Below are 45,578 nucleotides of genomic sequence, written 5' to 3' on the forward strand. Positions count from 1 at the left end.
ACGGCGGGGAGTGAGAGGCGGCGAAATGCCAGGTCCAGGCACGCGCGGCCGGCCTCGCCGGCGATGCCACGGCCTTGGGCCCGTGGGTGCAGGGCGAAACCGAGGTCAACCCCGTGCTGAGCCCGATTGCGCAGTCCCGCCCGGCCGAGAAACGCGTGCGTTGCGGCGTCCCTGACCGCGAAGTCGCCGTAGCCGTGTCTGGTCCAGTGGGCGACGTGGTCGTCGCACATGGCCTCGGCCGCGGTTCGGCTGTCCGCCCGGCCGGTCGCCAGCCATCGCATGACGCTGTCCTGACTGACCACGGCCTCAAAGAGATCGTCGCTGTCCCCGCGGCGGATCGGCTCCATCACAAGCCTCTGGGTGCGCAGAACGGGTCCACTTAACCGGGCCACTGAGCAACTCCTCTCGATCAAGGACCGAAGGAGCGTACCCGGCGACTCTTTGGAGCGATCGGGAGGCAACCGGTGAACCTATCCGGACACGGCACTGGGCCGTCCATCCAGGCCCCCTGACTGTCGGAAGCTGTCCCGTCTCTGCCGATGTGGTCCGCGTCTCAAGCGGTCCGGTCCGATTCACCTTTGGCCTCAGGTGATCGGGTTCAGCGGCAAAGCTTCATGATGGTGTCGTCGAAGTCGGGGAACTCTCGTGCGGCCTGCTCGATCACCGCAGCTGCCGGCGCGCGGTGGTCCGGAGCGAATTGCTCCGCGATAACCGCCAGGTCGCGATTGGCGTGTGGGGCCCAATCGGGCTCGGGCTCGTACGAGGTGGCTGCTTCCCACGGGCCGAAGCCGTCGGCCAGCAGCCACAGGAAGGCGCCTAGGTTGCGGGCGACGACGCCGGTCTCTCCTTCGGAGCCCAGAAAGATGATGGGCTGCTCGACCAGTGCTCGACCTGGGTGGACCAGCCAGAATGCGGCGGATCCGCCGGTGCCATCCTGGCCGAACACGCGGAAGTCGTCGCCGTTCAGCTCGCCGTTGCCCGTCCACGCTCGGAACCAGTCGGTTGTCTCATCGGCAGTCAGGAAGGACTCGAAGGGCTCGAAGTCGACACCGTCCTCGCCGATGCAGTCGAGCCGGACCGCCATAGCGGCGGCGAGCGCGGCGGGAAACTGACGGTCTTCGTTCGGCGTCACACGAAGAGACTAGCGACTGGTCAGGTCTTGGTGGCACCGCCCAAGGTCAAACGGTGGAGCCCTCAAAGGCGCACAAGTTCGCACGCTCGCCAAGCGCTACAACCTCCGCTGCCGGGACGTCCGCTTCGCCCTGGAAATCCCACGCCTGACCACCACGGAGACGGGACCTCTGACCGACCCCGTCACAGGCGAACTCGCCGACCTGATTGAGAGCATGATCAGCAGAAAGCTCAACGGAAGGCAGATCTGGACAGAGCTCATGGACCACCACGACTACTTGGTCACCTACTACAGCGTCCGCCACTACATCAGATACGCACGATCCCGGACGGCGTCACGAGCAGACTCCTCAATCTAGTCGGCCCAGGTCAGCGGACTGGTGCCTAGCGCTTTCGGAGACCTCAAGGTCAATGCGTTGCAGCCAGGCGCTGATGTCACGATCGGCTTGATCTACCTTTTCGCCCTGGCCGGCCGGGCTCCCCCGGCGGCAGCGAGAGACGCGTTCCAACCGGGCCACCCGCGAAGGGAATGCGTTCCTCCAGCGGCGCGGGTCACGGCGTGCATCGTGATCCGCGCCGCTGCGATCTCACCGGCACCGCCGCTCACTGCGGAGGCGACGTGGGCTTGTGGTGATCCGAGCTGCGCCGAGGCGAGGTCAGTTCTGCTCAGGGCGTTCGATGGACACCTTGGGCAGTTTTCGGGCCAGCGGGGCAGGGAGCCACCAGGCCCACTTGCCGAGCATCTGCATGGCGGCGGGAACGATGAGGCATCGGATGACCACGGCGTCGAGCAGGATGGCGACGGCCAGGCCAAGTCCGAACTGCTGGAGCATGCGGTCGGAGCTGAGGACGAACGCCCCGAAGACAAACATCATGATGGCTGCGGCGGCGGTGATGACCTTGCCGGTGGAAGCGAGCCCTTCGCGTACGGATTGCGAAGGGTCTTTGGTGCGCGTCCATTCTTCGTGGATGCGGGAAATGAGGAAAACCTCGTAGTCCATGGACAGCCCGAAGACGATCGCGAAGATCAGCGCGGGGATGAAGGCTTCGATGGGCCCCGGCTGAGCTCCGAACCAGCCGTGCTGGAACACCAGGGTGATCACGCCCAGCGCGGCGGAGATGGACAGCAGGTTCAGGATGGCGGCCTTGACGGGAATCCAGATCGACCGGAAAACCAGCAGGAGCAGGAGCGAGGAGACGCCCACGACGACGGCGACGAACAGGGGCAGCCGGTCCGCGAGTGTCTCGGAGACGTCCTGGGAGGCGGCCGTGGCACCGCCGACCAACACCTCGGCGCCAGTGGTGTGCTCCAGGGGCGGGGCCACGTCGTCGCGCAGATGGTGCACGAGGTCCACGGTTCCCTCGTCCTGCGGAGAGGTCGTCGGGTAGACGAAGACGGTGGACAGAGCGCCGTCCGCGGAGGGCAGCGCAGGGCTGGCCTCGGCCACGCCGGCGGTAGTGGCGAGCTTTGCCTGGACGGCCTTGCCGGCTTCCTGATCGCCCTTCACCAGGACGATGAGCGGACCATTGAAGCCAGGGCCGAAGCCCTCGGCGAGCAGATCGTACGCGTGGCGGGACGTGGTCTCCTGCGGGTCGTTGCCCGAGTCGGCGAAACCCAGGCGCATGCCCAGTGCCGGTGCGGACAGGGCCAGGAGCGCGATCACGCCGACCAGCAGGGTCGGGATCGGGCGTCGCTGCACGGCACGTGCCATGGAGCGCCAGCGGTTACCTTCGGTCTTGCCCTTCTCGGTGGTCTTGACCTGCTGCTTGAGGACATGGCGTTGGATGCGCCTGCCGAACAGCGCCAGCAGGGCAGGCAGCAGAACCAGGGAGGCGGCCATGGTGATCAGGACGGTGATGGCCACCGCGAGGGCGATGCCCTGCAGCGAGCCGAGCCCGAGGGCGACCAGGCCCAGCAGGGCGACGATGACCGTGCAACCTGCGAAGAAGACCGTGCGGCCGGCGGAGTCGAGGGCCTTGCGGCCGGCCTCCGCGGGCTGGGCACCGGCCAGGAGTTCATGGCGGTAGCGGTAGAAGATCAGCAGCGCGTAGTCGACGCCGACGCCGAGGCCGACGAGCATCAGGATGGGCGGGGTGAAGTCGGCGACGGTGAAGATGTGCGAGGCCAGGGCGATCAGGCCAATGGCGCCGCCGACCGCGAACAGTGCGGTGATCAGCGGCAGTGATGCCGCCAGCAGTGAACCGAACAGCAGCACCAGGATGACCAGGGCGGCCACGATCCCGGCGAGTTCGGCGGTCGGTCCCGCCTTGTCCTCCGCATTGCGCGCGGCCTCGCCGCCCACCTCGACCTGGAGGTGCTCGGTGGCGATGCTCTGCGCGACGTCGATGATCTTGGCGACGTCCTCCTTGGGGACGTCCTCTGTCTTGCCCTCCAGTGTGACGGACGCGTAAGCGATCGTGCCGTCCTTGGACACCGCTGAGGCATCGGCGAAAGGGCTGCGCACGTCGGCGACCCCCGCCATGTGCTTCACCTTGGCCAGCATCGGTTCGAGGCTGTCCTGGTCGCTCTTGATGCCGGCGGTGTCCTTGAAGACGATCTCGACGCTGTCGCCCGCCTGGTCACTGCCGTGCTTCTTGAACAGGTCGGTGGCAGCCTGGGAATCGGTGCCCGGCAGCGAGAAGTCGTTCTTGTACGCGGAGCCGGCAGCGGTGGAGCCCAGCGTGATGGCGGCCACCACGGCCACCCAGAGCAGGAGGGCGGCCCAGCGATGACGCTGCGCCCAGCCTGCCAGGGCACCGAACCGTCCGACGGGCGCGGAAGCGGCGCCCTGTGGCGCAGGCGGGGCAAGGGACGCGGCGGAGCCGCGGGGGGAAGACATGATGCCTACCTCGAATTCGAGCGAGTGTTGCCTGGGGTCATCGCCACGCCCACGACCGCTCCTGCAAGAGCGGGTACACCAAGCGCCAGCCCGGCGAACACACCACTGACCGTGATCGAGAACGTTCCGGCGACGGTGACCAGCAGAATTCCGGCAGCGGCACCCACGAGTGCGCCGACGAAGGCAGCACTGATCCGGGTGGGGGTGAGAGACGACGACATGCCCTCGATCGTGCTCGTGAACCCCGGGCGCGGGCGTCGGCCTACGGCTGACAGTCGGCCTGCACCAGCGGCAGGAAGCGACGTCCGCGCCGTACACCAGTCGATGTACGGCGCGGCTGCTGCGTACCTCTCCAGCACACAACCTCGACGCAAATACGGACATAAATCCCTAGTCCTCGTCGTGCCGCAGGCAGAATGAAGCAATGCCGCACCTCGATGCCACGCGCCTCCGCCTGCCCACAGGGCCACGTGCCGACATGGCGCTCGCCGGGGTCGTGCTGGTGCTGGCAGGGGTAGCCGAGGGGCAGCGACTGGGCTCGAACTGGGACGCGACCACATCGGTGATCGGCTCCTGGCTCCTGGCGGTGGCGGTGTGTGCAGCGCTGCCTCTGCGCCGCCGCCACCCGGTGGCGGTCGGCTGGTTCACGGTGATCGGCACAGGCGTCTACTACCTGCTGAGCACGGTCGACGGCCCGCTCGTCGTGATCCCGATCGCCGCGCTGTACGCGCTGGCGGCCCAGGGACGGACGCAGGCATCGGTCGCCATGGCGGCGGTGATGGTCATCGGCGTGGGGGCGGGTGTTCTGGTTGGCACCGGCGATGTCAACGGCACAGCGGTGTTCATGCTGACCGGCTGGCTGGTCGCGGTGGTGGCGCTGGGGGCGATGCGCCACGGCCGGGTCGCCTACGCCGAGGAGGAGGCGAGGCTGCGCGCCACGCAGGAGCGGTTGCGCATCGCCCGTGAACTGCACGACGTGATCGGCCACAACATGTCGATGATCCACGTGCAGGCGTCGTCCGCCCTGCACCGGCTGCGGAAGGACCCCACCCAGGCGCAGGAAGCGCTGACCGCCATCAAGCAGGGCAGCAAGGAGGGCCTGCAGGAACTGCGCGCCACCCTCGGCGTACTGCGTCAGGTCGACGACGAGGCTCCCACCGCGCCGTCGCCGGGCCTGTCCAGGATCGACGAGCTGGTCTCCTCAGCCGCTCGGGCGGGTCTGGACGTACGCATCGAGCAGAGCGGAACCCACTCACCGCTACCGGCATCGGTGGACCTCGCCGCCTATCGCATCGTCCAGGAATCACTGACCAACGCCGTCAAGCACAGCGACGCCCGGCACGTCATCGTCCGGATCCACCACGGCGACCGGGAAGTGACGCTCAGCGTCCAGGACGACGGGCCAGGTGCGACCCGTTCCGGGTACGGGGGCGGCAGCGGGATCGCGGGCATGACGGAACGGGCGCGCGCACTGGGCGGAACACTGAGCGCCGAGCCCGGCCGTGCGGGCGGGTTCATCGTCCGGGGCCAGCTACCGTTCTCAGACCACCACGAGCCGATCGGCGGAGCAGTTGATGATCAGGATCCTGCTGGCGGATGACCAGCGCCTCGTGCGCGCCGGGATCCGCGGCATCCTCGACGACGAGGACGACCTGCACGTGGTCGCCGAGGCTGCCGACGGGCAGGCCGCCCTCGCCGCCTGCCGTGAACTGCAGCCCGACGTGGTGCTGATGGACATCCGCATGCCAGTCATGGACGGACTCGAAGCCGCCCGTCGCATCACCGCCGACGAGGAACTGGCGGCGGTGAAGGTGGTCATGCTGACGACCTTCGACCTCGACGAGTACGTGTACGGGGCCTTGCGAGCCGGCGCCACGGGCTTCCTCGTCAAGGACACCGAACCGGCGGAACTCCTGCACGCGGTGCGCGTCGCCGTGCGAGGCGACGCGCTCATCAGCCCCTCCATCACCCGTCGGCTCATCGCCGAATTCGCCAGCCGGCCGGACAACCCCCGGGAGCCCGACCAGCGCCTCGACGCGCTGACCAGCCGCGAACGTGAAGTCATGCAGCTGATCGCCGCCGGATGCACCAACGACGAAATCGCCGCACGACTGGTGGTCTCGCCTCTGACCGCGAAGACTCACGTCAGCCGCATCATGGCCAAACTCGGTGCTCGGGACAGGTCGCAAGTCGTGGTCATGGCCTATGAGTACCGCATGGTCAGCCCAGGTTGGCTGACGAACTGAATCCCCGGCTACCACCAGATTCTTGTGGTAGCCGGGGATTCATTGTTGGGCCGGAGGGGCCTCACCAGCTCCCTTGCCAGTCAAGTTGGTCGTCGCAGGTCAGCGCCGAGCGAACGACTGACTTCGCTGTCAAAGGACATTGTGATCATTCGCCGTAGTCGGCGGATGATCACGTGGTTGGCGAGCGGCCCAATCGAAGTCATGAGCCGCGACAGCTTCGAAGGCCCGGAGCTCACCGATCACTACACCGACGCCGTGCGCGAGGTCATCGAGGCCAAGCAGGAAGGGCACCGGCCGCCGAAGGCCCCGGAACCGGCAGCCAGGCCAGGCCAGTTGATGGACCTGATGGCCGCGCTGCAGCAGTCCGTGGACAAGGCACGGGCCGCACGCGGCGAGAGCGACGCGAACTTCCACGAACCGCCGACCACGGCGGCGATGGAAACCACGGCCACGAAGACCGCGAAGAAGTCGCCCGCCAAGAAGACTTCCTTGAGGAAGCCCCGGCGCAGGGCGTAGGACGGCACCAGGTCCTCATCCCCGCCTCGCGGCCGGCCCGGTGGTCGGACCGGCCACGATCACCAGTGCACATCCGGGCCGTTGCCGACCGCGTGGACGAGGATCCCGAACTGGCCCAACAGCCGTACGGCCTGGTCCTGCTCCACATCGGCCAGGGCCTGGGCACCATCCGCAGCAGCTTGGCGAACCGGTCCGCGAGGTCAGGAACCTGCAGCGCGACCGCGCACTCTGCAGGCACCGCCTCCAGGCGCGCCCGTACCCGACCGGGTCCGGCTCTTCGGCCTCCAGGACGTCCTGGAACCGCACCCACAGCTGGTCCCCGAGCACGCCGGCCGCGTCCAGGTCCGGCTGCCGGATCTGCCACCGGCCGTCCTGCAGCGCCCGTGCCGCGTCGCGAAGAGCCGCCTGCCGGACCCTGCTGTACGGCGATACCGGCCATGTCGCGGTGAACTGCTGCTGCACGGCGACGGGTTGGTCAACGCGCAGCAGCTGACTGGCTGCGAAGCTCTCAACGAGTGCCGTTTCTCGATGAGTTCGGATGCCATGCGAGGGCCAGTGGGCCTGTGAATGTCGGTGAGCTTCGATGTCACTCGGATGCGCGGACAGCTCAGAGCCTGTTCTGAGGCTGTGGGCGGTGACCTGGGGTCTTGCCAATCTGCAGGGTGAGATCAACCGATGCCCGTGATCTGATCCGGGTATAGATCTGCCAGGCAGGGCAGCGTCGGGATGCTCCTGGTGAAAGGTGCTGGTCAGGCCGCAGAAGAGGAGACCAAGGGTGAACTGGACACTTGGCGAGGAGTGCGAGACGCCTGACGGGACGGTGCGGTGGAGGCGTCTTGGCAGCGGAGACCCGGTCGTGCTGGTGCACGGCACCCCGTATTCCTCCTTTCTCTGGTGGGACATCGCTCCAGCGCTCGCCCGTACCACCGCCGCGTACGAGCACCTGCTGGGCAGGATGTCCCTTCCGATACGCCTCATCTGGGGCCGCGAGGACCGCATCCTCCCCCCGGAGTACGCCGAATGGCTGCACGAGCGCATCCCGCACGCCGAGTTGTACTGGATCGAGGGCGCGGGCCACCTCCTCCAGGAAGACGCACCGGGGCAGCTGTTGGCCTACCTCACCGCCGGGTTCCCCTCAGACAGGTGAGGAGGGACGGCGAGAGCGAGGGGTGGCACGCCGGCGGGGAGCCCGGTGCCGTCTACCGGCCGACGAACGCGTTGGTCGAGGCGGTGACCGCTGCCTTCGGCACCGTCGATGTGGTGGCGAGAGGCCGGGCGGCCGGGGCAGCCTGTCCGGACTGCGGTCGCTTCTCGGACCGGGTGCACGACTGCTATCAGCGCAGGTTGAAGGATCTCCCGCTCGGTGAGCAGAGCGTCGTGATCTGGTTGACGGTCCGGCGTTTCATCTGCGGAGCGGCGGATTGCCCGCGCCGCACGTTCGCCGAGCCGTTCACCCGGTTGACCGCCCCGTACGCGCGGTTCACGACTCGGCTCAACCACACCCTGGAGCGCATCGGGCTCGCGCTGGCTGGACGGGCCGGCGCCCGGCCGGCCGCCCAACTGGGTCTCGGTGCAGGGCGGATGACCTTGTTGCGCAGGGTCATGGCGCTGCCGGATCCGCAGTTCAGCACGCCGCGGGTGCTGGGTGTGGACGACTTCGCGATCCGCCGGGGGCAGACCTACTCCACCGTCTTGACCTGCGGAGAAACCCATCGCGTGGTCGATGTGCTCCCGACGCGCGAAGCGCGGCCGCCGGCCGCATGGCTGACCAGCCACCCGGGCGTGGAGATCATCTGCCGGGACCGGGCGGGCGCCTATGCCGAGGGCGCCCGGCTCGGCGCCCCCGATGCCCTCCAGGTCGCCGACCGGTTTCACCTGTGGCAGGGCCTCGGCCGGGCCGTGGAGACCTGCGTTCGCCGCTCACCGGGAGTGCTTACGAGCACCGGCACCGCTCAAGCTGGCGAGCGCCGACACTCCGCCGGACGGCTCGGAGCCTGCCGACCGGGAGCCGGTCGGCAGACGGGCTCAGCGCAAGAAGGCTGCGCATGCCCTGGTCCACGAGCTGCTCGCGCAGGGCCACTCGCGCCGGGCGATCGCCCGCCACCTGGGCTGGGGCCTCAACACCGTGCTGCGCTACGCGCGCGCCGCGCACTGGCAGGACACCCTCCGCGAAAACCGCCCCCCGGCCCAGCAGACTGGACCCCTACAAGCCCTACTATGTCCCGACCGAGGGGGCTGGCTCGATCCGGCCGCCGTCATCGACATCGCCTCCCGCCGGGTCATCGGCTGGGCGACGGCCGATCACCTGCGAACCGATCTGGTCGCCGACGCCCTCACGGCGGCCTGCCGACAGCGTCGTCCCACCCGGACCGGTGATCTTTCACTCGGACCGTGGCAGTACACCAGCCAGCAATTCGCCACTCTGGCAACGGAGTTCGGCGTCCGCCTGTCCGTCGGCCGTACCGGGCAGTGCTCGACACGAATCCCTGGACCAGCCGGGCCGCCGCCCGCACCGCGACGCCGCGTGCACGCCGGAAGCCGGGTACGTGTCAGAAGCCGGATCCCGGGTCAGAGCCCCCGCAACCACCGCGCCGGCCGGCACCAGCATGCACGCAAAGCAGCCCGCCGGCACCGGAACACCCCCCTCAAACCACGCAATCCAGCAAGGCCCCGCCAACCACCCGGCCCCGACCACACACCGCGCACGCGCCTTCCGGAGAATCTGTGCAGGAGTGCCACATGGGCTGCACACAGCCTTTCGGCAGCCCCGTTAGCGTTGCTGCCGCTCGATCTCGCGTGCGACCTTTCCCGGGCCGCAGCCCGGCGGGTCGACGGCACGTCAACTCAGGAAGACCGCACATGGACTATTGCTCCTCGTGTCACCGGCATCTCAACGGCGCCCTCGTGTGTCCCGGGTGCGGCGCGTACGCCCCGGACATCGCTCCCCCAGCGGTCGAAGGTCGCGCCCTGCCGACGACGACCGAAACGGCGGTGACCGTAACGTCGCAATGGTTCACGGCCTCCCGGACGCGGCACGGTAGCGATCTTCGTGACGAGGCAGCGGGCGGCGACGGCACGGATGAGGTCCCGCACACCGGCCCTTCCGGTGGCCTGGAGGCCGCGCCACAGGGGCGGGCAGCGCGGCGTCGCCAGCTGGCACGATGGAAGAAGAACAAACGCCGGGCCGTGGTCGCGGCCGCTGTCGCACTCGTCGGGGGCGGCTTGACTATCGCCGCGCTGGACCGGCCCTCGACCGACCGAGCCCAGGAAGCAACGGCTCCGGACGACACGAACAAGGACGGCACCTACAAGGGCGTCCTGGAGGAACCGCAAGCACTGCCCACGCTTCCGGCACCGACCCAGCCCGATACCCGCCGGTCTTCGCGCACGACTCCCCCCGTACGACATCCCGCGGCCGACCTGCAGCGTGAGGAACCCCCCGCCCCCGTGCGCCGCACGACGCGGACGATCACCCGGCCCGACGCCGCAGCCCCTGCTCGACCGAATCCGGCTCCGGCGGCGCCGGCGACGTCGGTCGCGCAGCCGCAGACCGACTCACCGACCTCCCCCGAGACGGACCAGGGCGGCACCGGCAGGACAGCGGAGCAGCCGCCGCCGGCCGCCGACGGCACGGATTCGGGAACGTCCTCCGGGGCCACCCAGCCCAGCCCCTCCCCGGCCGCGACGTCCCCGGCGGAGATCTGTCTGCTCGTGGTGTGCATTGGCTGAGCACGCTGCACCTCGCTCCCCTGCGTCCTCGGAGAGCTCATGCCCGAGCCTCAAGTCCACCTGGCCTCAGCAGCGTGACCGAGGCCACGGCTGTCGCAGCGCGTGACACCCTCGCCTCCTGGCATCGTGGAGTGTAGACATGGGCGCATGCTCCGCCACTTGGGTCGATCCCAGGCTCAGTCGACCTCCCCTGCCAACGGTCTGCGCGCACGGCTCCGGCGTTCCGGTGCTCGCCGGACACACGAGCAGCGAGCGCGGCAGGTATCGCACGGGCCTGGCGAAGAGCAAGGGCCGCCTGCGGACGGGCCCCGGCGGAAGCCGGCCGACAGGTTCAGGTCGGCGTTGAGCGGGCGCAGCGTCGCCGGGCAGGTCTTCGTACTGCAGGTCGTGATCGTGCTGATGCTGGTCGTGGCCGCGGTGGTGGCGCTGGTGCTGCAAGTGCGATACGACAGCACAGAGGAAGCCCGCAACCGTTCGCTCGCCGTTGCCGAGACGTTCGCCAATGCCCCGGGTCTGCGCGAGGCATTGCGTGGTTCCGACCCCACGGCTGTGCTCCAGCCGCGTGCCGAAGCCGCACGCGTGCGGTCAAAGGTGGACTTCATCGTTGTGATGAACATCGACGGGACCCGCTATACGCACCCGAAACCGGACAGGATCGGCAAGAAGTTCGTCGGGACCGTGGAACCCGCGCTGGCCGGCCGTTCCATCACCGAGGAGATCGAGGGAACCATCGGGCCGCTGGTGCAGGCCGTGGTTCCGGTCAAGGCTCCCGACGGATCGGTCGTGGGACTGGTGTCGGCCGGTATCACGACCGCCAATGTGGGTGGCGTCGCGGATCGGCAGCTGCCGATCCTCCTCACGGCCGCGGCCGCGGCACTCGGCCTGTCCACGGCGGGTACAGCGCTGGTGAGCAGACGACTGCTGCGCCAGACCCGTGGTCTGGGTCCGTACGAGATGACCCGGATGTACGAGCACCATGACGCCGTGCTGCACGCCGTCCGGGAGGGAGTGATCATCGTCAGCGGTTCGGGGCGGTTGGTGCTCGCCAATGACGAGGCCCGGCAGCTGCTCGGCCTGCCCGCCGACGCCGAGGGCCGGCAGGTTCTCGAACTCGGTCTTGACGCGGACACCGCCGGGCTCCTGGCCTCGGGACGCGTCGCCACGGACGAGGTGCACCCGGTCGGAGACCGGCTGCTGGCGATCAACCAGCGGCCCACGGACCGTCAAGGGGGCCCACCCGGAAGCGTCGCGACGCTCCGCGATACGACTGATCTGCGCGCCTTGTCCGGACGGGCCGAGATGGCACGTGAACGCCTCAAACTGCTCTACGACGCCGGGGTCGGCATCGGCACGGGTCTGGACGTCGCTCGCACCGCCGGAGAGCTGGCGGAGGTGGCCGTCCCGCGGTTCGCGGACTTCGCCACCGTGGACCTGGCCGACGCCGTGCTGAACGGGGAGGAGCCGAACAAGGTCAGCGATCTGCGCCGCACAGCGTTCAGCGGAATCCGTGAGGACGCCCCTCTGTACCCGGTGGGCGAGCGCATCAGATTCGTCGCTTCCTCACCCCAGGCCCGTAGCCTCAGCACCGGCCAGGCTGTCGTCGAGCCGAACCTCAAGGACGCCCCCGGGTGGCAGGCCCAGGATCTGGAACGCACCGAGCAGGTCGTCGCGTACGGAATCCACTCGCTGATCACGGTCCCCCTGCGGGTGGGAGGCCTGGTGCTGGGCGTGGCCAACTTCTGGCGCTCTCAGAAGCCTGAGCCCTTCGACACGGAGGAGGTGGCCCTGGCCGAGGAACTGGTCGCCCGGGCCGCGGTCTCCATCGACAACGCGCGCCGCTACACCCGCGAGCACACGATGGCCGAGACGCTGCAACGAAGTCTGCTGCCGCGCAACCTGCCCGAGCAGAATGCGCTGGATGTCGCCTACCGCTATCTTCCCGCGCAGGCGGGGGTGGGCGGGGACTGGTTCGATGTGCTGCCGCTGCCCGGCGCCCGGGTCGCACTGGTCGTGGGCGATGTCGTCGGCCACGGTCTGCACGCCGCGGCCACGATGGGGCGGTTGCGTACCGCGGTGCACAATTTCTCCGCCCTGGATCTGCCGCCCCATGAACTCCTCGGGCTTCTCGACGAGTTGGTGGGTCGCATCGATCAAGACGAAGCGGAGGACAGCGGTGCCGTGATCACCGGCGCCACCTGTCTGTACGCGATCTATGATCCGGTCTCCCGGCAGTGCAGTGTGGCCCGCGCAGGCCACCCGCAGCCGGCACTGATCCGGCCCGACGGCAGCGTCGAGTTCCTCGAGGTACCGGCGGGTCTCCCGCTGGGGCTCGGCGGCCTGCCGTTCGAGACGGCCGATCTCGAGCTGGCCGAGGGCAGCCGTCTCGTTCTGTACACGGACGGGCTTGTCGAGGACCGGGAACGGGACATCGACATCGGGCTCGAGCTGCTGCGCACCGTGCTGGCCGGGGCCGACAGGTCGCCGGAGGACACCTGCCGGGTCGTACTCGACGCGATGCTTCCGGCTCGGCAGAGCGATGACATCGCCTTGCTCGTGGCCCGTACCAGTGCGCTGTCGGCGGACCGGATCGCCGACTGGCAGGTACCCTCCGACCCGGCAGCCGTTTCCGACGTACGCGAATCAGTCACCCGGCAGCTCGCTCAGTGGGGGCTGGACGACTTGGCGTTCGCGACGGAGCTGATACTGAGCGAGCTGGTCACCAACGCGATCCGTTACAGCAGCGGCCCCGTCCGTGTCCGTATGCTGCGCGACCGGAGCCTGATCTGCGAAGTCTTCGACAGCAGCAGCACCTCACCCCATCTGCGTTATGCGGCCACCACCGACGAGGGCGGGCGCGGCCTGTTCCTCGTCGCGCAGCTCGCCGAACGCTGGGGAACCCACTACACCCCCACTGGCAAGATCATCTGGGCGGAACAGCCGCTGCCCTGAGAGCCGGGAACCGGTCGCAGAGCGTCCGGGGCCGGTTGTTCGCCCCGTGAACGGGGGCAATTTCAGTGCAGGGACCCGCAGTTGGTCCCGGACATGGCTGTCCACCCTTCCGGGCGGGGCCCTTCAGCTGTCAGACTCCGCAGGTGCCAGACTTCGACATACTCGTCATCGGATCCGGTCCGGGCGGCCAGAAGGCCGCCATCGCCGCTGCCAAGCTCGGCCGCCGGGTCGCCGTCATCGACCGCCCCAACATGGTCGGCGGAGTCTCCATCCACACCGGGACCATCCCCTCCAAGACCCTGCGTGAGGCGGTCCTGTATCTGACCGGCCTCACCCAGCGTGATCTGTACGGCCAGAGCTACCGTCTCAAGGAGGACATCACCGTCGCCGACCTGACTGCGCGCACCCAGCATGTGGTGGGCCGCGAGGTCGATGTCATCCGCAGCCAGCTCTCCCGCAACCACGTCTCCCTGTTCGCCGGCACCGGCCGCTTCGTCGACGACCACACCGTCGCGCTGCGCGAAGTGAACGGCCACGAACGGCTGTTGAGCGCCGGGCACATCGTCATCGCCACCGGCACCCGCCCCGCCCGGCCCGCCAGCGTCGAGTTCGACGAGCGGACGATCATCGATTCGGACAACGTCCTCAATCTGGAACGGGTGCCACGTTCCATGGTCATCGTCGGTGCCGGAGTGATCGGCATGGAGTACGCCTCCATGTTCGCCGCTCTCGGCAGCAAGGTCACCGTGGTCGAGCAGCGGCCCGGGATGCTCGACTTCTGCGACGTCGAGGTGATCGAGTCGCTGAAGTACCAGCTGCGGGACCTGGCCGTCACCTTCCGGTTCGGGGAGACCGTCGCCGCGGTCGAACGTCATCCGCGGGGCACGCTCACCATCCTGGAGAGCGGCAAGAAGATACCCGCGGACGCCGTGATGTACTCCGCGGGCCGCCAGGGCCTCACCGACGACCTCGAACTCGACAAGGCCGGCCTGTCCGCCGACCGGCGCGGCCGGATCAAGGTCGACGAGCACTACCGCACCGAGGTGCCGCACATCTACGCCGTCGGCGACGTCATCGGCTTCCCGGCGCTGGCCGCGACCTCGATGGAGCAGGGGCGTACGGCGGCGTACCACGCCTGTGGCGAGCCGGTGAACCAGATGGACGGCCTCCAGCCGATCGGCATCTACACCATCCCGGAGATCAGCTTCATCGGGCGGACCGAGGACCAGCTCACCGAGGATTCCGTGCCGTACGAGGTCGGCATCTCCCGCTATCGCGAACTGGCCCGGGGGCAGATCATCGGCGACTCGCACGGCATGCTCAAACTGCTCGTCTCGCCGGAGGACCGCAGGCTCCTCGGCGTGCACTGCTTCGGCACCGGGGCCACCGAGCTGATCCATATCGGGCAGTCCGTGATGGGCTGCGGCGGCACGGTCGACTACCTGGTCGACGCGGTGTTCAACTACCCCACCCTCGCGGAGTCCTACAAAGTCGCCGCCCTGGATGCGACGAACAAGATCCGGCAGATCGACCGGCTGAGGGATTGATTCAGGAACTGATGAGGAGGAGATCGCGTCGATGACGGCGTCCGATTCGAGTCACCTGATTCCTCCGAGGATGCCCCGGTCTTCAGGCCGGGGAGGAATCGGACTCCTGCGGAGCAGGGCAGGGAACGAGGTTTCGCCCTCAGGGCCAAAGACCGCCCACACGGTCGGGTAAGCTGACTGCCGTGCGTTGCGAGAACCAAGCGCGTACGCCGTGCTGATCGAGAGCCAAGACAGCACATGCACCTCCAAGCTTTGCGGTACGAACCCGGGCTGGTTTCAACCCGGCTGGTGCTGATCGTGGAAGACCTATCGGGTTGCTGACCCGCAGGCAGCGTGAGCCAGGAATCCCCCTGTTTCAGCTGGGGGAGGATTCAATTACGCTCGTGGGGTCCTGTCCGCGCGGCCGTACCCGCGGGCCGCGTATGCAGGAGTCTTGTCGTAGCCCTCTTGTTGGCCTGTGCCCTGCTGCCGGTGGGCCCCGCGACCGCCTCCGGATCCCGTGACGCCGGCCCGGTCGGCTGGGCTTTTGTCAACGGCGGCACCACCGGGGGCGCGGGCGCCGGGCCGGAGTCGGTGTGGACGGTGTCGACGCGTGCGGAGCTGAAGGAGGCGCTGGCCAACCGCGGCGAGGCGACCGCGCCCAAGGTCATCCGGGTCGAGGGAGACATCAGCGGCCATGAGGCCGGCGACGGCACGCTGCTCGGTGAGCAGGACTACGCCCTGGCGGTGATCACCGGCAGGAACATCTGGATCGACCACTGCACGTTCACCGACGGCCGCTACCCGGATCGCACGGCACCGCCCGGCTTCCACGGCGAGCGGGTGCAGCGGCATGACGGGCTGCTGGACATCGAGGACGGTTCGGACTTCATCACGGTGTCCGACAGCCGGTTCACCGATCACGACAAGGCGGTCCTCATCGGGTCAGGTGACGGGCGGGGCGACCGCGACCGCGGGCATCTGAAGGTCACCTTCGTCCGCAACCTGTTCACCGACATCGGGCAGCGCGCTCCGCGCGTCCGCTTCGGGCAGGTGCACGTGGTCAACAACGTCTACCGGGGCCGGGGCGGGGACACCGGGTACGCGCTCGGCATCGGGGTGGAGTCCGCGATGGTCTCCGAGAGGAACGTGTTCCTGTACGAGGGCCCTGACGCGAGCTCTGCCTTGGTGGTCGCGATCTACGGGGGTACGCGCTTCAGGGACACGGGTTCCTGGCTGAACGGCCGCCCGGCCGGACTCGACGCCGCGGCGGCGGCCGAGGCGGCCGACGGGTTCACGACCGACACCGGCTGGGCGCCCGCCGACGTCTACCCGTACCGTTCGCTGAGGTCGCCGGGCGCGGTGCGGTGGCACGTCCTGAACCACTCCGGCCCCCGCCACCGCTGAACGGAGCGGGAGCGTCACCGCGCCGTTTCATGGGGACGTACGGCTTCAGGGCTTTCGGGCGACGCCGCCCAGGGCGATCACCTCGCCGGCAGTGCCGGCCGTCGTGGGGTCGGGGCGCCAGTCGGTGATGGGTACGACACCGGGCTCCAGCAGCTCCAGGCCGTCGAAGAAGCCCGCCAGTTGCTGCGGACTGCGCAGGTGGTACGGGGCCGCGCCGCTCTCGTTGTAGAGGCGGGTGGCTTCGGCGTTGGCCTGGTTGGTGTCCACGCTGTCGTTGAACGCGAAGTAGCTGCCGGAGGGCAGCGCCGCCATGAGTGTGCTGACGATGGACCGCGCTTCGCCGTAGTCGGCGATGTGCCCGCTGACCTGCATCAGTGTGAGTGCGACCGGCTGCGACAGGTCGAGGGTGCGGGCTGCTTCCCGCAGCACGGCGCCCGGGTCGTACAGGTCCGCGTCGATGTAGTCGGTCACTCCCTCGCGGGTGCTGGTCAGCAGTGCCTGGGCGTGGGCCAGGACCAGGGGGTCGTTGTCGACGTAGACGATGCGGGCGTCGGGGGCCACCCGCTGGGCGATCTCATGGGTGTTGTCCGCCGTGGGCAGGCCCGTGCCGATGTCGAGGAACTGGCGGATCCCGGTCTCACCGGCCAGGTGGCGCACGGCGCGGCCGAGGAAGGCCCGTGAGTCGCGGGCGAGGTCGGTGATGCCGGGGAAGACCTCGCGGAAGGCGTCACCGGCTTCCTCGTCGACGGGGTAGTTGTCCTTGCCGCCGAGCCAGTAGTTCCAGATCCGGGCCGAATGCGGCACCGCTGAGTCGATCTTCGCTGACGCCGCGGTGTCGGGGGCGGACGAGTCCTGCGTCACCGTTCAGCCTCCTTCTGGGGAACGTCGTTGGCCTTGGGCATCCAACGTAGAGTCAACTGCCCGCGTTCCACCGGCACTTTGCCGGGTTCGAGAGGCGTGAGTACCAGGACACCCGTCGCCGTACCGAGCGCGTCACCCCGCATGACCGCCTCCTGCCGGCGAGGCAGGAGGCGGTCCGTTGTCGGCGTCCGTCGGGGAGTTACCGGGGGACGCGTGACTGGGCGGCGGAGATGACCGGCTCGCGTCGGCGGTGGCGCTGCTCGTACTCCGCCACCTGGCGGGCCATGCCCAGGGAAACGTTCTGCAGCTCGGCCATGATCTGGCTGGGGTCCATGGCGTCGTAGCCGGGCCACGGTTCGTTGCCGCGCAGTTTCTCGATCGCGTCCAGGACCGCGTCCCGGTTCGCGTGGGCCCGCTCGTAGCCCTCGATCACCGTCAGGTCGGACTGTGGCATTGGGCGCAGCCGCTTCTTGATCTCGTCGAGGCCGAGCCGGCCGTACCCGGCGATCGGCAGGTCCTCCTCCCGCATCACCGCGCCCTGTACCTCCTCGGCCATCCGGGTCACCCCCGGCATCTCGCGGACCACGCCCTCGGCCGCGGACCTGGTCTGCCGGCCGCCGGTCTGGACGGCATCCCGTAGCCGGCCGACAGTCGTCCGCACCACGTGCATGAGCTCCTCTCGCACGCTGCCGTCGTGCTGCGGGCCGAAGCCGTTGCCCGCGGCTGCCACGGCCCGCGCGTGCGCGGCGACGCTGTCCTCCAGCGTCTGCAGCAGCTCCTGGTCCAGGCGGCGCAGCGAACCGAGCAGGTCGGCGGCGGCCTGGTCCTGGATCTCTTCGGCGATGCTCTCCCCGGCCCGGGACGCGGCCAGCGCCCGGGCCGCGGCTGTGAACTCGTTCTCGGCGTTCTTCAGCAGCCGCCGCTCATCGGCCGGACCGCGCAGCAGCCCGGTCAGGAGCGACGAGCCGATCGTCAGCGGCAGCATGGCCGTACGCAGAGCGCTGCGGGAGACGAGCGCCGCCATGTCGACCGTGCTGCCGAGCAGACTGCGCCGACGCGTTTCGCGTACGTGATGCTCGATCCGCTGAAGGCTGTCCAGGACCTCGGCGACCTGGCGCTCCAGCATCTGGCGGTACGGACCTGGAGGCGTGACCGTCACATCCGCCCGGAACCGGTCGGCGACTGCGGCATGGGTCTGCCGGGCATCTTCCAGCGCCGGTGCCAGCGCCTGTGTCATCACTGCCATGTGCTACTCCCTGAGTGGGGGGTCGGGCGGCTGTCCGCCGCACGCGGGAAACGGCTGCTCGTCGGCCTTCTACGGCCGGCAATCGGAACCATCCTGCGAGACTCCCACCGCGAACGCCCGGCGAGCGGCATTCGGCGGGGTGGCACCACACGGCTCGGTGGCCCGCCTGGTGCGGACATCGCACGCCGTGCCACACCTGCCGGATTACTCCGTACGGGTGACGGCGGCGCCGTCGTCGCGGCGCCGGTGCGGTGACAGCGGCGTCGGCGGTCCGCGTGCGCAGGGAGAAGAGGGGGATACGCGTACGAAAAGGAGAAGGCGTCGGTGGCGAATTCTCGCCCCTTTCCCGGGCGTGAAGTGCTGCGTCAGCTTCTGACGCCCTTTCATGGGGCACAGTCACCTCGGGCACCATCGACCTCACCGCCTCTACACATAAGGGCGCCTGATGGAGGGTCGGGGGAGACCCTGCGTAACCCCGCCGGTACGCAGTAGGTTCGGGATCAGAACGCGCGCGGCCAGGGGGCCGCGCGCGTTCTGGATCGAGATGAGGGGAGAACCGTGCGTCGTGGAGACGAGTTCGCCGGCCGCTATGTCCTCAAGGAGGTCATCGGCGCAGGGCGGAGCGGTGATGTGTGGCTGGCCCACGACAAGGTGGTCGGGCAGGACGTCGCGCTGAAACCGGAGCGGATCGAGGGCGACCGCGAGACCGCGGTACGTCGGCTGCTGGGCGAGCCGCGCGCCATGGCCAAGTTCCGCGATCATCCCCACGTCGTGACCCTGTTCGACGTCGTGACCGTGCCGGAAGACGGGGAGGGGAGCGGGGACGGGGAGGACACGTACTGGTTCATCATGGAGTACGTGCCTGGCGGCGGCCTGGACCGGGAGCCGCCGATGTCTCCCCAGCGGGCGGCCCGCATCGGTGCCCAGCTCGCCGACGCACTCGCCGCCCTGCACCAGGCGGGCATCGTGCACTGCGACATCAAGCCCGCCAACATCGGCCTCACCGGGCGCGGCACCGCGAAGCTGCTGGACTTCGGCGCCGCCCACCGGGCCGGCGGCACCGAAACCGTCACGGCCAACGGCCCGTCCAGCTTCACTCCGGCCTACGCCGCCCCCGAGCTGGCCCGGGGGAACATCCCCCGGCCGGCCTCGGACGTGTTCTGCCTGGGCGCCACGCTCTATGCGCTGGTCACCGGTTCGCCGCCGCGCGGCAACGCGTCCGACGGGGACGATGAGCACGGGCAGGAAGAGGTCGACGGCCAGGACACCGAGCGCCTGACGCACTGGAAGGCCGAGCGGGGCGTCGTCGAGATGGACGCCGAGGCCGTGGGGCCGCTGTATCCCGTACTGACCGCCATGCTCCAGCGTGATCCACGGCAACGCCCCGAAGCGACCGAGGTCAAGCGGCTCCTGGCGGCCGTCGCCGGGTCCGAACAGGATGCCGGCGAGCGGACCCTTGAGGACAAGCCGACCGGGAGCGGGCGGCGGCGCCTGCCACTGCTCGCCGCGGCCCTCGGCGTCAGTGCCGCCCTGGTCCTGGGACTTGTCTTACTCCCCGATGACGAGGGCGGCGACACGCATGCCACCGACCAGGCCGGCCAGAGCCGTCCCACGGACGACGCCTCGAGCGGCTCAGGAAAGGTCTCAGGGCAGTCCCTGATCGGCGATCCCCGCACCGCCGACCTGTGCACCCTGACCGACACCACTGCCCGCGGCCTCGGACGCTTCGGCGAGGCCCAAGTGGACGTGGATTACGGGAACTTCGACCGCTGTGACGTGCTCGTCCACACCGGCGGCGAGAACCGTATCGACGTGTCGCTGGACCTCCGGCCGGGCTCACGTCCCGAGTCGTCGCAACCCGACAGAACCATCGGAAGCATCGGCATCATGGAGGAGGAGCCGGCGGACGACGAGTGCGAGCTGAAGCTGGTGCCTGAGAGATCGGCCGACGGCATTCTCGTCGGGATCCGCGTCAACGTGGGTGACGGCACCGTGACCGGCGGCGCCGCGACGCTGTGCGCGGTCGCCGACTCGGCCGCCCAGAGCGCGGCCGACGTGCTGAACCAGGGACCGGTCCCCCGACGTCCCGAGAACTACCCGAAAGACTCGCTGGCCTGGTCGAACGCCTGCGATCTGCTCGACGCCAAGGCACTGTCGTCCGTCGTCCCCGGCATCAAAGCCGACGCGCCGGCGGACATCGATGTCGCGAAATGGGGCTGCGAGTGGTCCAGCGACGTCGACGATCTGGAGACGGAGGTGAGCTTCATCCGCGATCAGCCCAAGACCGCGGCGGACGGCGATTCCATCCGGCTCAGCGGCTACGACGCCGTCGTCGAAGCCGAGGACGACACCTGCTCGGTCTTCGTCGAGTACCGCCAGTACAGCGGCGCGAACGCCGAAACAGCCGCCGAGATGCTCCGCCTGCGGGTCGACGGCAAGCTTCCCACCGCCGAACTCCGCTCGATGGCCACCGCCCTTGCCAGGTCCGCCGCCGCCAAGCTGCCTCGACGCTGACGTCCCGGAGGATCGGGGCAGCGGTCGACTGCGGCGCATCCGACGGGTGCATCCGACGAGCGCATGCAGGAATCGCTATATGTTAATGTCGCAATGCGTTGCCGCACCCGAGAGCCGTCGGCAACGCCAGACACAAGGCAAGGAGCCCCCATGACCAGCGCCACCGACCACCTCGCCCACGAGAACCACACGCACGCCCACGGCAAGGACTGCGGTCACGTCGCCATCCCCCACGGCGACCACACCGACTACGTGCACGACGGCCACCGTCACGCCGCCCACGAGGGGCACTGGGACGACCACTGACGACCGACGCCGAGTGACGCCGGGTCCGACAGGCCGCGGCACGGCCGCGCCGGGAATTATTGCCACATGCTAATGTATGCATATGGTAACGACTTCCCCTCCTCCGGCAAGCGAGCCCGCGGAAACCCTGCAGGCCGCCAGTGAGCTACTGCGAGCCCTGGCCTCGCCCGTGCGCCTCGGCATCGTGCGCGAACTGTCCACCGGCGGGAAGTACGTCCACGAGCTGGTCGCCACCCTGGGCGTGAGCCAGCCTCTGGTCTCCCAGCACCTGAGAGTGCTGCGCACCTCCCGGATCGTCACCGCCCGGCGCCAGGCCCGCGAGACCCAGTACACCCTGACCGACGACCACGTGGCGCACATCGTGCTGGACGCCATCCGTCACGCACAGGAGTAGCGCCGACCTTTACCCTCGTACGACGCCGATGGCCGCCCGGCTTCCCGCCGGGCGCCCATCGCCGCGCCTGGGCTCACACCTCTCGGATCTCGCGCCCCAAAGGGGTCCGGCCGTCAGCTGGTACCCGCACCGGCCGCCCGCTGCCAGGCCGATTCCCGCAGCAGGCGCAGTCCGTTCAGGCCGACGATGACGGTCGAGCCCTCGTGGCCCGCGACACCGAGCGGCAGCGGCAGAGTGCCGGCAAGGTCCCAGATGACGAGTCCGGCGATGAACACACCGGCGATGACGAGGTTCTGGACGACCAGCTCCCGGGCGCGGCGGGAGAGGGCAACGGTGGTGGGGACCGCGGCGAGTTCATCGCGGACGATCACGGCGTCGGCGGTCTCCAGGGCGAGGTCGGAGCCCGCCCGGCCCATGGCGATACCGGTGTGGGCGGCGGCCAGGGCGGGCGCGTCGTTGACGCCGTCCCCGACGACCATCACCTTGCGGCCGGCGCTCTCCATGTCCTTGACCGCGCTCAGCTTGTCCTGCGGCAGCAGTCCGGCGCGTACGTCGTCGATGCCGGCCTCGGCGGCCAGGTGGGCGGCGGCCCGGGCGTTGTCGCCGGTGAGCAGGGTCGGAGCGGTGCCGGTCAACGCGGTGAGAGAGGCGACGGTGGCGGCGGCGTCCGGGCGCAGCCGGTCCGCGATGCCCAGCACCCCGGCGGGGGCACCGTCGACCACCACCAGGACGGCGGTGCGGCCGGACTCCTCCAGTTCCTCGGCCATCGCGACGACCGGGCTCTCGGCGTCGTCCAGCAGTCGGGACGGGGCGCCCACCGCGACCGTGCGGCCGTCGACGACGGCCTGCACTCCGACGCCGGGTGCGGACGTGAAGTCCTCCGTGGCGGGCAGGTCGAGGCCACGTTCGCGGGCCGCGTCCACGACCGCTCGGGCCAGCGGGTGTTCGCTGGGGTGCTCGGCTGCCGCCGCGAGCATCAGCAACTCGCTCTCGTCCAGGCCGGATTCGGGCAGCGGCCGTACGTCGGTCACGCGAGGGGTGCCCTCGGTCAGGGTGCCGGTCTTGTCGAGGGCGACCGTGTCCACCTGGCCGAGCCGCTCCATCACCACGGCCGACTTGACCAGCACGCCGTGCCGTCCGGCGTTGGCGATCGCGGAGAGCAGCGGCGGCATGGTGGCCAGTACGACCGCACACGGCGAGGCCACGATCATGAAGGTCATGGCCCGCAGGAGCGAGTCGTCGAGTTCGGCGCCGAAGGCGAGCGGCACGAGGAACACGGCGAGGGTCGCGGCCACCATGCCCAGCGAGTAACGCTGTTCGACCTTCTCGATGAACAGCTGGGTGGGCGCCTTGGTCTCCGACGCCTCCTCCACCATCCGTACGATCCGGGCGATCACCGAGTCGGAGGCGTCGCGCTCGACGCGGACCCGCAGGGCTCCGGTGCCGTTGAGGGTGCCCGCGAAGACCTCGTCCCCGACCTCCTTCGGCGCGGGGAGCGGTTCGCCGGTGATGGTCGCCTGGTCGACCTCGCTCGCTCCGTCCAGTACGCGGCCGTCGGCGCCGACGCGCTCTCCGGGTCGTACGAGGATGGTGTCGCCGACCGTCAACTCCTCGACGGGGACGGTCTGTTCGCCGCCGTCCGGAGTCAGCCGGGTAGCCGTCGAGGGGGCCAGGTCGAGCAGACCGCGGACCGAGTCGGCGGTGCGGGCGGTGGCCAGTGCCTCCAGCGCGCCGGACGTCGCGAAGATGACGATCAGCAGGGCGCCGTCCATCACCTGACCGATCGAGGCCGCGCCGAGGGCGGCGACGATCATCAGCAGGTCGACGTCGAGGGTCTTGTCCTTGAGCGCCTTCAGTCCCTCCCAGCCCGGTTCCCAGCCGCCGGTGACGTACGCCAGCGCGTAGAGCGGGCCCCAGGTCCAGGCGGGGGCGCCGGTCAGCTGGAGGGGCAGCGCGAGCAGGAAGAGGGCGGTGGCCGCTGCAGCCCAGCGAGCCTCGGGGAGCGCCAGGATGCGGGTGCGCCGCCGGGGCGCGGTCCCGGCGCGCGCGGGCCCGGCCCAGTCGACCGAGGGCGGGGTGAGCGTGGAGGTCATCACTGTCCTTCGTGAGGGACGCATGGGGGCGTACGGGCAGACGGCGGTTCCCGGGGCCGGCCATTCCCTCACCATACAGGATCACATGAAGAGGCATTCATGTCTTCATGTCCGCACTCTCCACCCCCTGTCGTCACTATGGTCACTCCAGACCCACAGACACGCCGAGACCGAGATTCCGACAGGCAGTGGCAGCGTGTGGTGCGAGGGAGGAGGCATGGGCATGGCTCGGGGCGACGAGTCCGACGAGTACCGCGACAGCGAGGCCGACGGCGGCGCGCAGGCCCCCCAGCACCCCATGCCGCCCGAACTGGAGGAACTCCCTTCGGTGTCCGACGCGCGGCTGACCGATCTGCTGCGCGCCGACGCCCGGACCGCGCGCCCTGCCTGGCGCGAGCTGCGCAGCCGCCACCGGCCCGCGGTTCTCTCGTACGCCCGTCTGTGCACCGTCGACGAGTCGGCGGCCCATCGGATCACGGCGACGGCCTTCACCCTCGCGGCCCGCGAGACGGCGCGTGGCCTGGAGCCGCGCACGCCTTGGCGGCATCAACTCCTGCTGCTCGCCTGCCGCGTGGCCGCCGAGTGGTCCGCCGACGAACGTGCCGCCCGCCTCGATCCGGGTCTGCTCACCCGCCTGCGCGAGGCGGGTTCGGGCCCCGACGGACCCGTCCCGCCGATGCTCACCGCGTTCCTGGCGCTGCCCACGCGGGTGCAGGGTCTGGTCTGGTACGGCGTCGTGGACGGGGAGTCCGAGGCCGACACCGCCCGCCTTCTTGGCGTCACGCCCGAGGATGTGGCGTACGGCAGGGAAGGAGCGTTCCAGGCCTTGAGCCACTCCGTGCTCAAGACGCGCCTCGCCGGCTCCGACGATCCGGGCTGCCAGGATTTTCGCCGCCTGATCGAGGAGGCGGTACGCCCCGGGGGCCCTCGCCGCAGTGCGGACCTGGACGCGCATATGGGCAGCTGCCCGCACTGTGCCGCCGGGTACGAGGAGTTGGCGGCCCTGCGCGACACTCCGCGCGCGGCTACGGCCGAGGGGCTGCTGCCCTGGGGTGGCACCGCGTACGCCATGAGCGGCGGCGGGGCGGTGGGCGAGGAGCGGCGGGAAGCGCGTACGACGGCGGGGACCGGCGGGGGTACGGCGGCCCGGTGGAGCTGGTCGGCCTGGCGGCCGTCCCGCCGCCTCGCGATCGCCTCGGCCGCCCTCGGTGTCGCGGTCGCACCGCTGCTGGTCTACCTGCTGACGCAGGGCGACTCGGGATCGCAGGAGTCGGCCGGCGCTGTGGACACCCCGCCGCAGCCACCGTCGGTCACCTTGACGTCGACGTTCTCCCCGCCGCCGCTCCCGTCCGCCACGACCCGGTCCCCGTCCCCCAAGCCGACGAAGTCGACGCGCCCGGCCTCACCGAGCCCGACACCGACGCCAACGCCCACACCGAAGCCGACGCCCACACCGACACGTACGACGCCCCCGCCGGCGTCCGGGCCACCGGACGGCTCCTTCGCCCAGGTGGTGAACGTCGACTCGAGCCTGTGCCTGGACGTCGAGGACGGTGACTTCGACAACGGTACGAACGTCATCGCCGCCGACTGCTCCGCGTCGGGCACCCAGCGCTGGCGTGTCGACGCCGCGAGCGGCGCCCTCCAGTCGTTCGCCGACCCGGACTTCTGTCTGGACAGCCGGGGCTCCGTCGACGACGGCCTCGGCATCTGGACCTGTGAATCGCTCGAGAGCAGCAACGGCGAGAACCTTCGGTTCACGGTGGACGGCGCGGGTGTCATCCGCCCGGCCATCGCCCCGGACCACGCCCTGACCCCGGCCGGCGGCGAGGGTCTGGAACTCGCCCCGGCCGACGGAGACGACGACCAGCGCTGGAAAGCGGGCGCCGGGGTCACCTGAACCTCGGCCGTGACCGGTCCTCGGGGGTCGTGGTGTGCCGCGGTGGCGAGTCGTCGGCGGAGAGCGACTCCGTCGCCGTGCCCCGTCAGTCCCTCACGACAAATAGGGCGAGCACCGCGGCACATCACTCGCGTTTCCCTTTCCAAGGAACGTAAACGTGGTTTTCCCCTCGCCCGGGCACCGGGGCCCGGCCGGGTGACGCCGACCGTTCTCCCGTACCGCCTGCGAACCTGATTGATCCGTCGTGCGGTGGAGACCCGTACAGCCATCAGCGCAGGGTTTGTCGGAGGCGGCCGGCCTGCACCGAAGGTGCGGCGGCGGTGTCCGGAAAGGGAGCAGCAGTGGCGCAGAACGCGGATGACGCCGCTCTCGACGGGCGGCGCCCAGTTCCTGAACTGCATCTGGCGGGCGGTGCGGCCGAGGGGAGCCGAAGGCCCGATGCGGGCGCGGAGCAGCTTCCGCCCGACCGTCACCAGGCGATCCTGGAGGCCACCAAGCAGGTCGCCGCCCTCCTGAAGAGGCAGGGGCACGACTTCGCTCTCGCCGGGAGTGTCGCCGTCTACGCCCACGGAGGGGCAGGCAGCCTCCAGCACGATGCCGACTTCTGCATCAGACCCGAGGACGCCGAAGCGGTCGCCGCCACGCTGGAGGACGCCGGTCTGACGGTGTACGCGCCTCCCGAGGACTGGCTGCTGAAGGCCAAGTGCCTCGGGCAGGACGTGGACCTGATCTTCGGGCTGGCCCATGGACCGGTCAGCACCGAGCTGCTCGGCAGGGCGCGGGAGTTGTCGGTGGACTCCGTACAGATGCCCGTCCTGGCACCCACCGACCTGCTGCGAAGCCTGCTCGCCGCCTTCTCCGAGCACCACTGCGACTTCGGCGCCGTTCTGCCGATCGCCCGGCTGCTGCGGGAGAAGGTCGACTGGGGGCAGATCCGCCGCGAGTTCGGGGACATACCGATGCCGGCCGCCTTTCTGTACTTGCTGGAGCGCCTGGACGTCATCGCACCGCAGGGAGGAGATCAATGAACGCCCATGCCGGACACGACCCGGGTGGTACGGGCACCACGGCGGACGCCGGAGCCGCCGGGAACAACATCGAGTACCGCATCGCCCATCTGCAGGAGCGGCTCGCCGCCGGGGAACTGGGCGAGCTCGGCATGCGCGTCGAGCCGCGGGGATCGGCCGTGACGGTCATCGGCACCGTGCCCACCGCACACTGCCGCGAGGAACTGCTGCGCACCGTGAACGACGAACTGGCCGGTCTTGCCGTCCATTACGACATCGTCGTGGCCGAGGCCGCGGCTCCCGATCACCCGGAGGAGGTGGCATGATCCGCGTCGCGGCTGTCGGGGACATTCATATGGGGCTGGACAGTCAGGGCCTGCTCAGGCCGGCTTTCGACACGCTGCCCGGCTGTGCCGACCTGCTGCTCCTGGCCGGTGACCTCACCCGGCACGGCACACCGGAGGAGGCGCGGGTGGTCGCCGAGGAGGTGGGCGGTCTGCCCGTGCCGGTTGTCGCCGTGCTCGGCAATCACGACCACCACGACGAGAAGCCGGAGGAGGTCGCCGCGGTGCTGCGCGCGGCAGGTGTGCGCGTTCTCGAGGGGCAGTCGACGGTCGTCGAAGTCGACGGCGCGCGCATCGGCGTCGCGGGCACGAAAGGCTTCGGCGGCGGCTTCGTCGGCCGCAGTGGCAGCGAGTTCGGTGAACCGCTGATGAAGGAGTTCATCCGGTACTCGCGCCGCTGCGCCGACGGTCTGCGTACGGCTCTGGACGAACTGGCCGGGCAGGGCTGCGGGACGCGGGTCGCGCTCACGCACTTCTCCCCCGTGCCCGACACGCTGGCCGGTGAGCCGCCGGAGATCTATCCGTTCCTCGGCAGTTACCTCCTGGCCGAGGCGATCGACACGGCAGGCGCGGACCTGGCCGTCCACGGACACGCCCACGCCGGTACGGAACACGGGATGACCAGCGGCGGCGTCCCGGTCCGCAACGTCGCGCAGCCCGTCATTCGCCGGGCGTTCAGCGTGTATCACCTGCACGGCCACGAGGTGCCGACGACGGCTTCCGCCTCCGTCGGCACCTTCGGCTGAGCGGGCGCCGGCCAGGCGTTAGCTCTCCCCCGGCGGGGGCACCCGGAGGCCGAGGTGGGGTCCGTACCAGGGGCCGCATCTTGAGCGAGGTACTGGAGGTACTGGACATGGCACACGAAGGAAACGTCATCACCGAGCTGACGACCGACCACCGGGAGGTCGAGGAGATCTTCGGCCGGATCGAGGCACTGCCGCCCGGCGACAAGAACCGCAAGGTCTACGCCGACCAGGCCACCATGGAGCTCGTACGGCACTCGGTGGCCGAGGAGGAATACCTCTACCCGGCCGTGCGGCAGTACCTGCCCAACGGGGACACGGTGGCCGACAAGGAGATCGACGACCACTCCAAGGCCGAGCAGATCATGAAGGACCTGGAGAGCTGCGAGGCGGGCGATGCCGAGTTCGACCGGCTCATCGGCATGCTCATGAGTGAGGTCCGCTCGCACATCGCCGATGAGGAGGAGAACCTCTTCCCCATGCTGCGCACCACGGCTTCCGCCGGGGCCCTGGACGAGCTGGGTGACAAGGTCCGGCAGGCGAAGAAGCTGGCGCCGACGCGTCCGCACCCCTCCGCACCGGACAAGCCTCCGGCCAACAAGCTCCTGGCGCCCGGAGCCGGACTCGTCGACCGCGTGCGCGACACACTGACGGGGCGTGGGAAGAAGGACTGACGGCGCATGGTCCGACGGGTCGTGGGTACTGCGGGGGGACGCTGTGTGCCCGTGCGACGAGCACGGCCGGCTGATCGAACGGCACATCATCGGTGCCGCCCAGCGGGCGCAGCCGCACGTCAGCCGGAGGGCCGCCCGCCTCGTCCGCCCACGGCCCGAGGTCCACGGCTTCATATCGTTTTTTGACGCTTGACACGCGTCACCGGGTCCCCAGCGACCACAGGACAGGCCTGCCCTCGGACGCTCGGCGCCTCGGCCCCTGTTTCAGGCGCTCAGCGCCCGCCCCGGCTTCAGACGGTCGAGGAGGTCCGCGTGGTGCAGTTCGGCTATCGGTGCGAGGAAGTCCGGGTGGCGCAGCAGCGCCGCTGCCCGCCGGTCGCGGTCGTCGGGAGCGACCAGGCGCCGGAACTCGGCCCGCGCTCCGGTCATGTGGCTGGAGTCGGCGAGTGCGGACACAGCCTGCTCGGCCAGCACCGGGTCGGTGAGCAGGCATGCCGCCCAGCTGGCCACGACCTCGTCCACCCAGGTCCGCCACGCGTACCCGTCTGCGTCGTCGGCCGCGGCCCCCTCCGCTCCCGTGATCCAGTCGAGCCGGGCGGAGCCTCCGGGGCCCGCCACGCCGAGGAGTGCGGCGTCCATCGGCGTCGGATAGCGCAGCCACGCCGCGACGGTCACGGCCTGCCGGGCCTGCACATCACAGAGCGCGGAGTCCAGCGCACCGCCGCCCGACGGATATGAACACGTCAGCCACTGAGCGGTCGCCGCGATGACCGGGGAGAGATCTGCGTGCACTGGCCGTCCGAAATCGCTGGGGGGTGGGACCAGAACGCTAGCCCGCCGCTCCCCCGAGGGAAATGGCCCAGGCCACGAATCGGGCGTTGCCTCGCCCACATCGTCACCCGGGGTCGAGGTGCGCTTCGTCTCCGAGAGCGAGGGCCACCATCTCATTGGTTGAGAATTCACCCACCCGATGGAAAGGTTGGTAAGGCTTGCCTTATATGCTGACGCGGCCCTCGGCGCCGCATCCCGCGTGCAGGGGCGTGACCGACCCCTCGCACGACAGGACCCACCATGCGCACCCCCTCCCGCGGCCTCTTCGCGGCGCTTGCTCTCACCCCGTTGCTGGCCGGCTGTTTCGTGTCGGACAGCGGCTCGGCCACCGATGGTGAGGGGGCATCGGGCGGCCGTCTGAGGGTCGCCCTCGCGGTGCCGCCGGTGCAGGCCCTGTCCCCGTACAGCAATGACGCCACCGTACTGAGCAAGCTCTCCGTGGCCGAAGGCCTCACCGCGCTGGGCAAGGATGGAGCCGCCGCGCCCGCGCTGGCGAAGTCCTGGACGCAGAAGAACGCCACCACCTGGGCCTTCGAGCTGCGCAAGGCCACGTTCCAGGACGGCACCGAGGTCACCGCCGAGACCGTCGTGGGCGCGCTCGACCAGGCAGGCAAGGCCGAGCCCAAGCCTCGTGTACTCAGCGACGTGACCCTCACCGCGAAGGCCGAGGACGCCGACACCGTCACGATCACCACCAAGGCCGCCGACCCGGTGCTCCCGCTGCGGCTCGCCAGCCCCGCGCTGGGCATCCTCTCCCCGAAGGCGTACGCGAAGGACGGCACCGTCAGCCCGGTCGGCACCGGAACCGGCCCCTTCGAGATCACGAAGCTCACCGGGAAGTCCAAGGCCACGCTCGACCGCTTCGACGGCTACTGGGGCGGCAAGGCCAAGGCGCCCGGCGTCGACGTGACCTGGATCGCCGATGGCACGGCCCGCGCCAACGCCCTGCGCGGCGGCGACGTCGACATCGCCGAGTGGATCCCCACCGCCCAGGCGAAGCTCCTGGACGAGGACACCCGTCACGAAGTGCCCTCCGTACGGACCGACAGCCTGGTCCTCAACACCGGAAGCGGCCTCTTCACCGACGCGGCGCTGCGGGCGGCGGCCCGCGAGGCCGTGGACGGCGGCGCCCTCGTCGACTCGGTCTTCGGCGGGTACGCCGACCCCGCGCAGGGCCTGTTCGGGCCCGCCGTCCCCTGGGCTGCCGACGACCGCGTCGAGGTGACCGGCCGCGCCCAGGCCGCGACCACCGCCCAGGTCGAGTCGAAGACCAAGGGCAGGACGCTGCGCCTGGCCACCTACACCAACCGCGCCGAACTCCCCGAAGCCGCGACCGTGCTCCAACAGCAGCTCGAGAAGGCCGGGTTCACCGTGAAGCAGGACGTACGCGAGTACACGCAGATGGAGGCCGACCTCCTCGAGGGCAAGTACGACGCGCTCGTCTTCTCCCGGGTGACGCTGCTGGACACCGGCGACGCGGTCGCGTACCTCGCGAGCGACTACACCGGCGACGGCGTCTACAACATCGCGGGCCTGAAGGACTCCGGCGTCGACCAGGCCATCAAGTCCGCCGCCGAAGAAGACGACACGGAGCAGCGGCAGCAGAAGATCATGCGGGCCGAGGCGGAGATCCTGCGCACCGACGCCGTCGTGCCGCTGGTCCACGAGAAGGTCGTACAGGGCATCGCCACCGGCGTCGAGGGCGTGCTCCTCGACCCCCGCGAGCGCTCCCTGGTCGACGTCGACACGCGTGTGAAGTAGCGGCGGATGAGCGTCACGCCGGTCGGCGCCGATGCACGCCCGGCCCGGTGGCGTGCGGGGGCCGGCCGTGTCGTCGCCGGCACCGCGCTGCTGACGGCCGTCGCCCTGCTGCCCTGGCTGTCCGGGAACGACCCCGCGCTGACGGTCCTGCGGGCCCGCTCCGCCGACCAGGACCCGACCCCCGCACAGCTGGCCGCCATACGGGAGCAACTGGGCCTGGACGAGGGGCCGTTCACGCATCTCGCGCACTGGCTGGGCGGGCTGCCGCGCGGCGACGCGGGCACCTCCTGGGTATCGGGCGAACCGGTCCTGCCCCAGGTGAGCACCGCCTTCGCGGTCTCCGTCACGCTGATGCTCGGCGCCCTCGTGGTGACGATCGCGGTGGCCGCGCTGGTCTGCGCCCGCACCCTGCACCTCGGATCCCGGCGACGGCTGCGGCAGGGTCGGGCGGGCACCGGGGCCGCCGTCCTCGCGGCGCTGCCCAAGTTCCTGCTCGCCTCGCTGCTCGCCACCGTGTGCGGGGTGTGGCTCGGCTGGTTCCCGTCCCAGGGCTGGGAGGGACCACGGTCGATGGTGCTGCCCGCGCTCGCCCTCGGCGTGCCGTCCGGGGCGATGATCGGCGGTCTCCTCGACCAGTCGCTGCCCGCCGCCTTCAACGAGCCCTGGGCGCGGACCTGGCACGCGTACGGTTTCCGGTCCGGCCATGTCGCCCGGCACGCGCTGCGGCGCACGCTGGCCGGTGTGCTCCCGCAGCTCCTGCCGACCGTCGTGGCCCTGGTGGGCGGCGCGGTCGCGGTGGAGAAGATCTTCAACATTCCCGGACTCGGCCGGCTCGCCCTGGACGCCGCCACGGCCCAGGACCTCCCGCCGCTGCAGACCGCGACGCTGGTCCTCGTCCTGCTCGGCGTCGTCGCGGGTCTGCTGATCCAGGCGTTGCGCCGCGCTCTCCTCGGCCCCGCCCTACGGGACGGCGCGCTGCCCACCTTGCACGCGCCGGCTCTCCCTCGGCGGCGCTCCACGCGCCGGGTCGCCGGCTTCTGTGCCGTCGCCCTGCTCACTCTGGTCGTGGCCGGGCTGCTGCGAGATCCCCTGCACGTGGACACGGCGGCCCGACTGCTGCCGCCTTCGGCCGCGCACCCGCTGGGCACGGACTCGCTCGGTCGTGATCTGCTGGCCCGGCTGGGGCACGGGGCGCTGCGTACGGCGAGTGTGGCTTTCGCGGTGACGGCGGTCAGCACCGCCCTCGGGCTGCTGCTCGGCATGGCAGCCCGGGTGGGCGCGGGCCTGACAGAAGTGGTGTCGACGCTGCCGGCCGTCCTCGCCGGACTGCTGACGACCGCGGTGACCGGGCCGTCGGTGTGGGGTGCCGCGCTCGCCGTGTGCCTGGTCGGCTGGAGTCCCTACGCCGCCCAGACCGCCGCGCTGCTCGAACAGGAACGGGCGAGCGGTCACATGCTCGCGGCGATCTCGTTCGGCGCCGACCGCCGGTACCTGCTCCGCCGCCACCTGCTGCCCGCGGTCCTGCCCTCCGTCCTGCGCAACGCCCTGCTGCGGCTGCCCACCACGGTCCTCGTACTGGCCTCGCTCGGCTTCCTCGGTCTGGGCGAGCAGCCGCCCACGCCGGAGTGGGGCCGCCTTCTGTCGGAGAACCAGCCGTACGCGGAACTGGCGCCCTGGACCGTACTCGGCCCGGCCTGCGCACTGGTCCTGCTGTCCGTTCTCGCCGTGTCCGGTACGGCGTCGGGACGCGGCAGAGCCCGAGGCCGCGAGAAGGTCCCGTCGCTCCAGAAGTGAAACTCCGCGTGGCCGGATCTCGATGCTGCCGAAGCTGAACTCCCCCGCGGCGCCGGATCGTGACGTATGCGGTGATCTGCTACGAGGCGTCGTCGGCCCTGCCGTGATCTGCCCCTGTCCTCCCGGCGTCTTCGCCGGACAGCCGGTGCCGTGTTGAGGGATGGTGGAGAAAGACGAAGGTGACACCGGAGGGCAGGGTGACCGCGACAAGACAGGGGAAGTCGGCGCGTGGAACAGTGTGCCGCGTGGATCGAAGGCGGTGCGAGGGATGAGCGCAGCCGGATTTCCCGTGACCGAGGGTGACGAGCCCGTTCGCGGCCCGGTGCAGCCGAGCGGGCTGCTCGATGTGCTCGGCGTGGCCTCGGTGGTGCTGGACACCAAGGGGCGCGTCGTGCTGTGGAGCCCGCAGGCCGAGGAGCTGTTCGGCTACACGGCGCAGGAGGCGCTCGGCGAGTACGCGTCCCGGCTGATGGTCAGCGAGCAGCACGCCGATCTGGCCGTCAAGCTGTTCACCGACGTCATGCTCACCGGTGAGAGCTGGGCCGGAGCCTTCCCCGTGCGGCGCAAGGACGGCACCACGCGCCTCGTGGAGTTCCGGAACATGCGGCTGCTGGACGACCGCGGTTCCGTCTACGCCCTCGGTCTCGCCGCCGACCAGTCGACCGTGCGCCGGCTGGAGCGGGACATGGCGCTGTCCGCGCGGATCGTCTCGCAGTCTCCGATCGGCCTGGCCGTCCTGGACACGGATCTGCGGTACGTGTCGGTCAACCCGGCACTGGAGCGCATCAACGGCGTATCCGCGAAGGAGCACATCGGCCGGACGGTCCCCGAGGTCCTGCCGTCCGTCGACGCCGACGCCCTTCAGGCCGCGGCTCGCCAGGTGCTGGAAACCGGCGTCCCGCTCATCGAGCAGCACACCGTCGGCCGCACCCCGGCCGATCCGGACGAAGACCACGCCTGGTCCATCTCGTTCTACCGGCTGGAGGACGCTCTCGGCACGGTGCTGGGCGTGGCCACGTCGGTCGTGGACGTCACCGAGCGGCACCGGGCGGGTATCGAGCGAGAGGCCGCGCGACGGCGCCTGGCCGTCATCGCCGACGCCTCCACCCGTATCGGCACCACGCTGGAACTGGACCGCACCGCCCGCGAGTTGGCCGATGTCGCCGTGCCGGAACTCGCCGACATAGCGGCCGTGGACGTGCTCGACGCGGTGATGGAGGGCCGCCCCAGCAACCTCGGGCCCGCTCAGCCGGCGGTGATCCGCGCGCTGGCCGTCAAGGCGGACCATGCCGGCGAAGCTCTCGAGGCGGCCGACCCTGCCGGGCAGCTCACCCGCTACGACTCGGACCGGCTCGTCACCCAGTGCGTACGGACGGGCCGCCCGGTCATGGTGCCGCGGGTGAAGGACACCGACCTGGCCCGCATCGCCCGCGATCCGGAATCGGCCGCGCTCCTGGCGCAGGCGGGCGTCCACTCGTATCTGGCGGTCCCGCTGATCGCGCGCGGTGAGGTGCTCGGCGCCCTGGATCTCAAACGGACCCGCAATCCGCTGCCGTTCAGCGAGGACGACCTGCTGCTCGCCCGGGAGCTGGCCGCCCGTGCGGCGGTGCAGATAGACAACGCCCGCTGGTACCAGAACGCCCGCAACACCGCCGTCACCCTCCAGCGCAGCCTGCTGCCCAGCCATCCGCCCAAGACGACCGGGCTCGAGGTCGCCTCCCGTTACCAGCCGGCGGGCGCCGCGGGTGAGGTCGGCGGCGACTGGTTCGACGTGATCCCCCTGGACGGAGGCAAGACCGCGCTCGTCGTGGGTGACGTGATGGGCAGCGGCATCAACGCCGCCGCGACCATGGGCCGGCTGCGTACCGCGACGAGCACCCTGGCCTCACTGGACCTCGATCCCGCCCGGCTCCTCGAACACCTCGACAAGATCACCGCGGGTCTGGACCACTACATCGCCACCTGTGTGTACGCCGTCCACGACCCCCATGAGCGGCAGTGCATTTTCGCCAACGCCGGGCATCTGCCGCCCGCCCTGGTCCGGTGCGGCCATCCCCCGAAGCTGCTCGAACTGCCCACCGGGGTACCGCTGGGCGTGGGCGGCGTCCCGTTCTCGACCACCGTCGTCGACCTCGAGCCCGGCGACCAGCTCGTGTTCTACACCGACGGTCTCGTCGAGACGCGCCGGGATTCCCTCGACGAACGTCTCGACACGCTGCTGAGCCTCCTCGACGACCCCGCCCGCCCCCTGGAAGAGGTCTGCGACCTCCTCCTGCGCACCCTGCACCACCCCGACAACCACGACGACGTGGCCCTGCTCATCGCCCGCGCTCAGGAGCTGGCGTAACGGTTCACTGCTCCTGCCGGACGGTCACCGGCCGGTCCTCCCTCAGCTGTGCGAAGAGCTGTCGTGCCTGGCGCATGTCCCACTTCACGGCGGCGCCCTGGGGCGTTCTGAAGGCGGGGTCGGAGACGGGGACGTTGATCTGGCGCCCATTGCCTGCCGTGACCTTGCGCATCGCCTGGAACAGGGTCACGAGATCCGGCAGGCTCGTGTCCTTGTCCACGATGAGCGTGTCGAGGCCCGCGTCGGCGGTCGGCAGGACCCTGCTCGGGTTGAGGAGCGTCTGACGATCGACCGCCTTCTTGGCGAGCGCGGCCAGGAACTTCTGCTGGTTCCGGGTGCGGCCCAGGTCGCCCTCGGCCTCCTGCTTGCGCTGCCGTACGAACGCCAGCGCCTCGGCGCCGTTCAGGGTCTGGCAGCCCTTCTGCAGGTTCGCGCCCGAGTCCTTGTCCTTGATGGCGCGGTCCAGGCACATGTCGACGCCGCCGACCGCGTCCACGATCCCGACGAAGCCCGCGAAGCCGATCTCCGCGTAGTGGTCGATGTGCAGGCCCGTGTTGCGCTCGATGGTCTGCACGAGCAGCTCGGGACCGCCCAGGGAGAACGACGCGTTCAGCTTGTTCGGCCCGCGGTAGTTCTGGCCGTTCTCGGGGCGCACGAACGACGGGAGGTTCACCCACGAGTCGCGCGGCAGGCTCATCATCGTGGTGCCGTTCGCGCCGGTGTGCAGCAGGATCATCGAGTCGGTGCGGCGGCCCTCGGTCGAGCCGGCCCGCAGATCCTGTCTGGCCTGCTCGGACAGACCCTCGCGGCTGTCCGAGCCCACGATCAGGTAGTTGGTCCCCTTGCCCCGCGCGGGGCGCTCCGGGAGCGCGCCCAGGTCGACCTCCTTGGTGAGCTCGGTGTCGGCCCACACGTACGCGCCGAACGGAGAGACGAGCATTACGGCGAGCGCGAGGATCGCCAGCCGCACGGTCCGCTTACGCCGGGTGGGGCGGCGCCTGGGGCGTCTGCCGCCGCTGTCGGGACCCCTGCCTCTGCGGGATCTGGCGCGGTGCCCGTGGGGCTGGTGCGCGGCGGCCGTGCGACCCGCGGCGGTGGACGACGGCATACCGGGCAGGGGCGCGGTGCGCCACGGGGGCGGGGCCGGGTTGCTGTCCGGCACCCGCTCCGTACCGCCCCTCACCGGATCTGGCCGGCCGCTCCCGTCCCAGCCACCCCGGCCGTCATCCGGCAGACGGTCGGTCCACTCGCTCATCGGCCTGTCCAGTCCTCACGCCATCTCGCTCACCTCGTGGTCAGGCTCTTATACGAGTCAGCGCCACCGATCTGTTCAGCGGCCGAACCGGAACGCCGCATGCGATGCCATTTGAGCCGGCTGCCGAACAGCAGGGCGACCATGGACTGGATGACGACCAGGTACGTCAGCTGCCGGTACACGAAGAGCTGGAACGGCATCGACCACAGGGCTCGTATCTTCTCGCCGTCGAGCTTCAACGCGTAATAGGCGCAGAGCAGTTGGGCGCCCAGGAAGCTGAACCACACAGCGCCCGCCAGCCAGGAGTCGAGGAACAGCACCGCGTACAGGGCGAACACGTCGATGACCGGGGCGAGCAGCGGAAGGGCGACCTGGAACAGCGCGATGTAGGTGAGTCCGCGCCGGCCGAAGCGCCCGGACACTCCCTTGTCCAGGACTGCACCGCGGTGCTTCCACATGGCCTGGATCGTGCCGTAGCACCAGCGGTAGCGCTGCCGCCACAACTGGCCGAGCGAGGTGGGCACTTCGGTCCAGGCGACGGCGGACTCCTCGTAGAGCACCCGCCAGCCCGCCCGCCACAGCGCCATGGTGAGGTCGGTGTCCTCGGCGAGGGTGTCCTCGCTGACCCCGCCGACGCTCACCAGCGCGTCCCTGCGGTAGGCGCCGATGGCACCGGGGACCGTGGTCATGCACTCCAGGACCTCGAACATCCGGCGGTCGAGGTTGAAGCCGAAGCAGTACTCCAGGTGCTGCCACTTGGCCAGCAGGCGGCGCCGGTTGCCGACCTTGGCGTTGCCGCTGACGGCGCCGACGGCGGGGTGCGCCAGCGGCTGGATGAGCCGGCGGATGGCGTCCGGTTCGAAGACGGTGTCGGCGTCGACCATGACCACGATGTCGTACTGGGCGTGCGCGAGCCCGGTGTTGAGGGCGGCCGCCTTGCCCTCGTTCAGCTTGCGGATCACCTGCACGCGCGGGTCGCCGATCCCCTCGGCGATGTCCGCCGTGCGGTCCGTCGAGCCGTCGTCGATCACGATGATCTGCAGCTGCTCGTGGGTGGAGCCCAGCAGGGAGAGGACGGTGGACTCGATACCGGCCTCTTCGTTGTACGCGGGCACGAGCACCGTCACCGGTTCGGTCACCTCCGGCATCCAGGCTGCGCCGGGGCGGGAGTTCTCGAGCCGGCGGACATGGGTCCGGGCGAAGTGGGCGAGCAGTGCGAGACGCAGCAGTCCGAGGGTGCCCGCGATGCCGAGTACCCAGGTCATGGCGTTCGAGAAGGCGTCCCCGAGCTTGGTCACCCAGACCAGGAAGGTGCCCTGCCAGCGCTCGGCGGTGGACGCGGGCTCGTACGGGTCCAGCCTCATCCCGTCCGACACGGTGGTGAAGCGGTCCACGTTCCGGTTGTTCAGGAGCTTCTTGGTCTCCCCGAAGGCGAGCGACGTCTGGCTGAACTGCCGGACCAGGCCCAGCCTCGCCTTGCGGGACTCCGCGTCGGCGGCGACCAGTACGTAGCCCCGTGTGGCGGCCTGTTGTGCCGCCTGCCACTCGCGGCCGCACAGCGTGTCCGGTGTGGTGGTCCGCGGCAGCCGCAGCAGTTTGGGGTGCTGGCCCGCGGTGCTCCCCAACGCGCTCTCGGTCAGGTCGAGTTCGGCCGAGAAGCGGGTGGGTGACGACTCGCCGAGGACGGCGCCGGTGTACGTGTTCGAGCCGATCTCATGGCCCTCGGCGCGGATCCGCCGCACCAGCTCGGGATAACGGGCGGCCTCGGTGCCGAAGAGGAAGAAGGTGGCACGTGCCCGGTGCTGCCGCAGCAGGTCGAGGAAACGCGGGGTCCAGACGGGGTTGGGACCGCCGTCGAAGGTGAGGGCGACGGTGCGGGCGGGCATCGAGGCGGTCTGGACTCTGTTGCCGTTGATGCCCACCACAGGTCCGCCCCGGGCGACGGCGTCCGGTGCGGGCGAGGTGCAGGGGGAGCGGGTCTTCGCGGCGTCGACCTCGTGGCTGGTCCAGCCCTGGAAGAACAGGACCGCGGCCACCACGGGGAGGACGAGGAGCAGTAACAGCCAGTGGCCGCGCGGGTCGCGGGACTGCTTGTGCCGGGCCTTCAAGAGAGATCGCCTCCCTTCGCGACGTCGCGGGCCTCTTTTCCTCTCTTCGCGCATGGTGGACGGCTGGACGTCTTCTTCCGCGGACGGGTGGGGGCGACCTCGCACAACATGGTGGGCGAGTGTAGCCACAGGTGTTCGGTTGGATGGCAATAACACCGGTCGCCTCTTGGGGAGACGTAACGCACACGTAGGTTGGGGCGCACAAGTTGAGCAACCGTGCCCGAATCGGCGTATGGAAGGTGGAGGGAAATCCGCCCGCGAAGCCCCTCCACGCTGGAGGTATCCCACCCGTGACCATCACCAAGGCGGCCCCGCCCCGGGGCGATCGGCGCGATGTGGACGAGCCGCGGGGGTCGCGGGTCGACTCGTCGCTCGTCCTGATCATGCTGCTGCTCGTGGTGGTCGCGCTGCAGGGGCCGATTCGCGAGGCCGTGTCGACGCCGGTGATGCAGAGCTGGATGACGGTGTTCGTCGCGGTGGTGGTGCAGGCTCTGCCCTTCCTTGTCCTCGGTGTCCTGCTGTCGGCGGTCATCGCGGTGTTCGTCCCGGCGTCGTTCTTCGCCCGCGCGCTGCCGAAACGGCCGGCCCTTGCGGTGCCGGTCGCCGGGATGGGCGGGGCGGTGCTGCCCGGCTGTGAGTGCGCTTCCGTGCCGGTGGCCGGGGCGTTGGTGCGCCGGGGCGTCGCGCCCGCGGCGGCGTTCACGTTCCTGCTGTCCGCTCCGGCGATCAACCCGATCGTGCTGACCGCCACCGCCGTCGCGTTTCCCGGCAAGCCGGAGATGGTCCTCGCGCGGTTCGTGGCGAGTCTGCTGGTGGCCTGTGCGATGGGCTGGCTGTGGCAGCGGCTCGGCCGCACCGACTGGCTGCGCCCGCCGGCCCGCCCCGAGTCGGAGGGCCTGGGCAAGGGGGCGGCGTTCTGGGGGTCCGTACGGCATGACGTGATGCACGCGGGCGGTTTCCTCGTCATCGGCGCGATGGCCGCGGCCACCCTGAAGGCCGTGGTTCCGGCGAGCTGGCTGCAGGCCACGGCCGACAACCCCGTCCTCGCGGTGCTCGCCCTGGCGGTCCTCGCGGTGCTGTTGTCGATCTGCTCGGAGGCCGACGCGTTCGTGGCCGCGTCCCTGTCGCAGTTCTCGCTCACGGCGCGGCTGGCGTTTCTCGTGGTCGGGCCGATGATCGACCTGAAGCTGTTCGCCATGCAGGTCGGCACGTTCGGCCGTGGCTTCGCGCTGCGGTTCGCCCCCGTGACCTTCGCCCTGGGTGTCCTGGTATCGGTCCTGGTCGGGGCGGTGCTGCTGTGAGCCGGCAGGCACAGGCAGCCGTGCTGTTCCTCATCGGCGGGGCGTTGCTGCACGCGAGCTTCACCGATCTCTATCTGCGGTACGTCAAGGCCGGGCTGCGTCCGCTGCTGCTGGTGGCCGGCGTCGTCCTGATCGTCGCCGCCGTCGCCACCGTCTGGTACGAGCTGCGACGGCCGCGCGTGGCCAAAGGGAAGGCCGCAGAGGACCGGTCCGAGAACCAGTCCGGGATCGAGCACCATGACGGGCACGGTCACGCCCACCGCGAACCGCGCGTTGCCTGGCTCCTCGCCCTGCCCATCCTCGCGCTCATCCTGGTCGCCCCGCCCGCGCTCGGCTCCTACAGCGCCATGCGCACCGGCACAGCCCTCCAAAAACCGTGGGGCTTCGAAGACCTTCCCGCGGGCGATCCCGTACGGATGAGCCTCGTCGACTACGCCGGCCGCGCGGCCTACGACCAGGGACGCGACCTCCACGACCGGCAGATCAAGATCACCGGCTTTGTCGCCCTGGACCGGGGCGGTACGCCGTACCTCGTCCGCATGGAGCTCAACTGCTGCGCCGCCGACGGCCAGCCCGTCAAGGTCGGCCTGGCGGGAAAGACTCCTCCCGTCCTGCAGCCCGACACCTGGCTCGAAGTCACCGGCACCTACACCGGCAAACAGACCAGGGACCCGGTCAACGACGGCGTCATCCCCTTCATCGACGTCACCGAGGCCAAACCGGTCCCGGCCCCGCGCGACCCGTACGACGAGGGCGGGGGCGGCTGAGCGTCGGATCGAGTCATCGTCCATGCCGAGGGCTCGCGGTGCTACGGGCGGCGGCGGCCGGGTGCAGGAGTGCGAGTGCGCCGTCGGGATCCAGGGTGATGTGGACCGAGTCGCTGATCCGGTCGAGGGTCGCGCGCAGCCAGTCCCGGTCCTCGTCCGTCGCGGGCTCCAGCCGCATCCGCCGGACCCGCAGCGGCACCATGCGCAGGCCGGCCAGCCGTCCGGTGTCCGCCTCCACCGAGACGAAGTAGGCGAGCCGGAGGTCGTCGCGGTAGCGCTCGTAGCCCGTGATGCCCTCGTAGTCGTCGATGAAGTCGCCGCAGCCGTAGAGGATCAGCCGGTCGCGGTACACCTCGATGGTGCGGGGATGGTGCGAGGAGTGCCCGTGTACGACGTCGACGCCGCCGTCCACCAGAGCGCGTGCAAAGCGGATGTGCTCCCGGGGGATGCGGTAACCCCAGTTGGAGCCCCAGTGCACGGAGACGACCGTGATGTCACCCGGCAGCTTCTCCTGCCGCACTCGCCGGACCGTCTCGGCGGCAGCGGCAGCCGACGGCTCGACGACATGGGCGACACCGGGCACGTACTCGGTGGCCGCCCAGCCCGGCGGGATGCCGCTGGACTCCATCCCGAGGGCGAACACCAGCACACGTGCGGTGCGGCTGACCGTCACCGTCGCGGGCGCATGCGCCTCGTCGGCGTTGCGCCCCGCTCCCACCGTCCGCAGACCCGCCCGGTACAGCGAACGGAGCGTCTCCTCGAGACCGGGGTGGCCGAAGTCCAGCACATGGTTGTTGGCCAGGACGCAGACGTCGGGCCGGGCCACGGCCAGGGCGGGCATGTCGGCCGGGTGCATCCGGTAGTGGATCTCCTTGCCCGGCTCGAAGGTGTCGCTGCGGGTGACGGCCGTCTCCAGGTTCACGATCCTGGCGTCCGGGGCGGCCTCCTCCAGCACCCGTAGCGCCTCGCCCCAGGGCCAGGAGGGTTCGACCGGCGCGGGGATCGGGCCGTTCACGGCCTCGGCCGACTCGACGTAGGAACGGGCGTCGCGGACGTAGCCTTCGCGCAGTGTCGGGTCACCGGGATGCGGAAGGATCTGGTCGACGCCGCGCCCGAGCATCACATCGCCGCAGAGGAACAGCGTCACGACGCCGTCGCCCATGTCTCAAGCGTACGGAAATCGGTTGACGTGTGAAGTGCTGGAACGTTCGTATGGCGGTCGGCCACAGCCTTACTTCAGGAAGGTGCTCATGGGCGGCGGCAAGATGCATGCCGACGAGATCGACCTCGACGTGTCTGACGTACGTCGACTGATCGCGGCGCAGTTTCCGCAGTGGGCGGATCTTCCAGTCGAGCGGATCGAGTCCGCCGGTACGGCCAACGCCATGTTCCGGCTCGGCGGGGCCATGGCCGTGCGGCTGCCCCGTATCGCAGGGGCGGCGGGCGATGTGGAGAAGGAGCACCGGTGGCTGCCCCGGCTCGCTCCCTCGCTTCCGGTCGCCGTTCCCGTACCGCTGGTCAAGGGCATGCCCGACGAGGACTATCCATGGCCGTGGGCCGTCTACCGGTGGCTCGACGGCGAGACTCCGGCCGTCGGACGTATCGCCGAACCCGGCCGACTCGCCAAGGATCTGGCCGAGTTCGTGGCTGCGTTGCGCCGGATCGATCCCGCGGACGGGCCTGCCTCGTATCGCAGCGAGCCCTTGGCCGCACGGGACGCGACGACGCGTGCCGCGATCGAGGAACTGCGCTCAGTCGTCGACCCCGGCGCTGCGGCCGTCGCATGGGAGGCGGCCCTGGGCGCCCCCGCGTGGCCCGGTCCTGCGGTCTGGATCCACGCGGACCTGCAACCGGGGAACGTCCTGCTCGCCGACGGCCGGCTCAGCGCCGTGATCGACTTCGGCTGCCTGGGCCTGGGCGATCCGGCCGTCGATCTGATCGCGGCCTGGTATGTGCTGCCGGCCGAAGCGCGTGGCGCCTTCCGCTCCGCTCTGGAACGCGATGACGCCGCCTGGGAGCGAGGCCGCGGCTGGGCGCTGTCGATCGCGCTCGACGAACTGCGCTACTACCGGGACACGAATCCGGTCATGGCGAGCATCGCGCGACGCGTCATCCACGCGGTTCTCACCGGTACCTGATGTCGGCGGAGCTGTAGCGGCAGTGGGTGCCGTCCGCGCCGCTGCCGAGTTTCGTCGGTTCGTCGCCGGAGTCGTTGCCCTGGAAGCGTTCGCATACGTTCATCTCGCCGCCGACGATGGTGATGCCGGAGAGATCGGCGGTGTCGCCGTAGTTGGCGTTGACGCCGACCAGCGACTTGCCGGGGCCGGTCGCCTTCACGTTGCTGACCACGACATGGCGCTCGTACTGGGTGTCGCAGTTGCCGCAGGACCGGTAGAGCTTGCCGAAGTTCTCGACCTGGAAGTTCTTGATCGTCACGGTGCCTGCGCCGTTGTGCTGGAAGACCTTGTCGTCGGCGTTCCTCGCGCCGCCGCCGTCGATGGTGTATTTGGCCGAGGCCGACGTTCCCTTGAAGGTGGCGGCGTCCTCGCCGACGTCCTCCCACCACACGTTCTGCAGGGTGCAACTGCCCAGGCAGTGAATGCCGTCGGCGGCCGGGGCACCCAGGATGACGTTCTTCAGCACGGCGCCGTCGGCCAGCTCGAACAGGGCGTCCTGGTCCTCGTCCTGGCCGCCGCCGCCCAGTGCGCCGGAACCGGAGTAGCGCTTCATACCGCCGTCGTAACTGCCGGAGACCTCGATGGTGGCGGACACCGGCTCGCCCGCCGGGGCGTTCGGCCATGCGCCGAGGGCGGTGCCTTGAGAAGGCGTACGAGGGCGGGTCGCCGATGCGGTGGGTTCGGCGCGCTTGCTCGGCGACTTCGAGGGCGAGGCGGAGGCGGACGGGGATGCCGAGGGCGACGCCGATGACGAGGGGGACGCCGACGGGGATGACGTGGGCGTCGGAGCCACGTCGGACACCGCCCGCAGGCTCCAGCTCTTGCTGCCCGCCTTGTCACAGGAGTCCTGCTGGGCCAGGCCGCCCTTGAGGTTCAGGCACTTGCCGCTCTTGCCATTGACGAGGTGGTACGCCTCGCCGGCTTCGCTCGCTTTCCAGACCTGTGAGGTGCCGTCGCCGCAGGCCTGCTGCCGCACAGCCGTGCCACCCGACGTCGACGCACTCTGCACGTCGACGCACAGACCGCCGGACGCGGCCTTCACTCTGAACCCCTCGCCGGACTCCGTGAGCTGCCAGACCTGCCCCGCCCCACCGTCACAAGCCGCACCCCCCAACTGCGCGCCGCTCGACGGCTCAGCCAGGCACGTACCGTCGCCGGCGTTCACCAGCTGGTACGTCCCGGCATCGGGTCCGGACCCGGAGGCCGAAACGAGCACCCCGCCGACGATCGCGCCGCAGGTCAGAACCGCGGCCAGCGCGCTGATCAGTACGTTTCTCCGGCGGTTCGACTGATTTCGCCGCGGCCCGCGATGGGCTGCTCTCTTACCCACGTCGTTGCTGTCCTTCAGGGGTGTGCAGTTCAGGTCGGTCCCGCACCCCTCTGTCGCCACCGGTCGCACAAAGGTTGCCGCCGGTGGCCGAATTTATACGGTGCCCGCTACCCGGCCGCTCCCAGCCGCTCGACGAGGTCGTACCAGCCGGCCGCCAGTCGCTCCACCGACATCCCCCGCTGGGTGAGCAAGTGGTCGGCGAGGAGGGTGCCGAGATAGCCGAGCAGCGTGTGCGCCACGAGTTCGATGTCGCCGGGCGCCTTCAACTGCCGTAGCAACAGGGCGAGATGGCCGAGCCTGAGGTGATTCGCCGGGCTGCTGTAATGGCGGGCCAGGTCCCCGTGGGCGGCCAGGTAGAGGTCGCGGTGGGCGCGTTCGTGGCGGATGATGGCCGGGCCGAAGGCGCGCAGGCGCTCGGCGGCGGGCGCGTCCGGCCCGAGCGGGGGCGGCCCCGTGAGGAAAGCGGTCTGGAGCTGCTGCTCGTGGTGGTCCAGGAGGGCGAGCATGAGCCCGGCGCGGTCGCCGAACCGCCGGAAGACGGTGCCCTTGCCGACCTTGGCGGCGGTGGCGACGGCCTCCATGGTCACGTTCCCGATCCCGCGCTCGGCGGCGAGTTCGGCGGCCACTTCCAGCAGGCGTGTGCGGTTGCGTGCGGCGTCGGCTCGCAGCCTGGGCCGCTCCTCGGTCACGGTGAGGGTGAGATCCACCTGCCCGGAGGGTGGTGCCTGCGCGGTCGGAAAGAGTGGGAGCGGCTCGGTCATGGCTTCAGCGTAGCGCTGCGGGGAATAGAAGTGGACCGCGGTCCGGTTAGTCGCGGACAGAACTGGACCGCGGTCCGGTTAGGTGATACAACATTCAACGGACCACGGTCCGCTTGTTCCGGCCCACTCTTTCTGGAGTACCACCCATGTCTGTACGCATCCTCGCCCTCGTCGGCAGCCTTCGCGCCGGTTCGCACAACCGTCAGCTCGCCGAGACCGCCGTCAAGCACGCTCCCACCGGTGTCGAGATCACGCTCTTCGAGGGCCTGGCCGACGTGCCGTTCTACAACGAGGACATCGACGTCGAGGGCAGCGTGCCCGAGGCCGCCGCCCGGCTGCGTGCCGTGGCCGGCCAGGTCGACGCCTTCCTGCTGTTCTCGCCGGAGTACAACGGCACCATGCCGGCCGTGCTGAAGAACGCGATCGACTGGCTGTCCCGCCCGTACGGCGCCGGCGCGATCTCCGGCAAGCCGGTCGCCGCGGTCGGCACCGCCTTCGGCCAGTACGGCGGCGTGTGGGCGCAGGATGACGTCCGCAAGTCCGCGGGGGTCGCCGGCGCCACGGTCCTGGAGGACGTCAAGCTCTCCATCCCCGGCTCGGTCACCCGCTTCGCGGACACCCACCCCTCCGATGACAACGAGGTGGTCGCCGGCCTGACCGAGGTCATCCAGCAGCTCTCCCAGGCCACGCCCGCCGCGGCCTGACACCGGCAATCCGCCC

37 protein-coding genes and 2 pseudogenes are annotated in these 45,578 nt (G+C 70.2%); 25 read left to right on the forward strand and 14 right to left on the reverse strand.

The window, feature by feature from the left end:
- From IEZ21_RS30040 to IEZ21_RS30055, 4 genes are all read right to left on the reverse strand, one after another.
- Positions 1-392 (reverse strand): GNAT family N-acetyltransferase (locus IEZ21_RS30040; RefSeq protein WP_189325006.1); only part of this gene is annotated, 392 nt, incomplete at its 3' end.
- A 206-nt stretch (positions 393-598) separates the two neighbouring features.
- Complete coding sequence (locus IEZ21_RS30045) at positions 599-1,132, reverse strand: SMI1/KNR4 family protein (protein WP_189325007.1); 534 nt, start codon at positions 1,130-1,132, stop codon at positions 599-601.
- 655 nt (positions 1,133-1,787) lie between these two features.
- Positions 1,788-3,971, reverse strand: a complete 2,184-nt coding sequence (locus tag IEZ21_RS30050) for an MMPL family transporter (RefSeq protein ID WP_189325008.1) — start codon at positions 3,969-3,971, stop codon at positions 1,788-1,790.
- A gap of 5 nt (positions 3,972-3,976) precedes the next feature.
- Positions 3,977-4,192, reverse strand: a complete 216-nt coding sequence (locus tag IEZ21_RS30055) for a hypothetical protein (protein WP_189325009.1) — start codon at positions 4,190-4,192, stop codon at positions 3,977-3,979.
- 203 nt (positions 4,193-4,395) lie between these two features.
- Between IEZ21_RS30055 and IEZ21_RS30060 the strand changes: the two genes are divergently transcribed.
- From IEZ21_RS30060 to IEZ21_RS30105, 10 genes are all read left to right on the forward strand, one after another.
- Positions 4,396-5,571, forward strand: a complete 1,176-nt coding sequence (locus tag IEZ21_RS30060; protein WP_189325010.1) for a sensor histidine kinase — start codon at positions 4,396-4,398, stop codon at positions 5,569-5,571.
- Entirely contained in the window at positions 5,546-6,217 is a 672-nt protein-coding gene (locus tag IEZ21_RS30065; protein WP_189325011.1) for a response regulator, read from the forward strand. The genes IEZ21_RS30060 and IEZ21_RS30065 overlap by 26 nt, the downstream gene beginning before the upstream one ends.
- 201 nt (positions 6,218-6,418) lie before the next feature.
- Entirely contained in the window at positions 6,419-6,733 is a 315-nt protein-coding gene (locus IEZ21_RS30070) for a Ku family protein (protein ID WP_189325012.1), read from the forward strand.
- Between the two features lie 775 nt (positions 6,734-7,508).
- Complete coding sequence (locus tag IEZ21_RS30075; RefSeq protein WP_189325013.1) at positions 7,509-7,880, forward strand: alpha/beta fold hydrolase; 372 nt, start codon at positions 7,509-7,511, stop codon at positions 7,878-7,880.
- Between the two features lie 113 nt (positions 7,881-7,993).
- Entirely contained in the window at positions 7,994-9,109 is a 1,116-nt protein-coding gene (locus IEZ21_RS48925; protein WP_373302334.1) for an ISL3 family transposase, read from the forward strand.
- Positions 8,997-9,728, forward strand: a complete 732-nt coding sequence (locus IEZ21_RS47880; protein WP_373302335.1) for a hypothetical protein — start codon at positions 8,997-8,999, stop codon at positions 9,726-9,728. The genes IEZ21_RS48925 and IEZ21_RS47880 overlap by 113 nt, the downstream gene beginning before the upstream one ends.
- Positions 9,638-10,462: an SCO2400 family protein gene (locus tag IEZ21_RS30090; protein ID WP_444544978.1), complete on the forward strand. Its 825-nt coding sequence runs from the start codon at positions 9,638-9,640 to the stop codon at positions 10,460-10,462. Before IEZ21_RS47880 ends, IEZ21_RS30090 begins: the two co-directional genes overlap by 91 nt.
- A 147-nt stretch (positions 10,463-10,609) precedes the next feature.
- On the forward strand, positions 10,610-13,411 hold the full coding sequence (locus IEZ21_RS30095; protein ID WP_189325015.1) for a SpoIIE family protein phosphatase: 2,802 nt from the start codon (positions 10,610-10,612) through the stop codon (positions 13,409-13,411).
- A 143-nt stretch (positions 13,412-13,554) separates the two neighbouring features.
- The gene (gene sthA, locus IEZ21_RS30100; RefSeq protein WP_189325016.1) at positions 13,555-14,958 is read left to right on the forward strand and encodes a Si-specific NAD(P)(+) transhydrogenase; all 1,404 of its coding nucleotides are present in this window, start codon (positions 13,555-13,557) and stop codon (positions 14,956-14,958) included.
- Positions 14,959-15,429: 471 nt separating this feature from the next.
- Positions 15,430-16,344: a pectate lyase family protein gene (locus IEZ21_RS30105; protein ID WP_246568268.1), complete on the forward strand. Its 915-nt coding sequence runs from the start codon at positions 15,430-15,432 to the stop codon at positions 16,342-16,344.
- Between the two features lie 45 nt (positions 16,345-16,389).
- On the opposite strand, the gene IEZ21_RS30110 is transcribed toward IEZ21_RS30105, so the two are convergent.
- Complete coding sequence (locus tag IEZ21_RS30110) at positions 16,390-17,205, reverse strand: SAM-dependent methyltransferase (RefSeq protein ID WP_189325018.1); 816 nt, start codon at positions 17,203-17,205, stop codon at positions 16,390-16,392.
- A 199-nt stretch (positions 17,206-17,404) separates the two neighbouring features.
- Complete coding sequence (locus tag IEZ21_RS30115; RefSeq protein ID WP_189325019.1) at positions 17,405-18,451, reverse strand: hypothetical protein; 1,047 nt, start codon at positions 18,449-18,451, stop codon at positions 17,405-17,407.
- A gap of 558 nt (positions 18,452-19,009) precedes the next feature.
- Here IEZ21_RS30115 and IEZ21_RS30120 point away from each other — a divergent pair.
- The 3 genes from IEZ21_RS30120 to IEZ21_RS30130 all read left to right on the forward strand — a co-directional run bounded on the left by IEZ21_RS30120 (position 19,010) and on the right by IEZ21_RS30130 (position 21,665).
- Positions 19,010-20,965 carry a serine/threonine-protein kinase gene (locus IEZ21_RS30120; RefSeq protein ID WP_189325020.1) on the forward strand — a complete coding sequence of 652 codons (1,956 nt, stop codon included), beginning with the start codon at positions 19,010-19,012 and terminating at the stop codon, positions 20,963-20,965.
- 150 nt (positions 20,966-21,115) lie between these two features.
- The gene (locus IEZ21_RS30125) at positions 21,116-21,271 is read left to right on the forward strand and encodes a hypothetical protein (RefSeq protein ID WP_189325157.1); all 156 of its coding nucleotides are present in this window, start codon (positions 21,116-21,118) and stop codon (positions 21,269-21,271) included.
- 82 nt (positions 21,272-21,353) lie between these two features.
- A complete protein-coding gene (locus IEZ21_RS30130; protein WP_189325021.1) occupies positions 21,354-21,665 on the forward strand; it encodes an ArsR/SmtB family transcription factor in 312 nt (103 codons plus the stop codon).
- Positions 21,666-21,778: 113 nt separating this feature from the next.
- Here IEZ21_RS30130 and IEZ21_RS30135 read toward each other — a convergent pair whose 3' ends face one another.
- Positions 21,779-23,758, reverse strand: coding sequence for a heavy metal translocating P-type ATPase (locus tag IEZ21_RS30135; protein ID WP_189325022.1), 1,980 nt, complete (start codon positions 23,756-23,758; stop codon positions 21,779-21,781).
- 217 nt (positions 23,759-23,975) lie between these two features.
- Between IEZ21_RS30135 and IEZ21_RS30140 the strand changes: the two genes are divergently transcribed.
- From IEZ21_RS30140 to IEZ21_RS30160, 5 genes are all read left to right on the forward strand, one after another.
- On the forward strand, positions 23,976-25,658 hold the full coding sequence (locus tag IEZ21_RS30140) for an RICIN domain-containing protein (protein WP_246568270.1): 1,683 nt from the start codon (positions 23,976-23,978) through the stop codon (positions 25,656-25,658).
- Between the two features lie 341 nt (positions 25,659-25,999).
- Positions 26,000-26,686, forward strand: a complete 687-nt coding sequence (locus IEZ21_RS30145) for a nucleotidyltransferase family protein (protein WP_189325023.1) — start codon at positions 26,000-26,002, stop codon at positions 26,684-26,686.
- Entirely contained in the window at positions 26,683-26,991 is a 309-nt protein-coding gene (locus tag IEZ21_RS30150) for a hypothetical protein (protein WP_189325024.1), read from the forward strand. Before IEZ21_RS30145 ends, IEZ21_RS30150 begins: the two co-directional genes overlap by 4 nt.
- The gene (locus tag IEZ21_RS30155) at positions 26,988-27,755 is read left to right on the forward strand and encodes a metallophosphoesterase family protein (RefSeq protein WP_189325025.1); all 768 of its coding nucleotides are present in this window, start codon (positions 26,988-26,990) and stop codon (positions 27,753-27,755) included. The genes IEZ21_RS30150 and IEZ21_RS30155 overlap by 4 nt, the downstream gene beginning before the upstream one ends.
- A 107-nt stretch (positions 27,756-27,862) precedes the next feature.
- Positions 27,863-28,426 carry a hemerythrin domain-containing protein gene (locus IEZ21_RS30160; RefSeq protein ID WP_189325139.1) on the forward strand — a complete coding sequence of 188 codons (564 nt, stop codon included), beginning with the start codon at positions 27,863-27,865 and terminating at the stop codon, positions 28,424-28,426.
- 264 nt (positions 28,427-28,690) lie between these two features.
- Here IEZ21_RS30160 and IEZ21_RS30165 read toward each other — a convergent pair whose 3' ends face one another.
- A complete protein-coding gene (locus tag IEZ21_RS30165) occupies positions 28,691-29,218 on the reverse strand; it encodes a hypothetical protein (protein WP_189325026.1) in 528 nt (175 codons plus the stop codon).
- A 279-nt stretch (positions 29,219-29,497) separates the two neighbouring features.
- On the opposite strand from IEZ21_RS30165, the gene IEZ21_RS30170 reads away from it, so the two are divergent.
- The 3 genes from IEZ21_RS30170 to IEZ21_RS30180 all read left to right on the forward strand — a co-directional run bounded on the left by IEZ21_RS30170 (position 29,498) and on the right by IEZ21_RS30180 (position 35,159).
- Positions 29,498-31,018: an ABC transporter substrate-binding protein gene (locus IEZ21_RS30170; RefSeq protein WP_189325027.1), complete on the forward strand. Its 1,521-nt coding sequence runs from the start codon at positions 29,498-29,500 to the stop codon at positions 31,016-31,018.
- A 6-nt stretch (positions 31,019-31,024) separates the two neighbouring features.
- Entirely contained in the window at positions 31,025-32,812 is a 1,788-nt protein-coding gene (locus tag IEZ21_RS30175) for an ABC transporter permease subunit (RefSeq protein WP_189325028.1), read from the forward strand.
- A 268-nt stretch (positions 32,813-33,080) separates the two neighbouring features.
- Complete coding sequence (locus IEZ21_RS30180) at positions 33,081-35,159, forward strand: SpoIIE family protein phosphatase (RefSeq protein WP_189325029.1); 2,079 nt, start codon at positions 33,081-33,083, stop codon at positions 35,157-35,159.
- Positions 35,160-35,163: 4 nt separating this feature from the next.
- On the opposite strand, the gene IEZ21_RS30185 is transcribed toward IEZ21_RS30180, so the two are convergent.
- A complete protein-coding gene (locus IEZ21_RS30185; RefSeq protein WP_189325030.1) occupies positions 35,164-36,414 on the reverse strand; it encodes an LCP family protein in 1,251 nt (416 codons plus the stop codon).
- A 29-nt stretch (positions 36,415-36,443) separates the two neighbouring features.
- Positions 36,444-38,576, reverse strand: a complete 2,133-nt coding sequence (locus IEZ21_RS30190; RefSeq protein ID WP_189325031.1) for a bifunctional polysaccharide deacetylase/glycosyltransferase family 2 protein — start codon at positions 38,574-38,576, stop codon at positions 36,444-36,446.
- A gap of 236 nt (positions 38,577-38,812) precedes the next feature.
- Here IEZ21_RS30190 and IEZ21_RS30195 point away from each other — a divergent pair, with 236 nt between their 5' ends.
- Both IEZ21_RS30195 and IEZ21_RS30200 read left to right on the forward strand, forming a co-directional pair.
- A complete protein-coding gene (locus IEZ21_RS30195) occupies positions 38,813-39,823 on the forward strand; it encodes a permease (RefSeq protein ID WP_189325032.1) in 1,011 nt (336 codons plus the stop codon).
- Positions 39,820-40,590 carry a TIGR03943 family putative permease subunit gene (locus tag IEZ21_RS30200; RefSeq protein WP_189325033.1) on the forward strand — a complete coding sequence of 257 codons (771 nt, stop codon included), beginning with the start codon at positions 39,820-39,822 and terminating at the stop codon, positions 40,588-40,590. Before IEZ21_RS30195 ends, IEZ21_RS30200 begins: the two co-directional genes overlap by 4 nt.
- Positions 40,591-40,603: 13 nt before the next feature.
- On the opposite strand, the gene IEZ21_RS30205 is transcribed toward IEZ21_RS30200, so the two are convergent.
- Positions 40,604-41,752 (reverse strand): CapA family protein, encoded by a 1,149-nt coding sequence (locus IEZ21_RS30205; protein ID WP_189325034.1) that lies wholly within the window; start codon positions 41,750-41,752, stop codon positions 40,604-40,606.
- A gap of 88 nt (positions 41,753-41,840) precedes the next feature.
- On the opposite strand from IEZ21_RS30205, the gene IEZ21_RS30210 reads away from it, so the two are divergent.
- A complete protein-coding gene (locus tag IEZ21_RS30210; RefSeq protein ID WP_189325035.1) occupies positions 41,841-42,728 on the forward strand; it encodes an aminoglycoside phosphotransferase family protein in 888 nt (295 codons plus the stop codon).
- On the opposite strand, the pseudogene IEZ21_RS49145 reads toward IEZ21_RS30210, so the two are convergent.
- The 3 genes and pseudogenes from IEZ21_RS49145 to IEZ21_RS30220 all read right to left on the reverse strand — a co-directional run.
- Positions 42,715-43,404: pseudogene (locus IEZ21_RS49145) on the reverse strand (pectate lyase); the annotation flags it as partial. The gene IEZ21_RS30210 and the pseudogene IEZ21_RS49145 sit on opposite strands and share 14 nt — an antisense overlap.
- Positions 43,405-43,629: 225 nt before the next feature.
- Positions 43,630-44,166, reverse strand: a pseudogene (locus IEZ21_RS49150) (RICIN domain-containing protein); the annotation flags it as partial.
- 38 nt (positions 44,167-44,204) lie between these two features.
- Positions 44,205-44,858 carry a TetR/AcrR family transcriptional regulator gene (locus IEZ21_RS30220; protein ID WP_189325036.1) on the reverse strand — a complete coding sequence of 218 codons (654 nt, stop codon included), beginning with the start codon at positions 44,856-44,858 and terminating at the stop codon, positions 44,205-44,207.
- Positions 44,859-45,004: 146 nt separating this feature from the next.
- Between IEZ21_RS30220 and IEZ21_RS30225 the strand changes: the two genes are divergently transcribed.
- The gene (locus tag IEZ21_RS30225; RefSeq protein ID WP_189325037.1) at positions 45,005-45,562 is read left to right on the forward strand and encodes an NAD(P)H-dependent oxidoreductase; all 558 of its coding nucleotides are present in this window, start codon (positions 45,005-45,007) and stop codon (positions 45,560-45,562) included.
- The last annotated feature ends 16 nt before the right edge of the window (positions 45,563-45,578 follow it).

The sequence above is a fragment of the Streptomyces flaveus genome (genome assembly GCF_014647675.1).
GTDB classification, from domain to species: domain Bacteria; phylum Actinomycetota; class Actinomycetes; order Streptomycetales; family Streptomycetaceae; genus Streptomyces; species Streptomyces flaveus.

Coding starts and splice junctions, on each gene's coding strand:
- IEZ21_RS30050 (WP_189325008.1), bottom strand. CDS start 3,971: ATGTCTTCCCCCCGCGGCTCCGCCGCGTCCCTTGCCCCGCCTGCGCCA.
- IEZ21_RS30055 (WP_189325009.1), bottom strand. CDS start 4,192: ATGTCGTCGTCTCTCACCCCCACCCGGATCAGTGCTGCCTTCGTCGGC.
- IEZ21_RS30060 (WP_189325010.1), top strand. CDS start 4,396: ATGCCGCACCTCGATGCCACGCGCCTCCGCCTGCCCACAGGGCCACGT.
- IEZ21_RS30065 (WP_189325011.1), top strand. CDS start 5,546: ATGATCAGGATCCTGCTGGCGGATGACCAGCGCCTCGTGCGCGCCGGG.
- IEZ21_RS30070 (WP_189325012.1), top strand. CDS start 6,419: ATGAGCCGCGACAGCTTCGAAGGCCCGGAGCTCACCGATCACTACACC.
- IEZ21_RS30095 (WP_189325015.1), top strand. CDS start 10,610: ATGCTCCGCCACTTGGGTCGATCCCAGGCTCAGTCGACCTCCCCTGCC.
- IEZ21_RS30115 (WP_189325019.1), bottom strand. CDS start 18,451: ATGGCAGTGATGACACAGGCGCTGGCACCGGCGCTGGAAGATGCCCGG.
- IEZ21_RS30125 (WP_189325157.1), top strand. CDS start 21,116: ATGACCAGCGCCACCGACCACCTCGCCCACGAGAACCACACGCACGCC.
- IEZ21_RS30130 (WP_189325021.1), top strand. CDS start 21,354: ATGGTAACGACTTCCCCTCCTCCGGCAAGCGAGCCCGCGGAAACCCTG.
- IEZ21_RS30135 (WP_189325022.1), bottom strand. CDS start 23,758: ATGACCTCCACGCTCACCCCGCCCTCGGTCGACTGGGCCGGGCCCGCG.
- IEZ21_RS30140 (WP_246568270.1), top strand. CDS start 23,976: ATGGGCATGGCTCGGGGCGACGAGTCCGACGAGTACCGCGACAGCGAG.
- IEZ21_RS30150 (WP_189325024.1), top strand. CDS start 26,683: ATGAACGCCCATGCCGGACACGACCCGGGTGGTACGGGCACCACGGCG.
- IEZ21_RS30155 (WP_189325025.1), top strand. CDS start 26,988: ATGATCCGCGTCGCGGCTGTCGGGGACATTCATATGGGGCTGGACAGT.
- IEZ21_RS30160 (WP_189325139.1), top strand. CDS start 27,863: ATGGCACACGAAGGAAACGTCATCACCGAGCTGACGACCGACCACCGG.
- IEZ21_RS30170 (WP_189325027.1), top strand. CDS start 29,498: ATGCGCACCCCCTCCCGCGGCCTCTTCGCGGCGCTTGCTCTCACCCCG.
- IEZ21_RS30175 (WP_189325028.1), top strand. CDS start 31,025: ATGAGCGTCACGCCGGTCGGCGCCGATGCACGCCCGGCCCGGTGGCGT.
- IEZ21_RS30180 (WP_189325029.1), top strand. CDS start 33,081: ATGAGCGCAGCCGGATTTCCCGTGACCGAGGGTGACGAGCCCGTTCGC.
- IEZ21_RS30185 (WP_189325030.1), bottom strand. CDS start 36,414: ATGAGCGAGTGGACCGACCGTCTGCCGGATGACGGCCGGGGTGGCTGG.
- IEZ21_RS30190 (WP_189325031.1), bottom strand. CDS start 38,576: ATGCGCGAAGAGAGGAAAAGAGGCCCGCGACGTCGCGAAGGGAGGCGA.
- IEZ21_RS30205 (WP_189325034.1), bottom strand. CDS start 41,752: ATGGGCGACGGCGTCGTGACGCTGTTCCTCTGCGGCGATGTGATGCTC.
- IEZ21_RS30210 (WP_189325035.1), top strand. CDS start 41,841: ATGGGCGGCGGCAAGATGCATGCCGACGAGATCGACCTCGACGTGTCT.
- IEZ21_RS30220 (WP_189325036.1), bottom strand. CDS start 44,858: ATGACCGAGCCGCTCCCACTCTTTCCGACCGCGCAGGCACCACCCTCC.
- IEZ21_RS30225 (WP_189325037.1), top strand. CDS start 45,005: ATGTCTGTACGCATCCTCGCCCTCGTCGGCAGCCTTCGCGCCGGTTCG.